Origin of the sequence: Vibrio ordalii ATCC 33509 (genome assembly GCA_000257205.1) — a bacterium.
GTDB classification, from domain to species: domain Bacteria; phylum Pseudomonadota; class Gammaproteobacteria; order Enterobacterales; family Vibrionaceae; genus Vibrio; species Vibrio ordalii.
This window is the reverse complement of sequence record AEZC01000009.1, coordinates 1-55824: the sequence shown is the minus strand read 5'-3', so window position 1 is coordinate 55824 and position 55824 is coordinate 1. Positions and strand designations below refer to the sequence as shown.

Genomic DNA, 55824 nt, shown 5'->3' with positions numbered 1-55824 from the left:
ACGAAGAAATTCGCCATCATGGCGATGTCAGCAGCACGATCAAGGTCTGCATCGTCGCAGATGATCAGCGGCGATTTACCTCCTAGCTCCATGGTGACTTCCTTCAGCGAAGAGCCGCAAGCCGTAGCCATTACTTTCTTCCCTGTTGTCGTACCACCAGTGAATGATATTTTCTCTATAGTGGGATGTTCCGTAAGCCAATGGCCAACCTCATGACCATAACCGGTTAACACGTTAAACACGCCATCAGGCAGACCAGCTTCAGTGTAAATCTCAGCTAATTTAAAAACACTCAGTGGGGTGACTTCGCTGGGTTTGAAAATCATTGCATTGCCGGCGGCTAGCGCAGGTGCTGATTTCCACAAAGCAATTTGGATAGGATAATTCCATGCGCCGATACCCGCCACGACCCCTAATGGCTCTCTACGGGTATAGACAAAACTGCTGTCACGTAATGGGATTTGCTCACCTTCGATGGCGGGGATAAGGCCGGCGTAATATTCCAAGACATCGGCACCGGTGACGATATCGACGGTAAGTGTTTCAGAAAGAGCCTTACCCGTATCTAGCGTTTCTAGTTCAGCCAGTTGATCATTTCGTTCACGAAGCAGGTCAACGGCACGACGTAAGATACGAGAACGCTCCATTGGGCTCATCGCAGCCCAAATTCGCTGACCTTCCACCGAGCTCTGTACGGCGCGATCGACATCCTCTTTCGACGCGTGTTGTACCCTGGCTAATACTTCTCCATTGGCCGGATTTATGGTGTCAAATGTGTTTGCGCTGCTCGCCTGTACATAGCGACCACCAATGTAAAGTAGCTGTTCAGGAAAAAAAGCCATGGTGTAAATCCTCTTTTACTGGGGGGAATTGGGTGTGCTAAGGGAGGGATTCGCCAGCTGTTGTTGCACATAGCTGTAGGCAATCAGCAGAGCTTGTTCGGTATCAAATTGGGTCCCCGTTAATGCACCGCGAAGCCATAAACCATCGATCAGTGCCGCGAGCCCACGTGCTGAGGTTTTGGCGGCGCTAACAGGTAAGACTCTGCGAAATTGATAGTACAGATTTGAATAGAGACGGCGATCATTAATCGTTTGTAACCGACGTAATGAGGGTTGATGCATGCTGCTTGCCCAGAAAGCTAGCCAAGTTTTCATCGCAGCTTCGTTAACCTGAGTGGCATCAAAGTTACCCTCAATAATGGCTCGTATTTGAGCTTGTGCCGAATCGTCATTCATTGATTGTTGCCGCTCTTTCACCGCAGTTCTTAGCGCTGACATTAAGTGGCGCATCGTGGCGTCCAATAGACCATTTTTACCTTGGAAATAATGGCTAATGATGCCACTAGAAACACCTGCTAATCGCGCGATAAGCGCGATACTCGCGTCATTAATACCCACCTGATCAACGGCTAACAATGTCGCTTGGATCAATTGTGCTCGACGAATGGGTTGCATCCCTACTTTTGGCATTTCTTCCTCCTTTCCCAAAGCCCATCCTTCGAATGGATGGTGAATTAAGTGACCGTAAACCAGTCTATTTTTTTTTAATTGAATGTTCAATTAACTTTTTGGTAATGTTTTATAACCGATTAATAACAAATATAACTATCAATTAACCTTTGGAGGTTGAGGCTAGGCTACGACTCGTCGAAAAGACATGTATTGATCAGATCAAAATAGGGAGCCTTGTCGAACGATCCCCAAGGTTGTGACAAAGCTCCACCACAATAGGCGTCACGATGCGGCTACATGGTTACGTGTCGGATTAATATAAATTTATTGCCATAGGGGCAACGTTTGCATGAGTACACCATTGACTAAGCCAGCGGAGGCGAGGATAAACCCCATCGTCTTTTATGGTTCCACTTCTCTTATTTTGTTGCTGACAGCAACACTCGTCAGTTTTCCTGACGCGGCGGGCATATGGCTTGGCCAAGTCCAGACTTGGCTATCACAGAGCTTCGGCTGGTACTACATGCTTGCCATCGGTGCCTATCTTTTTTTTGTGTGTTGGATCGCTTTCTCTAGATTTGGCCAATTAAAACTCGGTGCTGATCATGAAAAACCGGATTTTAGTTATGCGGCTTGGGCGGGAATGCTTTTTTCATCCGGGATTGGTATTTCATTACTCTATTTCGCAGCGTCTGAACCGATTAACCATCTGTATCATCCACCAGAAGGCGTGGCAGGTTCCGCGCAAGCCGCACGGCAAGCTATACAGTTAATTTTCCTACACTGGGGGATCCACGGCTGGGCGATTTATGCTTTGGTTGGGTTGTCCGTTGGGTATTTTGCTTATCGTCATCAACAGCCTTTAGCGCTGCGCTCGGCATTACTGCCGATTTTAGGTGAAAAACGAGTCAAAGGAATGGCAGGCCATGCGGTTGATTGCTTTGGAATTTTCGTTACTTTGGTCGGCCTTGTGACCAATTTAGGGATCGGTGCGTTACAAGTCACCTCTGGAGTAGAGTATCTTTTGGGCATACCTCATTCACAAAGCACGCTCCTTATCGTATTGTTGGGGCTACGTTGGCCGCTATTTCAGGAGTCGAGAAGGGGATCCGACGTCTTTCAAACCTAAACATCCTGTTATTCAGTTCGTTACTTTTGTTCGTGTTATTTTGTGGGCCGACTCTTGAACTTCTTAACCGTTTTGTACAAAACCTTGGCGATTATGCGAATGGCTTAATTTTGAAGACATTCGATCTCTACGCCTACACGGATGCGGTGCCGGGTCAAAATATTGAATGGCTTGGCTTATGGACGCTTTTTTACTGGGGATGGTGGATATCGTGGGCACCTTTTGTTGGTATGTTCATTGCGCGGATTTCACGTGGGCGAACCGTGCGTGAGCTTATATTTGGTGTGTTATTTATACCACTTGCCTTTACGCTGATGTGGCTCTCTGTATTTGGTAATAGTGCAATGGATTTGGTACTCAATCACAATGCAACAGCGCTTGCTCAAGCAGCCATCGAGCAGCCCTCTATGTCGATTTATCTGCTATTAGAATTTTATCCATGGGCGAAAATCGTTATTGGGATGTCGGTTTTTGTCGGATTCGTACTTTTCTTGACGCCGGCAGATTCAGGCACAGTGATGCTTGCTAACCTTTCTCGTCGTGGGGGAGATTTGGATCAAGATGCCCCCCATTGGCTGCGTATCTTTTGGTCGTCCGCGATCACCGTTGTGACGATCGGTTTACTCTTTGCAGGCAATTTTGCTGCAATGCAGACAGTGGTAGTACTCGCCGGGCTCCCATTCTCTGTGATTCTTATCCTATATATGATTGGTCTTTATAAAACGATGAAGGCAGAAGAGCGTGAACCAACGTGCTCTCCGGCCTGGATTGAGAGTCATCTGACTTATGAAGAGGCCCAAGTTAAGTCACAGCAAAATGCTATTTGATCGTATGTGAATCAAAATCCGAAACCGTGGTCTCGGTTTCGGATTTTTGAATGGGAAATGGCTCTTCCCCCCAATGACTTGGGCTTCAAGTAGCAACGCTATAGCCAGTCTGAATATCCAGCATCCAAGGTGTCCCATTGGGGCCTAAAATCGCTTTTTTATCTATTTTTCCGACGGCGGTTTTGGGTAGATGGCTGAGTATGTGCAGTTCATCTGGAAGCTTAAATGAGGCGAGATTACGCTCTTTTAAAAACTGACGGAGTGCTTGTAATGTCAATGTTGAGTCTTTGGAGATGAGTGCGACACCGATCCGCTCGCCTAAATAAGGGTCGGGTACTGCAACCACGGCGACCTGCGCTACTTGAGGGTGAGCTAATAAATGCTCTTCAATTTCATCCGTAGCAATGCATTCCCCAGCTCGGTTGACCACATCTTTAATCCGCCCGGTCACGGTGAGATATTGGTCGCTATCCATGCGCACTTTATCACCACTGCAATAAAAACCGTCCAGAGTGAAAGCTCTCTGATTGTGTTCATTCGCTCGGTAGTAACCACGTAAAGTGTAGGGACCTCGCGTCAGCAATTCGCCTTCTTCTCCCTCGCCAACGGGATAACCTTGAGGGTCGACCACTCGAATTTCATCGAGTGCGCAGACTGGACGACCTTGTCGAGACGCAATAATTTCAGGATGATCGCCCAAGCGAGTGCAACAGATAAGGCCTTCCGCCATACCAAATACTTGTTGTAGGGCATTAGGGAAAGCTTTTTGGAGGTCTAAAGCATCGCTGTAGACGAGTTTCGAGCCTCCAACTTGCATTAAGCGTAGGCTTGAAAGATCGCTCTCTTCCCATTGTGTGGCTTCTGTCCATAATTGAGCTAAGGATGGCACCAAAGCGGTGGCGCTGATTTGGTGCTGTTCAATCAACCCAAAACAGTGGTCTGGCCCAGCGTGTTGGGTAAACACGACCTTTCCACCTTTGGCGAGCACCCCTAAAAAGCCCGGGCAGCCGAGTGTGAAATTGTGTGCAGCTGGCAGTACGGCAAGATAAACATCCCGCTCATTTATCTCACTTGCCTGACAGCAACAACGAATATTGAACAGGTAATCGTTGTGGGTGCGAGGGATAAGCTTGGGCAGTCCTGTCGTGCCACCAGATACCAGAAATAGAGCAGGGTGGTCTGGATTAATGGCAGGAGGTACCAGTGGTGAGTGAAGCTGAATATTATTTAGAGAATGATGGTTACCGTGCTCACCAAACAGATAAACCTGCTGTAATCCTTGGCCGTTGGCTATTAAGTTATTTGCCAACGTCGCACCTTGAATTTCTTCACTAATATACGCTTTGGCATCGCCGAGCTGAGCCAAGTGTTTGATTTCAGAAAGCCCATGAGCAGGCAGCGCCAAAATAGGTACTAAACCTGCTCGTAGAGTGGCAAACAGAACGATGGGAAAGCGACAAGTGTTAGAGAGTTGGATCACTACGCGCTCACCCACTTGCATTCCATCGGTCATTAAACGATGCGCGATCCCATCCGCCGCGTCTAAGAGCTCTCGATAGGTAAGTTGACCTTCGTCATCAATCACTGCGATCCGATCACCGTATTGCTCAGCACCTTGAGTTAATAGGGACCAAAGCGGTGCATATTCCCAAAGTCCTGCTTGCTGATACAGTGCTGCTTGATCCGCTCGGTAGGTGCTAAAACCTTGCAGTAAATCTGACGTTATCATGTGGTTCTTCATGCAACTTCCTCACTGACTAGAGACGATTGATTTAGCGTGTAGGCTGGTTCAAGCACTAAATGGTCGAGTACGCAGGCCATTTTTTCGCAGGTTTCTTCCCATTCTCGCTGAGGATTAGACAAACTGATGATGCCAGCTCCCGTTTGAAGCATAGAAACAGAACCTGTTTTGTATCCCGCCCTTAACACCAAAGCCGCATCGAAAAATCCATTGCGGTCTGTAATGAAGACACTACCGCTGTACAGTTTTCTGGGTTGTTTCTCAAAACGAGCAATCGCGGCAATCGCCTCACGTTTAGGAATGCCAGAGGCTGTGATGGAAGGAAAGAGGACTCGGAATGCATCCCATGCGGATTTGTCTGTGGCGAGCTGACCTTTTACTCGTGATGCTAAATGTTGCACGCTACCTCTTTCTGATACGGTCATAAACTCGGACACATGGACGCTTGAGGGATCACAAACCTGTTCGAGCTCTTCGATAGCTAGCTTGACGGAAGCGGCATGTTCGGCAATTTCTTTAGGATCGTTAAGCAGTTCGTTCTTTAGCCTTGCTGCATCGGTTTTATCTTGTGGCAATAAGCGTGTTCCGGCCAACGGTTGGGTGCTCAAGGTCCCTCGCTCATCGACTTCTAAGACAGTTTCTGGTGAAAAACCAAATGCTTGCACGTTATTGAGCTTGAGCATGAAAGAGCGAGCAGGTGTGTTGTTCATTCTACCGTTAATAAAGCTTTTGGTTATGTCGATATTGAAGGGCAGTATTGCTGGCCGGGACAAAATCACTTTCTTGTATTGGTTGGTCTTGATTTCATTGACCGCTAAATCGACCGCCTGCTGATAGTGATGTTTCACTTCAAGGCCACCAACAATATCCTGTTGAGAGCAGGATTTACTTTGCAGAGGCAATGGCGACGGTAAGTGTGATACTCGAGTAATGATGGCTTGAATTTGCGCAAGTAGTGAGCTTTCAAAGGTACGAACGATAACGTGAGTGGTCGTAACACGTAATTCGGTTTCGGCTACAAACAATTCCAGCAGTGGATGTTCACACTCTTGTTGTGGTAAATCGTGAGCGAAGCGACTGAATTCAAAATCAGCGCGGCCGAAGAGTAGCCAGTCCTCTCCACTCAGAGTTTGGGTTGCACGATGAATATATTGACACAGATGATGAGGGTTTACCTGTGCGACCTTTCCTTCAAAGTCACAAACTTCGCTTCTATGGTTGACGGTTAATTGCAGTCGTTTATTGATGCCGATCGCCCATTCATTCTCATGCTCATAGACTAGATATTCATGACAGAAAGAGGCCGAGGTCAGTTCGGCAACGAGTTGGAGTGGATGACATTGATGTTGCAATACCAAAGAATGTAAATATGCCGTATGAATGTTAGCCATGTTGTTCTCCAGAAACGTGAGAGTAATTCATTAATGTTGTTGGTCGATGCTCCGACCTTGTTACTGTTGGTTCGCTAATCTTGCTGAGAAAGTGTTCAGGGGTTGCTGTGATGTAAAAGTGGTCGCCTGATATGGCTATCAGTGTTGGTTTGTCATCGATTGGCATCAACCATGGTTGCCATGCAGCGACTTCGGACTCCCAAGCTTCAGGGTCATGTTCGCCAAACACGAGTGTGCATGGGGTGTACTGTAGACATTTCGATGCTGTAACTTTTTGGTGGTAGTTAACTTGTTGGTGGTAGCACTCTGTGGCTAAAAAATCCGCTCTCAACATGGGTAGAAACAGCGGGAGTAGTTCAGGGTGCTGCTTGAGTATCGGACTGCCGCTGCCAATCGCGATCAGTTGGTCAATAAAGTCATCATCATTGAGTTGGCTCAATCGTCTTCGACTGCTTAAATGCGGGGCATGGCAGGAAGAAAGGATCAGATTTTTGATCGGTGATAGGGCTCCAAAACTGCTCTCAAATCGATGACATACTTCATAGGCCACTTGTGCCCCCATGCTATGTCCACAAAGTATTATTCGAGTCTCTTTAGTGAAGGTTTGATCCGCTATCCAAGTCTTCAATCCCTCAGCAACATCCTCTGCTATTGCTTCGATACTCGTAAGGGGGTGCTCTCGCATTCGATGATCTCTGCCGGGGTAAGTGGCCAGCAGTACCAGCGTTTCTTTTGCTAGTGCATTGCAGTCAAGTGACATCCATGTTTTAAATGCACTTAAACTGCCTCCAGCAAAAGGACAAATAATCCATATTTCACGAGGTTGGGCACCACTCTGATAAAGTGTTTTGAACACCTGATTCATATCTCCACCTCTTTGGTCACTGCGCGATTGAATCGAAATGAAATTCGTGGTGGTGGAGTCATGGTCCTTTCTTGGGGTTGTCCACATAATGTGAGAATGTCTTCCCACAGTTGAGCAACCTTGAGTTGGTGACAGATCAGCAATAATGGCGCGGTGTCTTGCCCATCAATTAAACGGCAAAACTGCTCTAAAGTGTTGCATACCCCTTCAGGTCCGAATTCTTCAAACAGATCTTTAACGAGACAAGGTTGGTCGTAAAGTGTCTGCGTAGTCGGTTGATTGAGATAGTCTCCTTCAGCGAGGCTGACGACCTGATACAGGCTTTGCTGGTTATTCTGGTGCTTTTCTGCATGAAGCGCTGGTGTCCAATGTATCGGGCCATAGCTATCAACCATCGAAAGATAGCCAGATTCCCACCCTAACATAAGACGATGCATGGCGAGGCTGTGCATATCTGGATCTTGTGGGTCCAGATAGTTTTGTAACTGCAACAGATAATCACCGTGAGGAGATTGAAGACTAATCAGATCAAAACGGTGTTGTTTGCCTAATTTTATAGGTTGAATTTTGCCATCGCGGCCTAATGCCAACAGCAGTAAATCCAATGTTGAGTAAAGCAACTGCCGACTTGTCGTAATATTGCCGTAGCTGGCGGGCTGGCGCATTTGCAATGAGACTTGCTGTGCGCTTGAAATCATGGTTTGCCCCGCTTGAGACGAACTATAGAAACTATTGACTCGGTATTGGACTCCACATTGCTCTGCAAGCGCATGATGTCGTTGTAATTCTTTCACCGACACGGGATGCTCTTGCAAAACATGAATATGACGTTTGAGCAGCTCTTCGACCAATACGTTACCGCCCCCACCGATAACGGAGGCGCGGACAACCACGCAGGCAATAGCAATATCCTGAGGCAACTGTGACACCTTTTCATACAGTGGTATACCAAAGGCAGTGGCCAGATTCTTTGAACGCAGGCTACCTTGGGACAGAATCCCTGCCAGTTCGAGATCTGGATGAGATTCGATAAAGGCATTTAGGTACAGTTCGCCAAATTTAGCCCCAACGATAATGACTTTCTTACGACTCTTCATTTTCTAGCTCTTTTACGTTTTGTTGGTGGAACGAATTTATTGAATGTGAAGGGTGGCCGAGCAGAGTAGAGATCTCGTGCGCCAGTGTTTTCACATGAGGTTGTTGTAGTAGGGTGTAGTGATCTCCCTGCATGCGATGAATGATGGGATGACAGCAATCACTCCAACCATGGCAGCGGCGTTTTGCCATCTCAGGATGTTGGTAGCGCATAAAATCAAGCTGTGAATGGTTTTGTGCGCTATAAAGTGTGACGGGGAGCGTCTCCAAATAAGGTGGCTGATAGTCGAGCATGGCACGCAAGTTTTGCTGATAGATTGCTAGCAACTCAGCAAGACTTGCACTGTCTAATAAGCCTGATCCTGTCTCTAAAAATGCCTTGGCAAGCTCTGCGCAAAATTGCGTCTCTGATTCGAAGTTCGAAATCACATGCTCTTTCAGTGCCGGGAATCGGCCAATACAATCCGCGTAGAAGTATTGGCGGATCGACGCCTCGGTTAATCGCTGATTTGGGTTTTGGCTTGGTTTATAACTATCAATCAAGATGCAGTGGCTGACCTCTTCGCCCTGTTCCATGAGTTGTCGAGCCATTTCAAAAGCCACTACTCCCCCAAATGACCAACCTGCCAGCTGGTAAGGGCCAGTTGGCTGTACGTGGCGAATCATAGATAGATAGTGTGCGGCTAAAGCCACAATGTCGGTTTTTGGCGCAGATTTATCGTGCCGATCTGGGTAGGCAAGTCCATACAAAGTGATCTGGTTGAGCTCTTTAGCTAATGCCTGATAGCTCAATAAGTGTCCGCCAATCGGATGCACAATAAAGAGTGTGCTGGTTCGGTTACTGCCGTTTGATGAGAGTTTTACCGGTGCATGATGGAGCGGTTGGGTTTGCTCTGTCAGCAAGGTGGCGAGGCGCTCAACCGTATCATGGGTTTGTAACTGCCCTGCGCTGAGAGCAAGGTTTAAACGGTGATTGATTTGGTTAAGTAAGCGTACTGCGATCAATGAATTTCCGCCTAGATCGAAAAAGCTCTGATTGGCCGGAATAGGGGCGAAATTAAGGCATTCAGACCAGATCTGAGCCAGAAGTTGTTCCTGCTGTGAGTGCGGCATGCGTAATTGATCTGCGGCAATATGGGCATCTGGGCGCGGTAGTGCAGAACGATCCACCTTACCGTTGGCCGTCAATGGAAGGCGCTCTAAGGTTATGATCTGGCTTGGACATAAGTACTGGGGCAACAGTCGGCGAGCATGATCCAGTAAAGCCTGATTATCACGTCGACTGTGGGGAGCGTACTGAATATAAGCCACTAAACGTGCACCATTTTGCGCGGTTCTGTCTGGCTGAACGATGGCATCTAGGATGTCTATTCCGCTCGCGTTGAGTGCACACTGACGTAGAGCATTTTCCACTTCACCAAGCTCAATACGATAACCGTTAATTTTGACTTGTTGATCGTTTCTGCCCAGAAACTCAATGTTACCATCCGGTAAATAGCGGCCTAAATCCCCCGTTTTATACAAGCGTTGGCCAAGCGTTGGATGTTCGATAAAAGCGAAGTCGGTCTTTTCTTGATCATGCCAATAGCCGCGAGCGAGACCACGTCCACCAATGTAAAGCTCTCCTGTAACCCAATCTGCACAAGGATTGAGCTGTTCATCGAGCACATAAAATTGTTGATGAGTGAGCGGTTTTCCATAGGGAATACTGCTGTGTGTGGTATAGCTTTTCTCAATCGGATAGCAGATAGACCAAATGGCGGCCTCGGTAGCACCACCTAAGCTGAGCAATTTAGCCTGAGGCGTAAGGGTATTCAGTCGGTCTGGTAAGTTGACGGGTATCCAGTCGCCACTCATCATGATTTGACGTAAATGGGGCAGCGGATTTGATCGATTTTCTAGTAAATCTACCAATAACTGTGCGAAGGCGGGCACACTATTCCACACCGTAATCGCTGACTGCTGAGCTAAATGCACCAGTGCTTCAGGATCTTGACTTGGCGATGTCTGTGGTATTACCAATCTTGCTCCACAGCTTAGGGTGGAGAAAATATCAAACACAGAGAGATCAAAATTGAGAGAGGAAATCGCCAATACTCGGTCACGATGATCGAGTGCAATACGCTGGTTTATATCGAGCAGGGTATTGACTACGGCACCATGCTCCATCATTACCCCTTTAGGTTGGCCAGTGGATCCAGAGGTGAAAATGACGTAAGCCAGATCGGTCGGTTGGTTTGCCACTGGGATAAAATGCGCTTGGGCTTCTGTCATTAACGCAGGGAATAGAACTCGATAGTCATCGGTGCGGCAAGGCTCAGAGCTATCGCTGATAATGGTTGAGACTGCTCCTTGTTTAAGCAGAGCTTGGATACGAGGTTCAGGATAAGCGCCATCAATGGGCATATAAGCTTTCCCTGCCAACAGAATGGCGAGAACAGCGACTACCTGTTGCCATCCTTTGTTCATCACAACCGCCACTAATGGTGCATCATCTTGTTGTTCGATAAGCTGCGCAGCTAAGTGCTGAGCGGAAAACCAAAGTGTTTGATAAGTCAGTTCTAGTTCGCCTTGCTCAATCGCAATTCGCTGTGGGTGCTGTTCCACACCGAGCCTTACTAAATCGCACAATGTCGCCACACAAGCCGTAGTTTGGTTGTCTAAAACCAGTTTGAATTCACCTTGTGTCGCATTGACTTGATCACGCTTCTGCTGCTGTGCAGAGGGGAGTGCTAGGGCGAGAGGTTGTTGCCAGTCTCGGCTTGTAAGCGTTTCTAACGTGTGGGTATAAGCGGCAAACATGGCTTCAAAGACACCACTTTTTAAGTAGTTTTCTTGAATCGTCCATTTGATGATAACGCCGCCGCATGGTGACGGGATCAACATACTGTCAAGGTAAACATGGGGGGTTTGTGCACCAAAGGCATTGAGCTTGCCATAGGGTAATGGTCTATGTTGCCCAACCGATAAGGTGTCGTTAAACACCACTGGCATGCCCGCATTGAGATTATGATTATGACGGTTTTTTTCAGTTAACACCGATTGACCATCAAATAAGGAATGTGCCATATCATCGGCCATCTGCTGTTGAATTTGCTCAACAAACGCGAGCAATGAACCGGGTTGGGTTCTTACTTCAAGCATGGATGTGGTTGAAAGGTTGCCAATGACGTCGGCGGATTTAGGCAGCATAGCTGGACGGTTACTGTGCAGTATATTGATCGCAAAATGCTTCTGGGCACTCCAATGACTGATCACAAGGCAAAATGTAGATAGCATACTCATTGACGGCAATAAATTATGGGCAAATGAGACGGCTTGGATCTGACTCCACTGTTCGGCACTGAGGTGGTAAGTAAGTACACTTTGCGCTAAATGCTCTGAGCGTTTATCCGCTAACGGCAGTGCTGGAGCTTCTGGTAGCGTCGGTATTCGGTTAAGCCAGTAAGCTTGAGCTTGTTGGTAAGGCTCAGAGTGTTTGAGCTGTTCAAGCTCAAGGAGATAGTTGTCGATACTCATCGTTGGCACTGCCAATTCGATACTCAGATCGTCATACAGTGCAAACCATTGTTGAAATAGAGTATTGAGGCTTTTGCCATCAGCCACGACCAAATCGAGTACCAAATGTACCAAAGAGGTTTCGCCGTCTACCTGCAGGATGCTGATATCAAACAGAGGCCATTGATGTGTCGCTACACCGTGGGCGGCGATCTGCGTCCTTGCCTCATCAATCCAGCGTGTTTTTTGTGGTTCATCCCATGAGCTTAAGTCGAGAAACTGTGGTTGATACTCTGGTACTTGGCGATGAATATGATATTGACCTGCATCGATTTCACCGCGTAACTGGTCGTGTAATTGCACCAGTCGATTCCATGCTTGGGTAAGTCTCAGACGATCAAGATGCTTAATTTCAAGCTCTGCATAGAAATGGGCAACCCCATTTCCCAAGGAAAACAAGGCATTTTCACCAAGCCAGTAGGCATTTTGTAGCGGTGTGAGTGGGTAATGTCGAACGCAAACGCCATTTTTCTGTTGTGTTGTATTATCTTGGGATTCAAGAGTGGTGTTTGGCTCAATAATGTCCGTTTCAACGGTTGTCGTTGCAGTAGACGGGGCACTCTCAAATTGGCAACAGAAGTCTTGGAATTTCGGATGCTCAAACAAGGATTGTAAGCTCGCTTGTTTGATTCCCGCATGTTGTAGTGCCACGATCATCTTTGTTGCCATTAAACTATCACCACCGGCAAGGAAAAAATCGGTGTCGTGGTTAATCTCACCATGTAAAAACGTTTGCCATATACTTTTTATTTGTTCTATTTGTTGCTGATAGGACTCAGACTGACCTAAGGTCTGCGGACTATGTTGTGGACGTTTTTGGGTTACTATCAGATGCTGACGTAATGCCGATACCTCACTGTTGGGATAGCTCAACTGTGGCTCTAAACCTTGTTCCGCCAGCAGGGCAAGCCAAGCAGGTTGTGTCAGCATGCCACTTCCAGTGGATTGGCGAAAATCGTTGAATGCGTTGATTCCTTCAATAAACCCAACCGTCGCCAACTGCATTGGGCTGTGTTGATCGGTCGCCTCAATCAAAATCAAATAGCCATCATCGGCCAGAAGAGCGCGGAGACCTTGTAAACATTTTGCGAGATCGATGGCATCGTGCAGAACATTGACGGCCAAAATAACCTGATATCCACCATCCATTTTTAGTGCTTCATCAATGGGCTGATTAATATCAAATAACCCATAGCTTACCTGTGGGTATTCAGACAATAGTTCGCGTGCTTCATGAAGGAACAGACGAGACACATCGGTAAACTGATAGTGGCGAATCGTTGAAGAGGCGAGGCTTAATACCTCTCGAGTGGTGGCTGCAGTGCCAGCCCCGACTTCAAGTATATTCAAACCTTGCGCCTGCTGTTGGCCAAGGGCATAAATGGCACGCGCGGCACTTAAATTCAATATTTGCAGTGATGGATTACAACGGTAGAGGCTATCGGTGATCGCCGGGTCAGAAAATAGCAACTCGAGTGCAGAGTGGCGACCATTCAACAAAGCCGGGTGTTGCTTGAGGCAATCCTCAAGATAGGTATCCAAACGCTGACACCAAGCTTGTTGAGGCAAAGGTAACCCCGGTGCTTTGGGGAAATCGTCTTGGAAGCGATACTCTCCATCCTTCTCCGTCAGCACGCCCTCTCGGCATAACTGATCTAACCAAAGTTGGATAAGCTTATGATGTTTATCGGTCACTTTAAGTTGTTGAATAATTTGTGGTGCGCGATAGGCTTGCTCCGGCGAGGTAAATAACTGGTGATTGCGTAAGGTTGTCCAGATCCCACGCAGTGCACGATGCTCAAGCTGCGCCCACGCTTGCGTCACCTCTTGTACAATCTGTGGTGAAATATCGGGGAGAGATATGTTGTGCAAATCAAGGGTGGATTCGGCGATGACGTGATCAGGCGGCAGAAGGGGGTGCAGAGGCTCTGGTTGAGTCAATGATCGCTCGAAAAACTGCGGGTCTGCCGCACACTGCTGCAGCAAGCTTAGATATTGGTTGAATAAGTTTTCCAACAGATCTGGCGCCAGTACGCCGGCCATGCAATACCAGTTGAACGCCAAATTACCTTCAATTTCCATGATTTGATGATCAAGCCAGACTTGTGGGGTTTGACTCAGAACATAAACCGGATCCCCCAGTAAATGGGTCATGGCTTGTTCGATATCCATGCCATCCATCGACATTCCCAGCATGCTAGTAAATACCACCGGAGTTAACGGCAGTGCCGCTTCTTGCTCACTGAGTTGACCGGAGGATTTCCAGTGTTTGGCTAGTTCGCGGATCACCTCAACCCCATTGACTTGACTATGGCCTAAGCGTTGCCAAAGTTTGCTTTGGGTTTGTAAGATACGCTGTTTCAAATCGGTGCTGGAGTCGTGTTGGAAATCCATTAGAAGGACTGAGGTGAAGTCACCAATCAGATCTTGGACGGCCTCATGAAAAGGCTGACGATTAAAGAACGTCATGTTCAACGTAAAATCAGGGCTTGCAGTCCAATTGGCCAAGGTATGCGCAAATAGGGTCAGCAGGCCAGCTGACGGGGTTACCCCCCATTGTTGCCAAACCGATTTTAGCGTTTGCCATTCAGAGTCGCTGAGGCGGCCTTCTAAGGTAATAAATTCCGGAGCATGGTGTTGATAATCCGGGTTCAGTGGCAACTGAGGCGCTTTAGGCAGAGTTGGGATCGTTTGTTGCCAGTAGTGCCATGAGTTTTGCCACTCGGCGGTATGGCGTAAGGTTTGTTCATGCATCACGTAGTCACGGAAAGTGATCGGCAGAGGCTCCAAGTCTTGGCCTTGATAGGCGGTGGCTAAATCATCCATCATGATTTTGAAGCTTTGTACATCAAACTGCAGTAAGTCGAGGTTTAGGTGCAAACGCACCTTTTGCTCAGATAAACGGCTGAGTTTGACATCAAAGAGTGGCCAGACATCCGCAGCCCGTACCTGATGACGCATTTGTTGGCGTGTTTGCTCAAGCTCAATGTGTTGTGCTTCTTCTGAGAGTGAACGTAAGTCTCTCTCTACAATCGGAAAATAATCAACCTCAGCGTGAACAACTTGTTCTCCTGCATGATTGACTGTCATGCGCAGCATGTCGTGACGCTTAATTAAGGCATTCCAAGCGGCTGCAAATTGTTGTGGGTTGAACTCGGTAAGATCCTTATCCCACTCAAAGACGACGTGACAGGCAATACCGCCATATTGAACCCAGGGTTCACGACCAATCCAATACGCGTGTTGAATAGGCGTCAGTGGGAAGGGGGTATAGCGGTTGTGAGGATCGCTCACAAAATGTGTGAGCATTGAATCCGATTCGGTTGCCGAAGGGATGCGGGCGATCGCTTCCACCAAACCTGAAATGGTTAAATTTTGGTAGGCTTGTTCGGCATCGATCTTGACTGCGAACTGTTTTTGAATAACCGCACTAAGCTCAAGAAATTGCAGAGAGTCTAAGCCTAATTGCAGTAAATCTTGATCGACTCGGATTGGTGTATCGTCACTCATACCCAATTGGTAACGAAGTCGTTCCGTCAGCCATTGACCTACATCGCTCACTGTGGGATGCGTTAGCGGCTCGGGTGATGCCAAGCAATCCACTGCATCTATTGCCGTGTTTAATGGGTCAAGATAAGGCTGGAAATTAGCATGCTGAGGTTCGATATTCATTGCCAGCACGAAAGGAGTGCCACTGAGCAGACTTTGACTGATCTGCCACAAACCTTCTTGTACGGTTAAAGTATGCATACCTTCTTTGGCCAGCGTATCGAGAAGCGCTGAATCGGCGGTCATTCCGATGCTATCCCAAGCTCCCCATCCAATACTCATCACGCGGCAACGGCTGCTGCCCTGTTGGGCGAGAGCATAGCCATCTAAGAAGGCATTGGATAACGCATAAGCACCTTGTCCAACCGCACCCAGTGAAGCTGCAGAGGATAAACCCAGTAAATATTGAGCTTCTTGTGCTTCAAGCCATTGGTGTAGTGCGACAAAAGCGCGGCATTTGGTTTGAATAAGTAGGGCAGATTGCTGAGGATCCCATTGATTGATGAGGCTTGTTAGCGATGTTCCCGCAGCATGAAACGCTCCTATGATAGGCAAAGTCCGCGGCCAGTCATTAAGCATTCGTTGCAGCTCCCCTTCTTGGCTCACATCGCAAAGCAAGGTCATCACCTGACAGCCGAATCTGGCTATAGTTTGGCAAAACTCAGGCCAATCGCTGGGTTCTCGTCGCCCAATCACCGCAATATGGCGGGCACCGGATTGTGCTAGCCATTTAATGATGTGCCGGCCTATGCCCCCCATACCTCCAGTGACAAGATGCCAACCTGAAGTCGTAAACCAAGAGGAAGGGATGAGGTCGGGCACGGTTTTGGCGTGCACCAGTTGAGGTATCCAGTAGCTGTGGTTGCGATAAGCTATCTCAGTCGCTAGATGGAAAGGAGCAGAGTTTAAAGACTGACTCAGAATCTGGGCTTGATGGTGATCACTCTCAAAGGACGGCTCAATATCAAGTAGATAGATACCTTGATGTTTGTGTTCCGCGCGAGCAACTCGCAGCAGAGACATCAGTGCCACTTTTTCGGCAGCAACACTTTGCGTTGCATCTGTCGCCATGGCTTGTGAGGTCAAAACATACAGCGTTGTAAAATCAGCGCTTAGTGATTGGATGACTTTTTCAGCGCACTCGACAAGCTCACCATCAGGCAATACGAACAGGCTGACAGTCTCATTGACACGGTAAATCTCCCCTTGACGCTGTAGTGCTTGTTGGAGATCAGACTCACTGACGTTGAGCCTAGCTTGGCTCGCGGCGACTGGCAGCCATTGCCACTCATAGCGCTGATGGGGGCTTGGTAACAGCGCGTGTGGTTGAGAATCATCAAAGTTTGGGGTTTGAACCTGACCTATCCAAGCCCATTCTCCGGAAGTTAAGCATCCTCTTAATTGGTATTGGACTTGTCCCCAGAGTTGAGTCGTTCTGTGTACAACCAGTTGCGTTATTGTTTTAGGGTCAAGAGACGGCGCTGCAACAATCAACCAGTCACTACGCTCTTCTTGTACGAAACTCGGCATATGCAGGGTGATGAGTTGATGCCAGTCTGTTTCTGTTGGTGTCATTACCCAATCTACATAGAGCAACTGCGTTTGATTGCTGAATGGTATTGCTAGGTTTGGCTGAATAGAAGGAGTCAGTGGACTGAGCAAACGCTGTTTTATTTCTGCCACTTGTTTTTTAAGTTGCAGTGGTGAAGTGTGATAACAACGTAATACTTGTTTAAGACGCGCCGGAGCCTCGCACAAGGCTCGGATATCGCTCAATGGCACTGTCGCTGGCTCTTGATTGGTGGCCAAAGCATCACGCAGCCATTGTGCAACCACGTCTGTTGCTGGCAAAGGCACGGCAGTGAATTGATAACACTTATGCGCTTGTTGCAAGTAGCCGTGTTCAAGTAAAGAGTTTAAAAGTGTTGTGATCAGATTTCGATGTTTTGGTAGCAAACGCCCCCCACGGATCAGATCGCGCAGGGTAAAACGAGGCTGAGATGTACAAGAGTGAACCAAATCGCGGATCACACAACAGCGCAGCATCGGATAGAGAGCCGCGATTGTGGTGGGTGGCGGTACACTCAAGGTTTGCTTAGGCAGTGCAGTTTCGATTGTTTTGACATCGGGGGTTTGATACCAATATCTCTGTTCATCGAACACATAAAGAGGCAATCGACAAGGTTGACCTTGCAGCGCGAATAGCGCTGGCCACTTATTATTGCAGCCCGCGATAAAAAGAGCGGCTAAGAGTTCAGTTTCTAAACGCTGTGTGGGGATGCTAGGGTGAGAGGTACCTAGCCATACACAATCTGTTGACCATGTTTCACGTTGCCCCATGGCCGTGAGGTGCGCACTTGGCCCCATTTCGACCAACAGCTTAGCCTGCTTGGCTAAGGCCGACTCTATTGCACGCTGGAACTGTACAGTATCACGGACATGACGGGTCCAATATTCAGCGTTGAACGATGCCGCATCATCGGCGACCTGTCCTGTGACACTAGAAATGAGAGGTATGGTACCTTGCTTTGCGGTTATGGGAGTCGCAAACTCATGAAACGACGCCAGCATTTCATCCAATAGGCGTGAATGTGCGGCGCAGGATACGTCTAACTTTTTATAACGAATGGCATGCTTATCAAGTTCCAGTATCGCGTTGTCGACATCCCGTTGATGGCCGGAATATACCCAATGCTGCGCGCCATTATGCGCGGCCAGATCGAGTTCGCGCAAAGCCGGTATCGTCTCTAATCTGTTTGGCTTAGCAAAAATCGCCAACATAGAGCCCGCTTGGCGTTGCGCACATAAGTGCATCAGCCGTCCTCGTTCGCTAACAAGCGCAATCGCTTGTTGGTGAGTGAGGTATCCTGACACCACACAAGCGGCAAATTCACCTACCGAATGGCCCATCACCATATCTGGCCTAAACCCTTTACTTTGCCAGTGAGCTGCCATCGCGATTTCAAAAGCGACAATCGCTAATTGTGCGTAGTCGGTACGTTGGAGTAATTCTGTGCGGTGACCGAATAACGCATCAGTAAGCCGTATTTCTAAACTGCCGAGCGCATATTGTTGGCTCAGTTCGATGCTGTCACGAAATGCGGCGCTGCGGTGATATAACTCTTGCCCCATATTGGCCCATTGGCTGCCTTGGCCAGTAAAGCACCACAGTACCTTGCCTGTTGCTGAAGGCTGGCCAACATGTAAATCACGGCCAGCTTGCCCTGTTAGCGCGAAATCACGTAGGGCCTGAATTGCCACAGAATTGCAATCAATCGCCAGTCGATAGGGGAGATCTAATGCTCGCTTTAACATGGCGGAGTAAGCAATATCACTGTGGTGTGTTGGCAGCTCTAAGTGTGTGGCATATTCACCGGCCAGTTTGCGCAGCGAGGTTTCACTATTGGCGGAGATCAGTAGTTTTGCATTTTCGGATCGAGGATTGAGGGACGTAGGATCCGCCAGCTCAGGGGCCGATTGCACAATCATATGGCAGTTGGTACCACCGATACCAAAGGAAGAGACCGCTGCAGTGCGAGTTTCGCTCGGCCAATCAATGGTCGCGGTCGCAAGCTGGAAACCAGAACCTGTAAGCTCTAGAGTCGGGTTAGCTTGAGAAAGGTTGAGCGAGGCCGGGATTTTGCAGCGCGATACCGATAACACCGTCTTGATTAAAGAGGCGATTCCCGCCGCTGTGTCCAGATGCCCGAGTCCGCTTTTTACTGAACCAAAAAAGCAGGGTTTTGCTTCAATGCTGCGTTGATAAGCTTGTTTGATGGCTCGCACTTCGATAGGGTCACCGAGTTTAGTGCCTGTACCATGAGCCTCGATCATCTCCACTTCATCGGGTAATACATCAGCCAAATGCAGGGCATCGGATAGCACTTGTGCTTGGCCTTTTACCGAGGGAGCGGTAAACCCCACTTTATCCTGACCATCGTTGTTGATAGCACTACCACGTAACAACGCCAGAATAGTATCACCATCGCGTCGCGCATCCTCCCAGCGTTTGAGCACCACACAGCCTAGCCCGTGACCACCAAAAGTACCATTGGCATCAATATCAAACGGGCGACACAACCCATCTGGAGAAAAGATCATACCGGGTTGGTACAAGTAGCCTGAGCTTTGAGGAAATGACACCGCGACACCACCCGCAATCGCCATATCGCATTCCCCCGAACGCAGACTTTCGCAGGCGAGGTGGCAGGCGACCAAAGAGCTAGAACAAGCCGTTTGAACAGTAAACGCAGGACCCGTTAAGTTAAATTTATGGGCGACTCGCGTGGCAAGGTAATCTTTATCGTTACCCAATAAGGCTTGTAGCCCCTTGACTTGGCCAACTTGAGTGACATCAAAGTCGGCAAAAGAGGGGTAGGTACTGGTACGAATCGAGCCGAAGACACCAGTTTTCGATTGAATGGCGTTTGGTGCATACCCTGCATCTTCAAGCGCATGCCAAACTATCTGTAAAAATAGCCGCTGTTGGGGATCAATAGAGAGAGCTTCAGTGGGCGAATAACCAAACAAGCTTGCATCAAAGTAGTCTGGATTATCAATAATGGCACCGCTTGGCACGAAGTTCTCTTGCGCGGAGAGCGAAGTGGTTATTCCAGCCGTTTGTAGCTCTTGTTCCGAAAAATAGCTTTGCCCAGAAATACCATTCACCAAGTTGTGCCAAAATTGCTCCGCATTTGGTGCTTTCGGAAAGCGGCAAGCCAGTCCAATGACGGCGATGGGGTCACTGTTGCCAAAGCAAGGGTCGAGAGTGTTCATGGTTATCCTCGTAATTCAGTTGCAGGGTGGTCAGTTTCGCCACCCTGTTGTGCATTTGATAGATTCTGTTCACGTCAATCGATGTGGGGGGATGACGTGGCTCGTTGACGACGGTTGGCTTTTCGACCGCTCACTCTTTGTTGCCTGCTTTTCAATGCTTCGTTTGAGCTATCGACCTTTTCCGCCTTCGATAACCAAGCCGCGAGTAAAGCCGGAGAGGGGTAGGCAAAAAGGTCGGTAACCGATAGCGGCATCGCCAGTGAATGTAAGGCGGTGTGTAGTTGAACCAGTTGCAAAGAGTTAGCCCCCGCATCAAAGAAGTTTTCTCTTTCGCTGATCGGTACATTCACAATCTGCTGAAACTGTTCGCGAATGGTTAAAATGGTTACCGGGTCGCCGCCGACTGGGGGCAAGATCGCTTCGTGGTTATCAAGCTTGCTTGGGCTGGGAATCAATCGAGTTACCCCTTGCGGTGCGGGAACCAGCAAGTTTAATGGCTGTGACCAAGACTCTGGTTGAGTCGCCAGCGTTTGCAACAGAGAGAGGTACTGGCTGAACATCTGTTCCAGTAAGGGCTGAGGCAATAATTCCTCGACGGCATCCCAGTTGAGGCAGAGTTGTCCTGAGGACTCATAGACTTGGTGATCCAACCATACCTGAGGGGTTTGTGATAGACCTCCTACCGGTTTAAGCCAACCCGAATCAGAGAGGAAATCGCGCTCAGAAGTGCCCAAGGCGCTGGTAAACACCACCGGCATAGTGGCGCTGGTACGCTGCTGCTGACGAGCCAATTCACGCATCACCCACACCGCAGAAACTTGGCTGTGTTTGAGATCGTTGACCAGTTGGTGTTGTAGACGCTGCAGGCTCGCGAGCCAATGCTGATCAGGCTGCCATGCGAGCAGCAGTAGGGTGGTGAAATCGCCCATGATCTGCCCAATATTTGGATGGACATCAGGTCTATCAAATAAAGTGAGGTTGAGGGTGAGTGCTTGCTGATCGCTCCAAGCGGAGAGGACACTGGCATATGCATTGATCAAGAGAGCCGATGGTGTGACTTGGTGTCTGGCGGCCAGCTTTTTCAAAGCTTGCCACTCTTGTGGAGACAGTGAGCCTGCGGCACGAATAAACTTAGGCTTGTGAATCTGGTTTGGATCACTTTGCAGAGGCAAAGCCGGGGGCGCAGGCAGATCGGCCAAGCGCTGCAGCCAATATTTTTTCGCCGTTGAACGTGTTTGCTCGGTGACCGCTTGTTGCTGCCATTCAACATAATCTCTAAAGGTGATCGCAAGCTCTTCTAAAACAAGATCGGGATTGTGATAGAGCGCTTGCAGCTCAGAAAAGAAGATCTGCATGCTCAAGCCATCGAGCATCATATTATCGAGATTGACAAAAATGCGCGCCTCGCCGTGGGAAGCGCTAACCGCCTCAACCGTAAACAGCGGCCATAGCGCACTATTTTTTACCTGATGGGCTAATGCATCACGCAGGGCATTGGCTTGAAAACCATCAATATCATCCAATAAATGACAAGTCAGCGTAAAAGCAGGAACCTGAATCAAAACCTGCTGTTGATGATCACGCACTACGGCACGGAGCATATCGTGGCGCTGGATTAAGCGATTCATCGCTTGGTTAAAGCGCTCAACATCCAGTTGTTCAGCTCGAAACTCAATAAAGAATTGAGAGCTTATTTCTCCAAGTGCAAACCCAGATTGACGACCAACCCAATAGGCTTGCTGCACTTCCGTCATTGGGAAAGGCAGAAAACGCCGGCTGGGCTGTGCGACTAAAGGAGCAAGCGGGCTTGATTCATCAGCCGTCATTTCAATTAAACTGGCGGCGAATTGTGACAAAGTGGGATGGCTAAACAGAGCGGTTAAATCCGCCTGGTAACCCTGTTTGCGTAATTCCCCCATACAACGCGTTGCCAGTAAACTATCCCCTCCGATCAGGAAGAAATCACTGTCAGCTTGTAAATCTGAGCGATGAAATAACGCCTGCCAGACTTGAGCGACGATTTGCTCTTTGGTGGTCCGTACGGGTTGAGATTGTTCTTGCTGACGGCTGGTATCACGAGTGGATTCCATTAACGCTTTTCTATCGACTTTGCCATTTGTCGTGAGTGGCAGAGATTCAACAAAGGTAAAGCGTTTAGGCACCATATAAGCCGGTAGTAGTGAACTGAGTTTGGCGGATAATTGGCTGCTATCAGGGCTGAGCAAGACACGTTGATTTCTGAGCACATAAAGTCGTTGCTCTGTGGCCAGTGCCTCATGTTGTAAGTACAGTTTGGCGAGCTCAAAGTGGGTTGCGAGCTGCTGGTCCGATAAAAGAGTCGGGGCCTGTTGTAAAACCTGAGCACTGATCAAACTGGCTTCAGGTAAGCTTGCCATCTCATTGACCAACAGCATGGCTTCCGGCTTGAGTAATCGGGTGCTGTGTTGCAAATAGTCAATAGGGTTGGTTTGGCGGTGCAACACATTATTGAGTAGCACTACGTCAGCTTGCCCAACAAGTGTATCCAGATGAGTCAGTGAACCATGTTGGATTGTGACATGGCTAAAACGTTGTAAACGTTGTGCGGCACGTTGGGTGAAGCTTAATGAAGAGTCTAAGGCATAGTAATACAACTTTTCAGGACCGAGCGCAGAGCAGATATGCTGTGCCAACAAGCCACTGCGCGCTTCGGTTTCAATCAAGACGATTGGTCTGCACAGTTGCTCTGCCAAGCTCGATATCGCCTTGATTGTGTTTGACAGCAAGGCTTGAAACGCTGGCGTTTTGAAGAGCATCACCTCAGGCGCAAGATCTGTCTCCAGTATCACAGAAGGGTCTGCTTGGCCGGTGATGATTTGTTGCAGCAGTGGGCTGACTTGAGAAAAATTTGTGCAAAGTGCGCTGGTCTGTGGTTGTGCACTAGATTGAGAAACGAGCTGATAATAGTGTTCAGCGCCTTGTTGCTCGGTGGTGGCGTAACCTCTAGAGCACAGTAGTTGCCACCACTGCTTAAAGAGTTCTAAATAGGGCGTACAGACACCATAAGATTGGGCGAGTTTGGCTAAAGATTGAGCTTGCAGGCTATTGGGCAGCGTCTGTTGTAAATGCAAGGATAAGAAATCCGCAACCTGAGATCCGGTGTCCTCAATGTCGGCATTAGGCTCTATTTCGAAAAGCGTTGCATAATCTTGTGGCAGCCGTGGGTCGGGTTTTAATTGCGAGCAGAGCGCGGTTCCTTCGAGCACCACCACACATTCCAGTTGTTTATCTCGGCTGCCGGCGAGTTCAGTGGCCAGAGTGACGCCATGACGCACACCTTGAATACGATTCAAGGCTGCATCAATCTCTCCCAGCTCAATGCGATGGCCCCCCACTTTGACTTGGTTATCCTTGCGGCCAAGGAACTCAAGAGTGCCGTCAGGCCAATAACAGCCCATATCTCCTGTACGATACCAACGTTGGATTTGATGGCTATCTAGACAAACAGCATGAACAAATTGTGCTGCTGTGCGCGCTTCATCATTCCAGTAACCTTGAGCCACCCCAAGACCCCCAATCCAAAGTTCACCTTGCACCCAATCAGGGCAGTCTCGGCCAGCCTCATCCACCACTCGATAAGCTTGATTGGTCAATGGGTAGCCATAAGGGATGGATCGCCAGTGCGGTTCAACGTGATTAACCAGATATTCGTTTGACCAAATCGCCGCCTCCGTTGCGCCGCCCATGGCACTGAAGGTACCGAGCGGACGGAAAGAGCGGTAGCGGCCGGGTAGCGAGAGATCAATCCAGTCACCAGAGAGCATCACTGTTCTCAGTTGTTGCGGTGTGTTGAATTTCATCCCCTCGCAAAAAGTGAGGAACATGTCGAACAGTGCAGGCACGCTATTCCAAAGCGTGACACTATGCTGCGCGACCAGTGAATTCCAAGCCATAGGATCACGAGTTTGCTGCTCTTTAGGTAGCACTAAGGCTCCGCCGGCCGATAACACGCCGAAAATGTCATAAACCGAGAGGTCAAAATGCAGTGCAGCAACGGCGAATATTCGATCGGTATGGCAAACACGATGACGTTGGTTTATATCAAGACAAGTATTGAGCGCAGATTGGTGGGAGACCACCACCCCTTTCGGTGTCCCGGTTGAGCCGGAAGTGTAGATAATATAAGCCGCTTGCTCGGGTTGACGTGAGTATGGCGATGTCTCAAGAGCAATATCGCCATGGGTTTGCCAATCAATGTGAGTGGCTGAGCTCCATGCAAACTTTTGCGCGCAGGTCTCACAGCGCAGCACAATGCGTACATTAGCACTCTCTTCAATCGCTTGACGACGGCTAAGAGGCTGGTTAGGGGCAATGGGGACATAAACACCACCGGCGTGCAAAATAGCCAAGACGGCAACGATTTGTCCAACCCCTTTTTCCATACTGATGGCGACATGCTCACCATTTTGCATTCCAGCGTTGAGCAGTGTCTGGGCTAGCCGTTTGGCTTGGCTTACCAGATCGTTATAACTTAGCATTTGTTCCGCAGTGATAAGGGCGGTGTTGCTTGGGTTGGCTTGCGCTTGCTCAAAAATTCGCTGATGCAGTAAACCCTGAGGCGGCTCACTAGAGGTCTGATTACGTTCAGCCCGGATTTGGCGTTGGCTGGTTGGAAGCAAGTCTGGTAACGGTGACCGCCATGCTGCTTGTCCTTGTAGTGTATGCTCAACCAACTGAATAAAGGCGCTAAACAGCGTATCCAGCAGACCTTGCGCAAACAGTTCATCCACCCCATCCCATTGCAGTGCAATACCGTCACCTTGCTTAAACGCGACAAAATCGAGCCACACTTGTGGAGTTTGTGAAATTCCCCAACCGAGTTCACCCAGTTGGCTATGGGTATCATCACCAAATAGTGAATGGTGAAGATTACTGGTGAATACGATAGGGGCTCCGTAAGGATGGCTACCATGGCGTTTTAACTCACGCAACACCTCAACGCCAGACACAAAACGGTGTTCATAAATCTCGGCAAAACGCTGTTGCTGGGTTTGGCAAAGCTCAGCCAGACTGGCTTGGTTAATCTCGGTTGGTAAGAGCAGAATGTTAGTAAAGTCCGCGAGCATCTGCTGGACATGCTGGTTAAATGGGTGACAGTCAAATAAGGTTAGATTGAGCAACAATTGGCTTTGCCCACTCCAACGTGACAATACTGCGGCAAACAAAGTGGCAAGAGTCATAGTCGGTGTGACTTGATTGGCGGCACAGAGCGTTTGCAGTTGTTGCCACTGAGTTGGATTTAACCAATGTTTACGCCGATGGAAAGTTGGTTTTTTAACTAAGGATGGGTCCTGCACTAAGGGTAAGTTGGGCGCAGGCGGCAGCAGAGACGATTGCGTTTGCCAAAAAGCATTAGCCGCCTTCTTTTGCGCGGCAAACTCTTGCTGTTCCTGCTGCAAATAACTGCAAAAATCATAATCGGAAGTATGAGTAGGCAAGGTTTTGTTTTGCAAGAGTAGCGAGAGTTCATTGAAGAACAAGCTAAAGCTGGAAGCATCCATTACCAGCAGATCAATGCTGACATACAGACGCTGCCGCTCATGAGTGAGTAAGGCAATTTGAAAATCGAAGGTTTGCCCATGTTCTACATCCAACATTTGATGACTCAATTGTTCACGAAGTGTGAGCATGGCTTGTTCAGCGCCATCATCGGTTAAATGGCGTAAGTCGTGCACCGTAATATGGTATGAGGCGCTAGGCGCTTTCCAGCATTGAGTACCATCATTGTGGAAATGCACACAGAGCATGGGATGGCGCAGACGTAATTGATTCAGTGCCTGTTCAAGCGCGGAGATTTCAAGGCCGAGACCATTAAACTCCTGATACAGATGACAACCATTGCCACCTAAGGCTTGTTGCTGATCACGGCCAATATAATAAGCCAGTTGTACCGGGGTCATTGCAAAGGGTATTCCCTCTTTCATGGTGGGTAACAAGTCAGGCTGGCGTTGTTCACGGACCGCGCCAGTATTACTCGTGAGATTACCCGCGAGCTTGCTTTGAATAAGCTCACCAATTTGTGCCAATGTTGGATTTTGGTATATTTCTTTTAAGGTGAGTTTACAGCCGGCTCGGCGGCATTGACTTACCATGCGCATCATCAGCATCGAATCGACCCCCAACTCAAACAGATTGTCTGTTGTACTGATCGTGTCAAAGGCGAGGCCTAATGATTGGCAAATGGCCTCTCGAAAAGTGGATAAAATCAGGTGTTGTTCTGACATAAGACATCATACCCCGGCAAATTTTAGGCAAAACGCTCCCGCCTGATGAACCGTGCCATCATGCAGAAAGTGGATGGAATAGCCCGCGTTACCGCGGGCGAAGTTTAGAAATTAAGCGTGTTCAGAGACATGGCAAATATCCTTATTGCCTAGCCTTAGCTGGTAGGCGTGAAATTGATAGAGTGTCAGCAGGGCGCAGAGGGTAACGACGAATGTCAGCAGGTAATGAACTTGGTAACCAAATTGAGCAATCACCCAGCCACACAGCATCGCCATTAGTATCGCGATCAGCATGTCCATCGATTGGAAAAGAGAGAAATCAACGCCTGCTTGATGACCATAGGACCATTCCATCATTAGGGTATACAGCGCAACAAATTTGGCGGCAACCAGAACCGTATTGAGTACATAGAGCCCCTCTAGACCGTAGGTGAGCGGTATAATGTGTGCTGCATAGAAAGTGAATCCACTATATATCAACGCCTCCAACCCAAGACAAAAGAGAACAATGCTGATGGCGCTCACTTTTTTCATCAACCAACCACTTAGCCCAATCCCGATAAATGCGGTGATAATACCGCCACCAGCAACCAACAAACCAAGTGCCTCCAGTTCAATACCGTGATCGTATAAAAAGGGCATCATCATGGATTGCACCCCCCGAGTGCCTAACTGGCAAAGCGCGACTAATCCTAACCCCAAAGTTACCTTGGGGTTAGTAAGGGCTGATTTCAGGGAGGGGCGGTGCTCACGATGAAGGTTTTGTGCTGTTTTCAGTTTGCCAAATAAAGAGGCAGTTGGTAGCGACATGAAAAGGAGCAATGCCATCAGTAGCAGAATGGCATTTTGCCAACTGACACTGGCAGTCAGGTAAATGAATAAGCCGCCACCAAACACGGCGCCCAGATAAGCTCCACCCACTTGCATCACATTGCCAAAACGTCTTTGATCGGCAGGTAACACATCAACCGCTAAGCCATCCGTGGTGATATCAGCAAAGGTTGAAAGTAAAGCCAACGTGAGTACACCAACAAATAACAGCGTTTGGTCACTGATCACGGCGTTAAATGAGAAGGCTCCCAAAACCAGCAGCATACCTGTTTGCGCCAAGCCAATCAGGTAAGCGTGACGAGTCAAAGTAATGCCCTGTTGTCGAATGCTCTCCACATACGGTGCCCAAAGAAATTTCAGCGCCCACGGCAGCATGGCTAAGTAAAAAAGACCAATTTGAGAGGTAGAGACACCTTCTGAACGTAGCACTGCAGGGAGACCCTGCAGTGTAAACATACCAATCAGGCTTTGGGTGGTATAAACCCCCGCTAACAGACTGAGTAAAGAAGCTTTGCTCAGCGTAGAATGTTTGGCTGTTTGAAAACTCATCCTATTACCACTCAAGTTTGATATTGAGTCCGACTTCACGGCCGACCCCATAGTTACTCAAGGCGACGCTGGAGTTTGGCATTGCGAACGAATAGGTTTTGTATTCTTGCTCGGTCACATTATTGCTAAACAGTCGCATCGAAAGGTGCGGGTTTACTTGGTACTGAATGGCTAAGTCGACTAAGGTATAACCCGCTTGCGACAAGGTATTTGTTTCATTGAAAAAGACGCTTGAGGTATAGCGAGCATTCGAGGAAAGGGAGACTGCACCATTAAACCAAGCTTGTGGTAATACATAGTCTATCCCCGCCACCAGTGTTGTTTTAGGTGCGTACGGTAGTGTGTTCCCCTCAATATCGTGATTCCCCGATTTGAAGCTTGACTCACCGAAAGTGCCGCCTAGATTCAGGGTTAAATCATCTGTGGGATAGAAAGCGAGCTGCAGCTCTAAGCCTCGGCTTTGCGCTTCCCCTAAATTGCGCAGCACTTGGCTACCAGGATTCCCAGTATAGAGTTGAATATCATCCGTTTTTATCCAATACAGATCCCCACTCAGGTCAACCATATTGTTAGCTAAGCGAGTACGCCAGCCCAACTCTCCATTGAGGGATTTCTCTGCGCTGTAGCCATTTTTATCACCGCTACTGCGTGGCTGTAAACTGAACCCCCCAGGGCGATAGCCGCTTGATATTGAAGTAAATATCCGAGAATTCGGCGTGATTTGCCAACCTAAAGCGACCTTGGGTGATAGGGTGTTTTCTGATTTATTTTGCGTGTAAGCATCAATCATCCAAGACGGATTACCGCTATAATCGGCGCGAGTCGAAAGGTGAGTGGCACGCAGCCCTAAAGTGAGGTCAATCTGTTCATGGAGCGCATAAATGGCTTGACCAAACAGAGTGTATTGAGTTGCTTCAACCTGATTGGTGACTTGAGAGCCTACGCCAAGTTTTGCATCGAAGTCGCGCTGTTCAAAATAAGCGCCAAGTAGCGTAGATAAAGCATCGCTGACTTGCGTATTGGCACGTAGCTCTTGGCTAAAAGTATTTTGGTCTTCTTGCCAAGCTCCTCCAATAAACTGACGATAGATGTTACGGTTTTGATAAGCCGTAACACTGGTCAATTGAGTCTCACCTAAATCGTAACCCATTTGCAGCGCATAGCTGTTAACGATGCGTTTGAGCTGAGGGATCGCTTGGCTCGTCATTTTTTGATCAAATTCAGCTTGGGTGAGATACCACTCTTCATGGCTATCCAGATTGCTATTGGCGACTGATAAGGTCAGAGTGAACGGCGAGTTGTGTGGTAAATAGTGTAAGCGAGCTAACCCACTGAATTGTTGACTATTATTAGCATCTTTCTGCTGGCTCGGTAGGTGTTCAATGTCGCCATTGTCTTTGATTACGCGCAGTGCGATATCGGCGGAAAGCGAGTCATTGAGTGAGAGAGCTGCCGAAGCATTGAGTTGCTCATTGAGGTTACTGTAGCTCGCGCTAGCAACGGTTGTGTTCTGTCCAACGGTTTTTTTGGTGATGATATTGATAATACCACCTTGAGCATTACCACCGTACAAAGTGCCTTGCGGGCCTCTTAGCAGTTCGACGCGCTCAACATTAACCAGTGGTTGAGTTAAAAAGGCGCTGTCTTGCAACACACCATCAACATACAAGCTAATAGTGGGGGAATAATAATCCGGTGAACTGATGCCACGAATCGTCGTGTTGGCATAAGTACGATTACCGCGAGTTTGGATCAATAGACCCGGGAACACTTTCTCCAAGTCTTGAACTTGATCGACTCCGGCTTGCTCAAGCTCTTCTCCTGTTTTAATCAAAACCGAACTGTCTATCTGTTCAAGAAGGGTCGACTGCTTGCTCGATTCTACCACCATGGCATCATGGCCACTTTCGAGTGCGAAAGCGGTTGAAGTGAACATAGTTAAGGTCATCGCTAAAGTTAATGGTGAAAGTTTAAGGCTGTTCCTATGCATCGAATCTGTTTCCTGTGGTATTCATATTGAACTTATAGTGCCGATTCTGTCTTTTACCTGCTAACTGAATAAGGCATAAAAAGAGCGTGAATCGACGTTTATGATTGTTATTTTAAACAAGCTTGAATAGAGCGGGTCGTCTACTTTTTAACTTAATTAAAATTAAGTATTTAATTTTGTTGGTTTTTATTTTATTTTCTGGTTTTGTTATAGATGAGTTTCAAACAAATAACTGTCAAAGTGATAGCTGGTGGTGTTGGGCCAGAAATAGAGGATCGCCGTATGGCTTATGACGGTTTTTGGACCATCTTTTTAGGCGTGAGAGCACCCTGTTATGCTAGGTATTTGGATGGCGTACAACCGAATTCTTTTTTAAAAGCGGCGGAAAAATGTCCATGATTGGAGTAACCCACCTCATGAGCAATATGCGAAATAGTGTAGATTTCTGCGCTGAGTAGTTCAGCCGCTTTTGTCATTCTTTGCTGAGTGATGTACTGATGAATGGTGGTATTTAGTTCTTTTCGAAACCCCTGTTTGAGAGAGGTCTCATTGGTTCCAATTCGTCGAGCCAGTTCGGTAATGGTGGGTGGCAAAGTGTACTCACTATCAAGAATCCCCATCGCTTTTTCTAGGAGATTGTGATTATCGCCTTGTTGTTGAGTGCTGTCATCGCAGACTAGATATCGGGCTGCATCACTGATGAATGAGTAGCAAAGCTGGCGTTGAATCGCGCTGTTTTGATTATGGGTCTCTGAAAGTTTTACGGCCATAAATTGCAACGCAGCAGAAGCTGTTCTGATTAGGAAAAACGGCTCTCGACGTCCTAACTTATCTGCTAGTGGCTCACTTATTTGCATGACGTTGATGTACTCAAGCAATAGAAGTCTTGGGACTTGCAGTGCAAATAACTGAGTGATTTGCGGCTGATAGCGACAGAAGCCATGACGTGTATCGGAATAACAAAGAGCAATAGTGTTGGCCGGAAAAATCTTTGCCGTATTTAAGCCATTAATTTGATAGTAAACCGCATTCCCTAAATTCAGCATGATCGTCACACTGTCGTATTCGGTTTTATCGGCTGTATCGAGTTGGGTAGGTGTTTCAAACCTTCCCTTAAATTGGCTCATCACCATGTCATCATTGATCACACAGCAACGTAACGAAAATTCGCAATGTTCATGCTTAAAAACGATATTGCCATTGGTTTGCATGGACTCTTCCAGTAAATCCAAATTAAATGGAACTCGATAGTAAGGCATAGTGAAATCACGTCCGATTGGTTTTATGAGAAAAGTTATCATTATCATGATTATCTGTCTAGGGAGTGATTGATGATGGCTATTCAACTGTTCAACAAAAAAGCGTATTCAACAAAATGCGCATAAAAAAGGCACAAGATGACTTCACCAGCACGACTGCTGTTCTGTTAGGAAAGAGAAACCTTGACTGGTTTAAGCTTTATTTATCGATATTTTAGGGACGTTGACGATGTTTCCGATATTGTAGAGGGTTCTGCCCAAAGTGTTGTTTGAATAGTTTGCTAAAGTGAGAAGGGCTGGCATATCCCACTTGATAAGCGATGTCGATAATCGGGCGATCGGTCTGCTCTAATGATTCAGCTGCTATTTTCATTCGTGTGTGTTGAAGAAGTTTGGAAAATGTCGTATTAAAAAGCAGTTTAAAACCGCGTTTAAAGCTGGTTTCATTCGTGCCTACTTGCCGACAAAGCTCGTTTAAGCTCCAATTTTTTTCTGGTTCTGAAGCAATCATCGAGTGTGCTTTGCGTATCCGATTTAAGGTTCGACTGGAAAGGGATGAGCACTCACTGTCTTTTTTGTTGCTTTTTATCATCTCAAGCTGGCTGAGTAGTTTGGCCAAACATTGATAAGCCTGTGAGACGGCATACAAGCTACCGGCACCCGTTTGGTTGGTTAAGCCAGTTTGCAACTGGTTAATAAATTGCTGAATTTCAACACTGGTATCAAAGACAAAACGGCGTTTTTCCGTTAAAGGATTAATACCATTGTCACGCAAACTCTCACTCATTTGCTGGTAAATAGTCGCGAGAAGTTGGCAGTCAAAGCGCATATCGGCAATCTCGACGTAACTCTCTGTTTCACTAATGAATACATCGTTAAAGGTATTAACTGAGAAAATCAGTACACTTTTTCCGTTGTGTAAACTGATGGGCTCATTATCATGACTGTACCAAATGAGCTGCTCGCCTTTAATTACGGTCAGTAAACGTAAGCAGTATCGTTCAGAGTGAGTGTTCGGTTCATACGAGGTACAGCCGCCATATCCCGATAGTGTATGTATATGGCAGCCAAGGCATCCCCCAAAAGATTTACAGGCAAGCGGTTGTCGCGGAGTCGGCACGCTTGACTGATGGCTTAGGCAACGTTTCGGTAAGCGTATGGATGTGGAGTTTGGTTTTAAATCAACACGATTCATTTTAGATACCATTCAAAAATGCGTGGGTCGGATTTGCCCCTAGTGTTTCGTCTGTGTAATGAAAAGCGTGCCACGCAAAGAAGTCATGAGTTCTATCGAGATCTCTCATCGTTATTATTATTCGTTTTATAAAACTGAAAGTTATTTTGTGGCGTTTTATGATTACCGTCTGCTCAATTTGGAAGTGATTTTTCATGATTAGGAGTCTGAATTGAGTAGTGGACTGACGTGACTATGCTTCAAGATCGAACAAATTAAGGAACCATGTTCGTCCTCAATCTCTGCCGTCTTCTATACTATGGATAGAAGTGTCATTTTTTAGGGGAAGAAATGCCAAGTAAATTCAATACTCTGATAGGAGTTGTATTGCTTTCTCCTACCTTGACTTTCGCCAAGATCAATATGGCTGAAGTGAATGCCTATGCTTACGAAGGATTGGCGGATATGTGTGCCAATTCGCGCTCTATCTCCAGAGATCAGCAGAAAGAGATGCAGGCTATCTACCTCAAGATCAAAAATTAGCGTAAAAAAAGCTTACCCGCCGATGATGATTTTGCCCATTATGCTGCGAAACAGTTGTGGGACATCCATAGTACCCCCCACTACGAAGAGTGTATTGCGCTGTTAAAAAGAAAATAATTGCCTAGCAAGAAAAAAGCCGCCAAAAAATAGGCGGCTAAAAGTGTGCAAGCAAAGGTGTTGTTCAAGTCGAACCTGTCGTTCGCTACAAACAATAGACTGAAAAGGTGCGGTGCTCAACCCTGTCGTTCATGAAATGAGATTTGCAACAATGTGCATATGTAATTGTTGCATGTATAACTTGCATGGGTTCATTAGATATTCAGCTAGAACCACTTGAGGTCGGTGAGATCAAGGCTTGTCGAGAGCAAGTAGTATGCTGTTTATAATAGATTACGCGGTTTTAAAATTGTCAGCCAGCACCGAAATGGTTTGGGTACTGGCTGAGTTTTTATCCCAATGCTGATGTCTTCAACCGCGTCAAGTAACCGTTCCACTCTTTGCTGTATGAGCATTGAGTACCACGTCTTTATTTAACCAATGGCTGATTACTTGCCGTAACGCATTTAATGACGTTGGTTTCTCTAAGCGGCCGTCCATCAGCTTGCTAATCATTTCTAGCTCACGTTCGCCAGATTCACCTGACAGCGCAATGATCGGAATCTGCGGAGAATGTGCCTTAATGATTTGGCTGGCTTCAAAACCATTCATAACTGGCATTTGAATATCCATCAAAATCAAATCGATGCAATTCGCTTTAAAGATTTCTACTGCATTTTCACCGTTGTTTGCCTGCAAGTTGTTAACGCCAAGTTGGTTCAGATACATTTGAACTAGTGAGCGTTGTACTTCTTTATCGTCAACGATGAGTACTGTGGGTGCTTTGTTATTTATTAGAAATGGCTGATCGATGGGTTGTATATCGTCAACGGTTCTTTGCTCTGTATTCGTTTTAGGCTGTTGCCAACCTTTGAAATCAGGAGTACGAAGCGAGTCGGCTTGGGGAGCATTGGGTACCATAGGAAAGTATAAGTGGAATTCCGTAAACTCCCCCAGTTTCGATTTGCATTCAACTCGGCCGCCAAAAGAGCGCATGACACGCTGGCAATAGCCGAGCCCAAGACCGCTGCCTCCGCTTTTTTGATAAGAGAAAAAGTCATCGAAAATTTTATAAGAAATGGCGTCGTCAATCCCCGGGCCTGTATCTCTGAAGATTAAAATATTTTCATAAGTACCGATTTGAGTTGTGATCTCAATTTGGCTATTTGGGTAGGAATCAAAATAATAAATTGCGTTACGAATCAAGTTGAAAATAACAAAGTTGAATAAGGTTTCATTAAGTTTTGCTACGAAGTCATCTTGTTGTGGTAAGTGAATTCGCTCAATTACTTTCTCGTTCTCAAAGCCATATTGACTGACCGCCTGATCAACGGCTTTGTGGATCGACGTCATCGTAATCGGTTCGTGTTCAGGCGAACTATCGCTGACCTCGCGCAAGATAATATCAATCAACTGCCGCCCACGTTGAATAGCCGCTTGGCCGTTCTCAATATCCTGTTTAATTTGTTGTGCGGGCGCTTGACTATCAATATGTTGCTTTAAAATTTCAAAATGCAATTGTACTTGAGCGAGCGGGTTACGCATTTCATGCGCAATTGAATTCGCTAATGCGCGACTTTGGCAGACACGTCTATCCGCTTCAATAATACTTTGTATTCGGGTTAGCAAGGTTTGAAGTGCAGCGATTTCTTCATTAGAAAACATCTGATTATTGATTTTGTGTGGCGAGATTAATAAATGTGTGACCAATTTGCTGTGGCCAAACAGTGGCATAACCAAGGCCGTATTGTTTGAGCTCATTTTGTCATAAAGGGCTTTGATCGAGTTTTTTGCCGCGGTTTTATTGTCTAATTTTTCAAACAATTCATCAAACACTAGTGCGGTTTGTTTGGATGAAAGGTAACGTTCGTAGACGGTTTCGTTATAGTTACTATTGACGAACTGCAGCTTATCATCGGCGATGTATAATAACTGGCCTAAACGGCGCATCGAATCATCAATTGACCGTTTGAAATCGTCTTCCAAAGCGAGAATTTGCTCTACAGGAGTCTGCTGATTGCCGTAAATGAGTAAAGAGGCGTAACGGCTTAAGCGTTTGTAGAGTGGATTCCAAGTAATACCAATCAGCGCACAGAGTGGTATTGCAACCAGCCATTGGTTGCTGTCGGTGAGAGGGATGAAGATCGCGCCGAGCGGTATGAATAAAACCCCACACACTAACGCGGTATTGAGGCACAGGTAAGTAAGGTATTTCACACTGTAGAAGCGTGAAGTGATAAGAGCATAGCCGACAAACATCATTTCGCTAATGGAGAGTGCCGGAGGCAGCCAAGTGAGTGAAAAATCTTGAAAGAAAAAGGTAATTCCGACTTGGAGTATGAGCGTTGAAAGCATGTATACCAGGATACCTGCAATCATATAGTTGGTTTTGGCCAGTGTTAACTTACTGCTATTGGCTCGCATTGAGATCAAGTTGAACAGTGTCATTATCATGGCGCAAAGTAGAGCACTAAAAAAGTATGGAGTGTGTGGCCCAAACTCAATGACAAACTTGCTCGGCCCAGCGATATCAACATGTCGGACCGTAAGGTTAGGCTGTAAATTAATGACCAAAAAATACATCACTATGGCAATGAAAAACAGTTGTTGCCAAAGGTATATTCTGCCTCCTCTTTGCTCGGCAGAGAGCTGACATGAAAAATAGTAAGCAAAAGCAAATGCAAAGGATGATACGACGTTGGCAAATTTGGCCATAAATATAGCTCTATCTGCGCCAAGTTCGGCTAGCCAATCAGTATGGAAATACGCATTACTCCCTATCCATGCAATGATAAAAAGAGAATAAGCAATATAGGCGACATGGCGTGTACCCCAGATCATTTCATTTTTTTGCTTAAGACGATAGCAATAGTAGGTTAGCCAAACGAGCACCATGGCTACTGCTGCGATAAGCGTTATCGCTTTAGGATAGAGAATTGGCTCTAAGCTGAAATCAAGCATACTCTTCCCTTTTGATTAAATGGTATTTTCTACTTTGAGAAACCGCATGTTTATAGTCACGAAAATCGGCATCCTTGAAGACGCTGTCCATCGATTCGAAATTCCAGAAACCACGATAAGTTTTTACTCCGTCGCTATTCAGATCGCAATTTCCACAATGGAAATACGCTTTCGGGTCAACAGCTTGATAAAAATTAAGCATGAAAGATTGAGCAGTAGCGAATAAACCAAGTTTGTATCCTAGCTGATGCATTACATGCATGAACTTTTTTTGAGCAAGGTAGAGGAAGTAGAGCTTTTGCTGAGCGTTGCCACTGACGGTGAAACGCAGCACTTCACAGACTGCTCGCGTATCAGCCAATTGTAGCTGGAATTGCTGATCGAATTCTGGGAGAGAGTCGCACTTTGGCAGCGCTGGTTTGAAAAGCTGTAATTCCATCAAGGCATGGTAGCCATGAGCGGGTAAGCAAAACTGCCACTGCTTATTACTGAACTGTGGCACATAGCTGAGCCAAGTCTGATTTACTGACCAATCTTGTACCAACATTGAAGCGACCAGTGTGGGAGATGCTTCGTTATCAGGATGCTTGAGTAAAACAAAGTGCTTACCCTTTTGTGATAAGGACAATAAAGGTAGCATCTCGTACCACTTTTCACCTTTAATAAATAGCTCAAGATTGCTTAAGGTGATCGCATCTTTAATCGGCATTTTTTGCGGGTGACTGGGTGTTGTGACCCAAAGTTCAGAATGTTCTATCTGGTCGATCAAAAAACCACGGTAAGCACAGTCTTTAAGTGGTAGTTCGATACGAGGAGGAGCATCCGCTTCGATAGGGAATAGTGTTTTTATAGCCGCAATTTCGCATTCACACCAGAAATCTAGCCAATGCGAATAACACTCGCTGACGGCTTGCTCAAGATGTGCTATTTCTTCATCTAATGTATTCGGATAGCGCTGGATGAGATCTCGGTAGTCTATCAATTCAAACAGTACTGAGAAACTTTTATTGTGATGTTCAGGAAATAGGTTGAGTAATTGGTTTTTGCGGTGATCTGTCACCGCGCGAAAAAGATCAGCTCGTTGCTGTGGTTGATAAGTATTGATGACGAACTCTATCAGAGCCCGCTGTTTTTTTTCGATAGACAGGCTGGTTGCCAGCTGTGAGCCTAAAGATGGTATTATTTTCATTGAGTTAACCTAGCCGAGGTTTATTTAATTATTTTTTATTTATTAGATAGGCACTAGTAAATGGGACTTTGATTTAGGAGAGTAGTTGGCGTCACGTCACTCAGTGTCGGTAACCGCGATTTTATTTGTACCTAATGTCTTTAGTGCCCGTTGCATATCCGCGGCAAGTTTACTACTTGCACTTACCCTCCACAACAGCGTTTTATAATAAAAGCCTTCCGCAGAAGGCTTTATCTATGTAATTGATTTATCAATTATTAACGTATCAACAACATCGGCACGCTTGATTCGGCTAAGATCCGAGTGGTGTTACTGCCAACGAAGAACTGACGAAGTTTAGAGTGCCCAAACGCGCCCATGACGATCATGCCCAGTTGGTTTTGTTGTTGGTACTGAAGAATCGCCTTATGAACTTCGCCAGATAAGCACGCTTCCACAACGTGAATACCGTGTTCACACAATTTTTCGGCGGCAGCTTTAAACGCGATCGCTTTATCGTGGTTATCTTCCACCATCACCAAATGGCACTCTAGCCCTTTCAGCAGCGGCGTTTTAATGGCTTTATCTACTAATTTTTGACTGATTTCGCTACCATCAAAAGCCAATAGATAGCTTTGTGGTGGTGTAAAATCACCCGTTGCCACTAAGGTGTGCGACTTCATTGTACGCACGATACTCTCTAATTGAGATCCAACAGCCATGGCGTCGTTTTGGTGCACTTCACCTGATTTACCGACCACCAATACACGAATTTCGTTTTCAAGATCAAGCAAAGTGTCCAGCAGGTTGCCGTGCTTTTGCAGCTTATGAATATCTTGCAAACCTTGTTCATGGGCTTTGGCTTCTAGCTCATTGAGTAACGCTTTACCGTGCCTTAAGGCCAGCTTAGAACGCTTTTCGTCTAGTTCAACCAGCTCTTTCAATAGTTGCTCTCGGCTGCCTAAACCGATGTTACCAGACAGCTCACTTTCCGTTTCATTAGCGGATTTGTCGAGTACGTGCAGTAAGGTTAACGGTGCTTGTAAGCTTTGGGCGGCCCACACGCTTAAATTGGCGACCGACTGTGAATAAATTGATCCATCGATACAAGCTATAATCTTGGTCATAATCTGTTCCTTAATGTCCGCCCATCAGCTTTTCAACTTCTTCTGGCTTATCATGTACGCCGAATTTATCGACAATCGTTGCTGTTGCTTCATTCATACCGATGATGTTTACATCGATCCCTTCGCGTCGGAATTTGATAACAGCACGATCTAGCGAAGAAACCGAGGTGATATCCCAAAAGTGCGCCGCAGAGAGGTCGATAGTGACACGCTCTAAGACCTCTTTAAAGTCAAACGCGTTCATAAATTGATCGGATGAAGCAAAAAAGACTTGTCCGACAACACGATAAGTACGCTCTTCTCCATTTTCAGAGAGTTCGCTTTTCACCACCATGAAGCGGCCAATTTTGTTAGCAAAGAAAAGAGAAGCAAGCAGCACGCCGACACCGACACCGATCGCTAAGTTATGGGTTGCAACCACAACCACAACGGTCGCGATCATCACGATGCTGGTAGAAAGCGGGTGAGTTTTGAGATCCTTTACCGAACTCCAAGAGAAGGTCCCAATGGAAACCATGATCATTACCGCCACTAAAGCCGCCATCGGGATGAGCTTGAGCCAATCACTTAAAAACACCACCATAATGATCAGTAAAATACCGGCGCAAAAAGTAGAGAGCCTGCCGCGTCCGCCGGATTTAATGTTGATGATCGATTGACCAATCATCGCACAACCGGCCATGCCGCCAAGAAAGCCAGTGGCAATGTTGGCGATACCTTGGCCTTTACATTCACGATTTTTATCACTGCTGGTATCGGTTAAATCGTCAACAATGGTTGCTGTCATCATTGATTCTAATAAACCGACAACGGCCAATCCGGCTGAATAAGGAAATATAATCCATAAGGTTTCAAGGTTGAGCGGAACATCTGGCCATAAAAATATCGGCAAAGTATCTGGTAATTCACCCATATCGCCCACAGTGCGAATATCAATGCCAAAGCTGATAGCAATCAGAGTTAAGGCGATAATGCACACTAATGGCGAAGGTAGCAATTTGCCAACCACAGGAACGTAGGGGAATAGGTAGATAATCGCCAGCCCACCGAGTGTCATGGCATAAACATGCCATGTTACATTGGTCAGCTCTGGTAATTGCGCCATAAAAATCAGAATCGCCAGTGCGTTAACAAACCCCGTCACGACCGAACGTGATACAAAACGCATCAAATCGCCCAGTTTGAGGTAACCGGCCAGTATTTGTAGAACCCCGGTCAAAACAGTGGCTGCCAGTAGATATTGCAAGCCATGCTCTTTGACTAAAGTGACCATCAACAGCGCCATTGCACCAGTGGCTGCTGAGATCATGCCGGGGCGTCCACCGACAATTGAAATGATCACGGCAATACTGAATGAAGCGTAAAGGCCGATTTTAGGGTCTACACCCGCGATGATAGAAAAGGCTATTGCCTCAGGAACTAATGCTAACGCAACGACAGTGCCAGCTAGAACATCCCCTCGCACATTGGAAAACCAATCGCGCTTAATATTTTGTAGCATACTTAATCTCTAAAAAATGAAATAAAAAGGTGAGTTGTGAGAGGTAAAGATCTATCTAGGGCGGCGTAAGCAGCATTCGCAACATCTCTTGGTTGATTTTAAAAATGTGATCCTAATCATTGATGTGGTGTAGGTCAACCAAACGATCACTATTTGTATTGCAGTCGTCGATTCCTCCCGTTATCACGCTGTTTTTCAAGCGCTGCCGGTCGTACGCGAGGATAGTTCTGGTGTTTGACTTTTATTCTTTTGCTCCTTACACTTGAACACATTCGATATTCCATATGTATTGTTTATGTGCCGCAGTTTATCTTTTTATAAATCCTTGTCTGAAGAGACGAGGCTTAAATCGCTTCTGTTGATGAAGCATCAAGGGCAGTTGTGCGTGTGTGATTTAATGAATGCGTTGCAATTAAGCCAGCCTAAGGTGTCACGCCATTTAGCAGAACTGAGAAAAAATGAATTAGTGATTGATGAGCGGCGCGGCAAGTGGGTGTACTACCAAATTAATCCTGAGCTGGAAAGTTGGATGGTGCAGATATTGGACATCACTCTGAGCCACAATGCTGCATTGATTGCGCAAGAGCTAACGCGTATTGCTCACCCATCTTGTCAAAATGAATGAAATTTTAGCGTTGCTATTTCGCCATGGCTGTAAGTAGAAAGTTGTGCGCGGCTCCCTTTTAGACTTACCGAGAGATGTGATGTATGAGTGAATTACCTGTCTGCGCAGAAGCCTCTGCAGCCGAAAAAATGAGTTTTCTTGATCGCTATCTAACCTTGTGGATTTTTCTTGCGATGGGGTTCGGGGTGGCGATCGGTGTCTTCTTTCCGCAAGTGGCGCAGTGGAATGAGAGCATGTCGGTCGGTTCGACCAATATTCCGCTGGCGATCGGTTTGATTTTGATGATGTATCCACCGCTGGCAAAAGTGAATTACAGCCTGCTAGGTGAAGTGACTCGTGATAAACGCGCCATCACACTCTCTTTAGTGATGAACTGGATTGTTGGGCCTATCTTAATGTTTGCATTGGCGATCATTTTCTTACGTGATTACCCCGGTTATATGGTCGGACTGATCTTAATTGGCCTGGCGCGCTGCATCGCGATGGTATTGGTGTGGAATGATATCAGCGGCGGGAACAAAGAGTACGGCGCAGCGCTGGTGGCGCTCAATAGCGCATTCCAAATCGTCACCTACAGTTTTATGGCGTGGCTATTTATTACTGTTTTGCCGCCGTATTTTGGGCTAGAGAGCTTTGTAGTTGATATTACCATTCTCGATATCGCCGAAAGTGTACTGATTTATTTAGGCATCCCATTTTTAGCTGGCTTTTTGAGCCGCAAATGGTTGGTGGCCGCGAAAGGTGAGCAATGGTACAACGAGGAGTTTATTCCGCGTATTTCACCGATTACGCTGGTGGCACTACTAGCGACGATAGTTTTGATGTTCAGCCTGAAAGGCGAGATGATCATTGAGCTGCCGATGGACGTGATACGCGTAGCGATACCTTTGGTGATTTACTTCTTGGTGATGTTTTTTGTCAGCTTTTTCATTGGTAAAAAACTGGGCATTCCTTACGATCAAAATGCCTCAATTGCTTTTACCTCATCAGGCAACAATTTTGAACTGGCGATTGCGGTCTCCATTGCTGTGTTCGGTTTAAATTCCGATCAAGCATTTGCGGGTGTGATTGGTCCCTTGGTTGAAGTGCCTGTGTTGATTGCCTTGGTCAACGTCGCGCTGCGCATGAAAAAGAAATACTATGCCATTCATCCTAGTGATAAACCGCATAATGCTTAAGGCAGAATGGGGGGCGTAACTGGTTTAAACACCGGGTTGGCTTTCCGAAAAAAATCAAAGGCTGCGAATTTGCAGCCTTTTTACCAATGAGCAATATCACTACGAACGGGTTTTCTGACTCGCTAAAAGATCGGCAATGGCTTGATCTTTTTGGTGGCGTACGTCTAAGCCAGTGACAAAATAGATCGTGTACTCACAAACGTTGCGCGCGTGATCGCCAATCCGTTCGACGGCGCGACCAATCCAAGTGATTTCCAAAATGGTTTGATAGTCAGTACCTTGTACCAGCATATCTTTATCATTTTGACGCAAAATATCGCCGTAGCTGTTGTCGATTTGCTTATCCAACATGGCTGCTTCTAGCGCATCGTGCGCATTGAGATCGTGAAAAGCGTTCATCGATTTTTGCAGCATATTGATCACGTTAGCATTGATTTTTTCAAATGCATCTTCTTGTAGTTCAATGCCCTCAAAATAGTCTTTGTTACCCGGATGATGTTCCTTTAAACGTAACACCGCATGAGCGATACGTTTAGATTGATCGCCAATTCGTTCCAGATCCATGATCGCTTTCATGATCGAAAATACCGCACGTAAATCACGTGCTGCGGGTTGGCGTTTGACTAAAATATCAATGCAGCGTTGATCAATAGCCAGCTCTAACAAATTGATATTATGATCGTTTTCAATTACTTGCTTGGCTTGTTCGGTATTGCCTGTCATAAACGCATCGAGTGCGTCTCGCACTTGTACGATGACTAAATCACCCATATTCACCACGCTATCCACAATAGAACGCATTTCGCTATTGTAGCTATGAGAGGTGTGCCCATCGACACCATGAGTTGTCATAAAGTTCTCCTAAAAAACGATCGTTAACCGAAACGGCCAGTAATGTAATCTTCAGTACGGCTATCACGAGGGTTAGTGAACAGCTCACGGGTTTCACTCAGTTCAACGAGGTTACCCAAGTGGAAAAAAGCGGTTTTATCGGAAACGCGCGCCGCTTGTTGCATGTTGTGTGTCACCATCGCAATGGTGTAGCTGCCTTTGAGCTCATCGATTAAATCTTCAATGATCGAAGTCGCAATAGGGTCAAGCGCCGAACAAGGTTCATCCATTAAGATGACTTCTGGATTTACTGCAATCGCCCGTGCAATACACAAACGCTGCTGCTGACCACCAGACAACCCTGTCCCTGGCGCTGATAAGCGATCTTTGACTTCTTTCCACAAACCAGCACGACGTAAACTGGTTTCGACGATTTCGTCTAAGTCGGATTTATTGTTGACTAAACCATGTAATTTCGGACCGTAGGCGATATTTTCATAAATCGATTTTGGGAACGGATTCGGTTTTTGGAACACCATGCCCACTTGTGCTCGCAGTTGGACCACATCCAAACTTGGGTGATAGATGTCTTGCCCATCTAAGGTAACTGAACCTTCAACACGAGCCGTGTCGATGGTGTCATTCATGCGATTTAGACAGCGTAAAAAAGTCGATTTACCGCAACCTGAAGGGCCAATAAAGGCGACCACTTCATGCTCAATGATATCCATATTGATGCCGTGTAGCGCCTCAGTCTCACCATAGAAAACTTTCACATCACGAGCGGCCATTTTAATCTGTGTGGCTTGGGCCGCTTCTTTAGCTGTGCTCTTTACCTGTGGTGTCACAAGGGTGTGTTTGTTCATAATAGCTTCACTTATCATCTTTATTACCACCGAGTTTCAAAGCGTCGGCGCAACCAAATCGCCAACGCATTTAAGCTAATCATTAATGCTAACAATACGGTGATTGCAGCAGACGTTCTTGCTTCAAAAAAGTTACGCAGTTCGTTACCTTGCCAGAGGAAAATTTGCACTGGTAGCGCGGTTGATTGATCGAGCGGTGTCGCAGGCACACTAGCCACAAACGAGCTCATGCCGATCAAAAGAAGTGGTGCTGTCTCACCCAATGCTTGCGCGATACCTAAAATGGCCCCAGTCAAAATACCGGGTAATGCCAAAGGCAATACGTGATGAAATACCGCTTGCGTTTTCGATGCACCGATACCCAGTGCTGCTTGCCGAATCGAGGGAGGGATCGCTTTTAACGTCGAACGCGTGGCGATGATGACCGTCGGCAACGTCATAAGCGTTAGCACCAAACCACCGACAAATGGCGCAGAGAGCGGCAGCTTAAACCACAAAATAAACACTGAAGCGCCCAGTAAACCAAAAACAATCGAAGGAACCGCCGCCAAGTTGTTGATGTTCACTTCAATCAAATCGGTGAACTTGTTTTTTGGGGCAAATTCTTCTAGGTAAATCGCGGAAGCGACGCCAATCGGTACCGCCAATACCATAACAATGAGCATCATAAATACCGAGCCCATAAACGCCCCAGCAAGGCCAGCCGAAGCTAATGAGCTGCGAGAATCGACGTTCATAAACAGCGCTGTACTGAATTTGTTTTGGATAACGCCACGCTCAGCCAATTCATCAGCCCAAGCGCGAGTACGAGCACTTAACTGCTGACGAGAGTCGGGTAGGTCACGGTCGATGTTGCCTTTCAACCACACATCGACGTTGGCTTCGGCCAGTAAATCAAGACGTAAGGTTTGGCCGACCAGTGAAGGGTCATTGACTATCATATCGCGTAGAGCAAAACGCTCGCCGCTGGTGATCAATTTGATCGCATCACGCTGGTAGCGAGTCGCTTCAGGGATTTCATTAGCCAAACTGTTGACAATAATACGGTTGAAATTAACCATGCCAACACTGCTTTGCCATGTCAGCATGCGTTGCCTGAATTGTGCAGGGCTCTCATCATTTTGCTGAATGGGTTTAGGATCAATTTTCACCACATCAGGGTCAAAGTAGACATCCAATGTCACGGTGGCTTGCCAAAATGCAGGAATGCCTTTAGAAAGAATCGAGGTGAATAATATCGCCACAAAGCTTAACGCTAGAGCAACGGCAGCAATGCCAAAGGCTTTAAAGCGGCGTTCACTGTTGTGACGTTTTTTCAGCGAGCGAGCAATGCGCTGCTTTGTTTCGTTACGCCGGGCTAAAGCGTCATCATTTGAAAGGCTGGAGGTATTCATACTGTTGTCCATAGCGTTACTCATACTGTTGTCCATAGCGTTACTCATACTGTTCACGGTACTTACGCACGATAACGAGTGCGATCACATTAAGAACCAAAGTGATCACAAATAGGGTCAGACCAAGTGCAAACGCGACTAATGACTGTGGGCTAGCAAAATCAGTGTCTCCCGTTAATTGGTTAACGATCGTAACCGTCATGGTTGAGACTGCTTCGAATGGATTGGCGGTCAACACTGGACTGTTTCCGGCAGCAAGGACTACAATCATGGTTTCACCTATCGCGCGACTGGCCGCGAGTAGTACAGCCCCCGTAATACCGGGTAGAGCGGCAGGTAGTACCACTTTACGAATGGTTTCTGACTTAGTCGCGCCCAGTCCTAACGAGCCATCTCGCAGTGCTTTTGGTACTTGAGTAAGAATGTCGTCGGACAAAGAGGAAATAAAAGGAATGACCATTAAGCCCATCACAATCCCAGCAGTGAGAGCTGAAGTGGCACGAATATCAATATGGAGCCACTGACCCAGTTCGGTTAAAAATGGGCCGACGGTAATCAAAGCGAAAAAACCATAAACGATGGTAGGAATACCCGCCAGCACTTCAATAATCGGTTTGGCTACTGAACGAACGCGACTTGGCGCATATTCAGCCAGATAAATAGCGCACATCAGGCCAATAGGAATAGCGACGATTAAGGCAATCAAGGCAATTAAAAAGGTTCCTGCCAGTAATGGCAACATACCAAAGCCGGTTTGGTTCTCTGTTCCAACGGTTGAAAAGCGAGGGTTCCATGTGGTGCCGAAGAAAAATTCACTCGGGCTAACAAAACTAAAGAAACGTAACGCTTCTCCAACCATAGAAAGGACAATACCTACTGTGGTTAAAATCGCCACACCAGAGCATAGAATCAGTAATATGTGCAGTGCGGTTTCTACTTTGTTACGCGCGCGAAGATCAGGACGAATTTGACGTGTACTGAATACTATGCCAGCAGCGGCAACGGTTGCCATCAAACCCGAGAGTAATAAATCACTGCGTTGTTCTAACTGCTTTAAGTAGTCTGCGGCGGTAATTTCTTGAGGAGAAAAACTATCGAGTACAGCGAAACCGCTGGCGATATTATGCAGTTTATTCATCAGCACGTGAGTGCTTTCAGCTGCCGTTGGTTGCAGATCCGTAGGAAGGCTATCAACCACCATTTGCTGAATCAGTATGGGAGAAGATAGACTCCACATTATCCAGATGAGCAGTGCAGGAACTGCACACCAAAGCAGAGTTAGCATACCGTGGTAAACAGGCCGAGAATGTAAGCGCTGAGCCCCAGTATTGGTTGATGCCACTTTTTTACTGCGCGTCAGCCCTAAGTGGTAAGCCAGTGTCATTACCGCCAGTAGTACAACCATCAGCATCAGATTATTCATTGTTATTCTTACCTTATTAAAGCGTTAGCTTGGGCCGAAAAATGTCGGCCCAAGCTAATCAGAGAGCCTTAAAGGACTTTGCGATTTTTAATATTTTGAGACACTTGCGCGCGCTCTTTATCATCCATTGGGATAAGACCTGCCGTTTCAAGTGGGCTACCCGTTGCACCCATTTGTTCGCTCACAAAAAACTGAGCGTACTCTGATAATCCAGGTACCACACCAACGTGAGCTTTTTTGATGTAGAAGAATAGTGGACGGGATACTGGGTATTGTCCGTTACCAATCGTCTCTAAGCTTGGGGTTACGTCGTTAACAGTCGCGACTTTCAAGCGGTCACGGTTTTGGTCGTAGAAGCTCAGGCCAAATACACCAAGCGCATTTTTCTGAGCATCAAGACGAGCTAGGGTTTCGGTATAATCGCCAGCGACTTCAACTACGCGGCCATCGGTGCGAATCGCGTTACAGAAATTGCCTTTGGCTTTCTTGTCCAACGCTTTGACTTCGGCAAATGTTTCACAACCTGGATGAACGACTTTCTCTTCGTACACTTCACGTGTACCGTGGTTAGAGCCAGGGATCACTAGCAAGATCTCTTGGTCAGGCAAGGATGCGTCAATTTGCTTCCAGTTGGTATAAGGGTTTGAAACCATTTTTCCGTTTTGTGGAATTTGTGCGGCACCCGCTTTAAATACATGCTCTGGCTTAAGTGCAAAAGAACCGCTGTCAGAACGAGAAGCAAACACGATGCCGTCGTAGCCGACTTTGACTTCAATGATTTCTGTTACACCATTGGTACGGCAGCTTTCCACTTCAGATGATTTGATGGCGCGTGATGCGTTCGCGATGTCGATAGTATTCACCCCGACACCTTGGCAGAACTGACGTAAACCGCCACTTGAACCACCTGAACCAACCACTGGCGTGCTGAATTGTGGGAAGGTTTGACCAAACTCTTCTGCAACGATAGAAGAAAATGGTAAAACGGTTGAAGAGCCAGCGATTTGGATCGTATTACGTGCCATTGCTGGGGCAGAGATAGCGGTTGCTATGGTTGAAGCAAGCAAAAGCGCATTGCGTCCGAACTTCATAATATTTCCCTCATTAAATTTCATAACCGTAGACTGTTTTTGAAAAGCCTTCCGTAAGCAGCTTTGTATTGTTTAGCTGAGATGAATTTTGATTGGGCAATGTGACAGTAAAATAGTTTTTATATGACAAATTTATGACCAAGCAGATTTCTTTTGTTTTATATGAGGGGTTTTTTATTAAAAATCAGTAATTTATATTTTATTGTCCAGTAGCTATGGGGTGGTTGAATATTTAACGGCGTGAAATATTTGTGAATAAATTCGAAATTTTATCTATTTCTGCTTCACACGTTGACTTGATAGAGTATGTCAGTAAAGGAGGTTGATAATATGATAGACGTCGAGGTATCAAAAATAGGCCTATTGAGAAATCGATTGTAATCAAAATGCAATAAAAACTCTGCAGCATGCCATCAGCTATTTTACTTTTCGCTTTAAAATTGCTCTAAAGCTAAAGCCAGCGGTAACTTTTATTTAGCGGTAACTTTTATATTGACAGCGATTTCTTTTTATATGATATATATGAACATCCGCATATACAGAGATTAATAAAATGTTACCTCATCAGTTTTTTAAATTGCTGTCCGATGAAACTCGAGTGCGTTGTTTATTGATGATTTCTCGTGAAGAGAAAGTGTGCGTTGGCGAGTTATCCGAAGCTCTTGATGAAAGCCAACCCAAAATTTCTCGCCATCTGGCTCTACTTCGTTCAAGTGGCGTGGTGGTCGATACAAGGCAAGGACAATGGGTGTTTTATCGGCTCTCGGACCAACTGCCCGGATGGATGAAAAAACAAATTCAAGGGCTTGTGGACTCCAGTTGCCTGAAACAAGAATACCAACAGGATATGCAAAGGCTAGCAGAGATGAAATCTCGCCCAGCTTGTTGTATTTAGAAGGGATAAAAGGAAATAAAAATGTCTATTAAAGTCGGAATTAACGGGTTTGGCCGCATCGGTCGTTTAGCATTAAGAGCCTCATTTGATTGGCCTGAGATCGAATTTGTGCAGATTAACGACGTTGCGGGTGACGCGGCGACCTTGGCTCATTTGCTCGAATTTGATTCAATACAAGGCCGTTGGCATCACGAAGTGACAAGCGACGGTAATGCGATCATTGCCAACGGTAAGGTTATTCGTACCTCACAACAAAAAGCGATCAGTGACGTCGATTGGTCTGGTTGTGATGTGGTCATCGAAGCCACGGGAAAACACCGCAAGTCTGAGTTTTTGAATCAGTATTTAGCACAAGGTGTCAAACGTGTTGTGGTATCAGCTCCAGTGAAAGAAGCGGGGATTGCTAATATCGTGGTTGGGGTCAATGACCACATCTTTGATCCACAAATACATCAGATTGTTACGGCCGCTTCTTGTACCACCAACTGCATTGCGCCTATCGTCAAAGTGATTCATGAGCAACTGGGTATTGAACACTCATCGTTTACGACCATTCATGACCTGACCAATACGCAAACCATTTTGGATGCACCGCATAAAGATCTACGCCGCGCCCGCGCATGTGGTATGAGCCTTATCCCTACCACAACAGGTTCTGCGACAGCGATTGTGGAAATTTTCCCCGATCTGAAAGACAAAATTAACGGTCACGCGGTGCGTGTGCCGCTGGCCAATGCGTCGTTAACCGACATTATTTTTGATGTGAAACGCGATACCAGCGCGGAAGAAGTTAACGCGCTACTGAAAGCGGCTTCAGAAAATGAGCTCAAAGGCATTCTCGGTTTTGAAGCGCGGCCATTGGTATCGATTGATTATAAAGGCGATCAACGCTCAACGATTGTCGATGCACTCTCGACCATGGTGGTGGGAAAGCGCATGGTGAAAATTTACGCTTGGTACGATAACGAAATGGGTTACGCAACCCGTACCGCAGAATTAGTACGCAAAGTCGGTTTGGCATAAAGGAGCAAAGAAATGACACATCCTACATGGGAACTGTCCGTTGCAGAAAACAGCGCTGGTTTGGTATTGACGCCTTGCCCGGGTACAAAAGATCTTCCTCTGGTTGAGAGTATTGAACAACTGAAATCTCAAGGTGTTACCGTTGTGGTGACGGCTCTAAGTCATGAAGAGATGCAAGAGAAAGGTGTTGGCGACTTACCTAAAGTTGTTGAGCAAGCGGGGCTGCAATGGTTTCACGCCCCAATTGAAGATGATTGCGCGCCCGGCCATCAGTTTCAAACGCATTGGCAAAGTATCTCTCCGTCACTTCATCAGGCACTTGTCAACGGAGATAAGATTGCCATGCATTGCATGGGTGGATCGGGTCGTACTGGTTTACTTGCTGCTCATTTATTGCTGGAGAAAGGTTGGGAACTGCAAAACATTATTACTCACGTTCAATCATTAAGACCGGGCGCGTTTACCAAAGATGTACAAGTTGAGTACATCAAACAATTTGTTAATCAATAACAGTCCCAAAGAGCTGCCTTAGGCGGCTCTTTTGCAAAGAGAGTGATTATGTTGTCTCAACTCAACCAAAATGTACGCCAGTATATGCTGGTGACCTTTAATTATTGGAATTTTACCGTGACTGACGGCGCGCTGCGCATGTTAGTGGTGTTGTATTTTTATGATTTAGGCTATTCGAGCTTAGCGATTGCGTCTTTGTTTCTCTTTTATGAATTTTTTGGCGTGGTGACGAACCTGATTGGCGGTTGGCTTGGTGCGCGTTTAGGGCTGAATCGCACCATGAATATTGGCCTTGGCATGCAAATATTCGCGCTCTTGATGCTTGCTGTACCTGCGGCATGGTTAACCATTCCTTGGGTGATGGCGGCGCAGGCGTTATCGGGCATCGCCAAAGATCTCAATAAAATGAGTGCAAAAAGTGCGATCAAAACATTAGTCCCTGAAAATGCACAAGGGGCACTCTACAAGTGGATAGCCATTCTTACGGGTTCAAAAAACGCTCTAAAAGGGGCCGGCTTTTTTCTCGGTGGTGTCTTGCTCTCTTGGATCGGCTTTCAATATGCGGTAGCGGCTATGGCGGCGGTATTGCTATTGGTCTTTGTCGGCAGTTTGCTCAGCTTACAAGCCGATATTGGCAAAGCCAAAACTAAACCGAAATTTTCAGAGATTTTCTCCAAATCGCGCAGCGTGAACATTTTATCAGCGGCTCGCCTATTTTTATTTGGCGCGCGAGACGTTTGGTTTGTGATTGCCTTACCCATTTATCTCGGCAGCGTTTTTGGTTGGGATCACAGCGCTGTGGGCGGCTTTTTAGCGTTATGGGTGATTGGCTACGGTGTGATCCAAGGGTTTGCTCCTAAAATAACGGGCAGCGCTTCAGATCAAGTGCCGGATGGGCGCTCTGCGCTCGGTTGGGCGGCGCTATTGGCGCTGATTACCGGTTTTATCGCCTACAGCATTCAAGTTCAGTGGCATCCGTAAGTCGTGATTATCGCGGGATTACTGCTTTTCGGCGCTGTCTTTGCGATTAACTCATCGCTGCATTCCTATTTAATCGTTAGCTATGCCAAAGGTGATGGCGTATCGCTTGATGTTGGCTTTTACTACATGGCAAACGCGATGGGGCGCTTAATCGGTACGGTGCTTTCCGGATGGGTTTTCCAACTGTGGGGTTTAGCGGCGTGCTTGTGGGTTTCGTTTGGCTTTCTGCTGCTGACCACCCTTATTTCGTTGGGGTTACCGAAAAGCAGAGCCGCGCTGACACTTGAACCGTAGTGTCACCAGCGGATGACTATTCCAGTGGATGGAGATTGTGATAGAGTTCGTGCTTTATTGAACGAATTGAGTCAGTCACATGAGATCTTTTGTTGTAAGGGCCCGCGCCGCTTCCACGGATAAACAGACTTTTTTAGCCTCTGTTGGGCAAGAAGCTCACACTGAAATTTTGGCCCACGTACTCATGAACGCTATTTTTACCGCGCAGTCGCATCGTGATGACGTGGTGGTCTATTTGGTGCTGGAAAGTACGCAAGATTTCTCGCGGACTTTATGTTTTGAGTCGAGCCAGTTGCATAATATCGGTGGTTTTCACGAGCAAGCCTTACTGACTAAAATAGGCCACGCCTTAGATGTTTCTATGGGTATGGGCAAAGAGCAAACCCGAGAGGTCGAGCAAGGGCTCACGGTTGAAACCATCAGTTTTGAAAAGTTGGTGCAGCGCCTTTCGGATAGTTACCATTTGTATTTACTGGATAAAAAAGGCGAGAGTGTCCGTGAGCATCAATTTTCTGACGATAGCTGCTTTTTACTTACTGACCACATCCCGATGCCGAAAAAAAGTTGGAACAGCTTAAAGCGCCTTAATACACAGAAAATCAGCCTTGGGCCTCGAATGCTGTTTGCCTCGCAGTGCATTGTGCTGATCCAGAATGAGTTAGATATTCGCGGTCTTTAAAAAGTCTTTTTCAAACTCATTTTGACTTTTTTTATCTGTGCTTCTTTATCAATTGGGCTGTGCTGATCGGAGTGTAAAAATCGATCCGCATAGTCTTGATAAATCTCTTTTTCTAAAAAGAGTAAGTAAAGCTTCGGATCAATATGGCCTGTAGTGGCCATGGTGGTCATGATCGCGATCGATTCACTGAGCGTTTTGGCCTTTTTATAAGGGCGGTCGCTGGAGGTGAGTGCTTCAAATACATCGGCTATTGCCATGACCCGAGCGGGGATCGAAAGCTGCTCTTCACTTAAACCTCTTGGATAACCCTCGCCATCCATTCGTTCGTGGTGGCTTCCTGCAATATCAGGAACGTTTTTCATATGTTCAGGATAAGGCAACCGCTTGAGCATCATGATGGTTTGCACAATGTGATCATTAATCATAAAGCGTTCTTCGTTAGTGAGCGTGCCACGGCGAATGGACAAATTATAGAGCTCACCTCGGTTATAACGTAGTTCTCCTGGTTGTAAAATAAAGCTTTCCTGCCACAGATCTTGTGGACGACAACCGTTTACCCAGTGCAACTGATGTACGGGTTTATCATCCAGTAAGCGCTCCATAGTGGGCAATGATTTTGCCTCTCCGGCACGTTGGTTCTCTATCCAAGAAGTACCGAGTTGATCATCTAAAGTCCGCTTCCATTCTCTTTGAGCAATTCGCTCTAAACGGATAAGATCATCATCGCTCATAAACTCACTGCCAATATTGCATTGCGCGACGAAAGCAAATTCCTCATCGAGGATTTGTTGGTTTTCCAGTAATTGCTGCTTGAGCTCTGGCTCGTTCTTGCCCTGCGCAACACCTTGCCAGTAGTCCGTTTCGGCTTGGCATTTGAGCAGCTCAAAACGCATTCTAATTTCGTGAATTCTGTCATAGATTGTTTCTAATTTAGTCGCTTTATCAATAACATATTCAGGCGTGGTTACTTTGCCACAATCATGCAGCCAAGCGGCGAGCGTGAGCTCTTCCCACTCTTCGTTAGTCATGGAAAATTGTGGGAAATAGGTGTGATCGTTTTCAGCCGCTTTGGTGATCATTTTGGTTAATTCAGGAACTCGTTGACAATGGCCACCCGTATAAGGGGATTTGGTATCAATGGCCGATGCAATCAATTCAATAAACGAGTTGAGCATCTCCTTTTGGCGCTGCATTTTGTCGATATTGTCTTTAGCAATTTCGGCAAAACTGAGCAGCTCTCTTAAAAATGCATGTTTGTCTTGCTGATCAAGAGTGATGGCTCGTTCGTAGCCTAGATTTAATACGCCAACCAACTGCTTATCTCGGTTGAGCAGCGGGAAAAGGTAAAGATCAGAATTGTACAGCTCATCTTTATGTTTGCGCATCGAATTATCGGTTTTAGATAAGTGAACCGTTTGGCCTTTACGCAGTTAGGAGACTAGCCAAGGCATCTCTTCAGACAATTGATTAATGTCGAGCTTAAACGGAATGATGGCGTGGTTTGCTGCGGTGATAAATTGGTTATTTTCGTTGGCATAAGTGTAGAGCAAAATCGTTTCAGCTCGAGTGATCAAATAGCTTTGATGGGTAATAGTTTTGGCTAACACACTGAATTCTTGGTTACTAGCGGTTTCGCGTAATAAGCGCAGCAAGTCGTGCAGCGTATGCTCCATGAGCTCTATTGATTGGGTTAAATTGGCAACTTCGCGAATCCTGCTTTTTGGATAGCGTGTCTTTTTAAATTCAAAGCGCGTGATGTTGTCGGTCAATTGCACTAGGTTACCTAAAGGGCTGGCGAGCCTTTGCGCCACAAAACCAACCACTGCGAAAGCGATAATGAGCATGATTAACGCGACAAAAATCTGCTTATCTCGCATCGAGAGTAAATCTGCGATCAAATCATTTTGCGGCACCGATTCCGCTAGCAACAAGCGTACATTATCATTTAAAAGTACCGGCGTTAACGTCACCGACCACGTTGTGCTATTCATATTGACCGTTTCATACAAAGTTTGGCTGCTGACCCGATTCAATATTGGTGCAAAAGTACTTTGCTGCAGCTGCTGTGCAATCTGTGAGGGATCTTGCTGTAGATCGAAGTTGGTGTTGTGCTGGGCCAGTGGTCTAAATTGATTATCGAATAGAATGAGTTGAGCACTGTTAAGAAAAACCTATCGTACTCATCTGTTTTGACAGTGAGTCAAGCGTGAAATCAGCGCCAAGTACACTCTTTCCATCGACTGATCTACGTGACAGTGTGACGCCGCTCGTTTGTAGGAAGAAAAAGAAATAAGGTTCCGTTAAGCGTATCGCGCCATCTTGACTCGCCGAGGTGAACCAAGGACGCACGCGGGGATCAAATTTATTGTTGTTATCCTCTTTATCGAGCAGGCTTTCAAGGTTCTGGTCTAGATAGATAAAGCGGTTGGTGCCATCCACTTGAGTGTAATGCGCTAATAGCTGAGCTTACGCGGGGGCATTAAAACGCTGTTTGGCTTTATCAAAGCTCAGCGAGCGAAACGTAGTACAAGCTCCGGCTTCGTCACAATAATAGAGCGCGACCAACTGCGGGTTACGTTGGAAGGTTAGCCAAATGGTGGCGAGTTGGCGTGGGTCAGAGATGACTTTATCCGGTTGGTCAATTAAGTTACTAAAAGCTAAAAAATCGAGTGTGGTCAAGATAGGTGCGGCACTTTGTTTAAATGCTGATTCCAGTTTTTTACTGTTTTCGCTACTTAATCCTTGTGCGATGACCGTCAGTAGTTGCTGACTATGGTGATAACTTATGCCAATCAATACAATGCCGATCACCATGACGAGCACTAAAAAGAGACTCGTAATGTGAATGCTCAGTGAATAACGACGTCGTTTCATAACCAACTCCGAATTGGATGACATTTCTAAGTATTGTTCAATGTGGGTAAGTTGCAAAAAACCATTTCACATCGATGCGTTTTCATTCGGTCAGAAAGTGCCGATACGGTGAATATATCGCCCTTAGATTGAAGTGATATCAGTTGGGCTGTTACACTCAAGCAACGCTGTTGCAATGGAATAACTAAAATGAATCTTGTCGTTGATACTCATACTCACACTTATGCAAGTGGCCACGCTTACAGCACGCTAATCGAAAATGCGCGCTCAGCTAAAGAAAATGGATTGGCAATGTTTTGCACAACCGATCATGCACAGTCGATGCCCGGAGCACCGCATTATTGGTTCTTCTCCAATCAACGTATTTTGCCGCGCTTTTTAGAGGGTGTTGCCATTATCCGAGGAATTGAGTCCAACATCATGAATCGTGCTGGCGAGATTGATGTACACCCTTCCGTTGACCAAAACTTAGATTGGGTGATCGCCAGTTTTCATGAGCCCGTATTTCAGCCTGCCGATAAAGCGGCGCATACCGAAGCGTTAATCAATGTGATTAAAGGTGGACGAGTGGATGCGCTAGGACATTTAGGCAACCCTAATTTCGATTTTGATTTTGATGAAGTGATCGCTTGCGCTGCCCAGTATCACGTCGCAATAGAAATTAATAACAGCACCTTAAAAGGACACAGCAGGGTAGGGAGTGTCGATCGCTGTTATCAGATTGCTAAAGTGGCGAAAGCACATGGTGCTTATGTTACCACTGGCAGCGATGCCCATTTTTGTCAAGATATCGGCCAACTTCAACTGGCCAGTGAACTGCTTGAGAACGTTGGTATTGCTGCTGAGAAAGTGATTACGCACAGTGTCGAGCAGTTTCTGGCCTTTTTAGCACTGCGCGGGCGAAAAGCGATCGCAGAATATCAAACACTATAAGCCGTAAAGAGGTCATAAAAAATGACAAAAATTTGTCCCTCTTTTATCTTGAGATCCATTAAACTTGGTACTTCTTGCCAGAATAAAAAGAAATAATTATGAAAAAAATAATGATATTAACAGCTTGCGCATTATTTGCGGCTAGCGTGTCGGCGGCTAATGTTGACTTAAAACAGAACATGAAACAAATGAAGCTTGAATTTAAACAAGCGGCAGAAGCGACCAGCGTTGAAACAATGCAAGCACCCATTAATAGATTAAGTCAGTTGGTTGAAGAGTCAAAACTGGGAAATTATCCACCGGAGAAGCAAGATCTCTATTTAGAAGGGTTTAATAAGCTTTCCGTGGCATTAGATAAAATCGAAGTGGATCTTGAGCAA

General features: G+C 46.5%; 29 protein-coding genes and 4 pseudogenes. 11 read left to right on the top strand and 22 right to left on the bottom strand.

Features of this window, described 5'->3' with window-relative positions; translation table 11 throughout:
* On the bottom strand, positions 1–842 hold an 842-nt coding region (locus tag VOR_RS0100520), incomplete at its 3' end, for an aldehyde dehydrogenase family protein (RefSeq protein ID WP_010317048.1).
* Positions 843–857: 15 nt separating this feature from the next.
* Positions 858–1472 carry a transcriptional regulator BetI gene (betI, locus tag VOR_RS0100515; RefSeq protein ID WP_010317046.1) on the bottom strand — a complete coding sequence of 205 codons (615 nt, stop codon included), beginning with the start codon at positions 1470–1472 and terminating at the stop codon, positions 858–860.
* Between the two features lie 331 nt (positions 1473–1803).
* On the opposite strand from betI, the pseudogene VOR_RS17570 reads away from it, so the two are divergent.
* Positions 1804–3410 (top strand): annotated as a pseudogene (locus tag VOR_RS17570) (BCCT family transporter).
* An 85-nt stretch (positions 3411–3495) separates the two neighbouring features.
* Here the strand turns inward: VOR_RS17570 and VOR_RS0100505 are convergent.
* The 10 genes from VOR_RS0100505 to VOR_RS0100460 form a co-directional block, all read right to left on the bottom strand.
* A complete protein-coding gene (locus tag VOR_RS0100505; RefSeq protein ID WP_010317045.1) occupies positions 3496–5151 on the bottom strand; it encodes a (2,3-dihydroxybenzoyl)adenylate synthase in 1656 nt (551 codons plus the stop codon).
* A complete protein-coding gene (locus tag VOR_RS0100500) occupies positions 5148–6542 on the bottom strand; it encodes a salicylate synthase (protein ID WP_010317042.1) in 1395 nt (464 codons plus the stop codon). Before VOR_RS0100500 ends, VOR_RS0100505 begins: the two co-directional genes overlap by 4 nt.
* Entirely contained in the window at positions 6535–7407 is an 873-nt protein-coding gene (locus VOR_RS0100495) for a thioesterase II family protein (protein ID WP_010317040.1), read from the bottom strand. Before VOR_RS0100495 ends, VOR_RS0100500 begins: the two co-directional genes overlap by 8 nt.
* Complete coding sequence (locus tag VOR_RS0100490; RefSeq protein WP_010317038.1) at positions 7404–8504, bottom strand: thiazolinyl imide reductase; 1101 nt, start codon at positions 8502–8504, stop codon at positions 7404–7406. Before VOR_RS0100490 ends, VOR_RS0100495 begins: the two co-directional genes overlap by 4 nt.
* On the bottom strand, positions 8491–20385 hold the full coding sequence (locus tag VOR_RS0100485) for a hybrid non-ribosomal peptide synthetase/type I polyketide synthase (protein WP_010317036.1): 11895 nt from the start codon (positions 20383–20385) through the stop codon (positions 8491–8493). Before VOR_RS0100485 ends, VOR_RS0100490 begins: the two co-directional genes overlap by 14 nt.
* Positions 20386–20459: 74 nt before the next feature.
* On the bottom strand, positions 20460–26648 hold the full coding sequence (locus VOR_RS0100480; protein ID WP_010317034.1) for a non-ribosomal peptide synthetase: 6189 nt from the start codon (positions 26646–26648) through the stop codon (positions 20460–20462).
* 111 nt (positions 26649–26759) lie between these two features.
* A complete protein-coding gene (locus VOR_RS0100475; RefSeq protein ID WP_010317032.1) occupies positions 26760–28028 on the bottom strand; it encodes an MFS transporter in 1269 nt (422 codons plus the stop codon).
* A gap of 4 nt (positions 28029–28032) precedes the next feature.
* Positions 28033–29976 carry a TonB-dependent receptor gene (locus tag VOR_RS0100470; RefSeq protein WP_033197367.1) on the bottom strand — a complete coding sequence of 648 codons (1944 nt, stop codon included), beginning with the start codon at positions 29974–29976 and terminating at the stop codon, positions 28033–28035.
* Between the two features lie 374 nt (positions 29977–30350).
* A complete protein-coding gene (locus VOR_RS0100465; RefSeq protein WP_017044472.1) occupies positions 30351–31229 on the bottom strand; it encodes a helix-turn-helix transcriptional regulator in 879 nt (292 codons plus the stop codon).
* Between the two features lie 262 nt (positions 31230–31491).
* The gene (locus VOR_RS0100460) at positions 31492–32472 is read right to left on the bottom strand and encodes a helix-turn-helix transcriptional regulator (RefSeq protein WP_010317027.1); all 981 of its coding nucleotides are present in this window, start codon (positions 32470–32472) and stop codon (positions 31492–31494) included.
* 330 nt (positions 32473–32802) lie between these two features.
* On the opposite strand from VOR_RS0100460, the pseudogene VOR_RS18620 reads away from it, so the two are divergent.
* Positions 32803–33111: pseudogene (locus VOR_RS18620) on the top strand (hypothetical protein).
* Between the two features lie 360 nt (positions 33112–33471).
* On the opposite strand, the gene luxN reads toward VOR_RS18620, so the two are convergent.
* From luxN to VOR_RS0100430, 4 genes are all read right to left on the bottom strand, one after another.
* A complete protein-coding gene (gene luxN, locus VOR_RS0100445) occupies positions 33472–36051 on the bottom strand; it encodes a quorum-sensing autoinducer 1 sensor kinase/phosphatase LuxN (protein WP_010317025.1) in 2580 nt (859 codons plus the stop codon).
* Positions 36044–37240, bottom strand: coding sequence for an acyl-homoserine-lactone synthase (locus VOR_RS0100440; RefSeq protein WP_010317024.1), 1197 nt, complete (start codon positions 37238–37240; stop codon positions 36044–36046). Before VOR_RS0100440 ends, luxN begins: the two co-directional genes overlap by 8 nt.
* Before the next feature lie 257 nt (positions 37241–37497).
* Positions 37498–38346, bottom strand: coding sequence for a universal stress protein (locus tag VOR_RS0100435; protein WP_010317023.1), 849 nt, complete (start codon positions 38344–38346; stop codon positions 37498–37500).
* A 10-nt stretch (positions 38347–38356) separates the two neighbouring features.
* Complete coding sequence (locus VOR_RS0100430; protein ID WP_010317022.1) at positions 38357–39847, bottom strand: SulP family inorganic anion transporter; 1491 nt, start codon at positions 39845–39847, stop codon at positions 38357–38359.
* Positions 39848–40142: 295 nt separating this feature from the next.
* Between VOR_RS0100430 and VOR_RS0100425 the strand changes: the two genes are divergently transcribed.
* Together VOR_RS0100425 and arsB are read left to right on the top strand one after the other, a co-directional pair.
* Positions 40143–40472, top strand: a complete 330-nt coding sequence (locus VOR_RS0100425) for a metalloregulator ArsR/SmtB family transcription factor (RefSeq protein ID WP_029626768.1) — start codon at positions 40143–40145, stop codon at positions 40470–40472.
* Between the two features lie 83 nt (positions 40473–40555).
* A complete protein-coding gene (arsB, locus tag VOR_RS0100420; RefSeq protein ID WP_010317020.1) occupies positions 40556–41650 on the top strand; it encodes an ACR3 family arsenite efflux transporter in 1095 nt (364 codons plus the stop codon).
* 99 nt (positions 41651–41749) lie between these two features.
* On the opposite strand, the gene phoU is transcribed toward arsB, so the two are convergent.
* From phoU to VOR_RS0100395, 5 genes are all read right to left on the bottom strand, one after another.
* Complete coding sequence (phoU, locus tag VOR_RS0100415; RefSeq protein ID WP_010317019.1) at positions 41750–42502, bottom strand: phosphate signaling complex protein PhoU; 753 nt, start codon at positions 42500–42502, stop codon at positions 41750–41752.
* A 23-nt stretch (positions 42503–42525) separates the two neighbouring features.
* Complete coding sequence (gene pstB, locus VOR_RS0100410; RefSeq protein ID WP_010317018.1) at positions 42526–43365, bottom strand: phosphate ABC transporter ATP-binding protein PstB; 840 nt, start codon at positions 43363–43365, stop codon at positions 42526–42528.
* A gap of 5 nt (positions 43366–43370) precedes the next feature.
* Positions 43371–44765: a phosphate ABC transporter permease PstA gene (gene pstA, locus VOR_RS0100405; protein WP_081480664.1), complete on the bottom strand. Its 1395-nt coding sequence runs from the start codon at positions 44763–44765 to the stop codon at positions 43371–43373.
* 16 nt (positions 44766–44781) lie between these two features.
* The gene (gene pstC, locus VOR_RS0100400) at positions 44782–46164 is read right to left on the bottom strand and encodes a phosphate ABC transporter permease subunit PstC (RefSeq protein WP_010317013.1); all 1383 of its coding nucleotides are present in this window, start codon (positions 46162–46164) and stop codon (positions 44782–44784) included.
* 68 nt (positions 46165–46232) lie between these two features.
* Entirely contained in the window at positions 46233–47255 is a 1023-nt protein-coding gene (locus VOR_RS0100395) for a substrate-binding domain-containing protein (RefSeq protein ID WP_010317011.1), read from the bottom strand.
* 553 nt (positions 47256–47808) lie between these two features.
* Between VOR_RS0100395 and VOR_RS0100390 the strand changes: the two genes are divergently transcribed.
* The 5 genes and pseudogenes from VOR_RS0100390 to trmY all read left to right on the top strand — a co-directional run bounded on the left by VOR_RS0100390 (position 47809) and on the right by trmY (position 51637).
* Positions 47809–48150 carry a metalloregulator ArsR/SmtB family transcription factor gene (locus VOR_RS0100390; RefSeq protein ID WP_010317009.1) on the top strand — a complete coding sequence of 114 codons (342 nt, stop codon included), beginning with the start codon at positions 47809–47811 and terminating at the stop codon, positions 48148–48150.
* A gap of 21 nt (positions 48151–48171) precedes the next feature.
* Positions 48172–49173, top strand: a complete 1002-nt coding sequence (locus tag VOR_RS0100385) for an ArsJ-associated glyceraldehyde-3-phosphate dehydrogenase (protein WP_010317007.1) — start codon at positions 48172–48174, stop codon at positions 49171–49173.
* Between the two features lie 12 nt (positions 49174–49185).
* The gene (locus VOR_RS0100380) at positions 49186–49683 is read left to right on the top strand and encodes a cyclin-dependent kinase inhibitor 3 family protein (protein WP_010317005.1); all 498 of its coding nucleotides are present in this window, start codon (positions 49186–49188) and stop codon (positions 49681–49683) included.
* Between the two features lie 48 nt (positions 49684–49731).
* Positions 49732–50958: pseudogene (arsJ, locus tag VOR_RS17560) on the top strand (organoarsenical effux MFS transporter ArsJ).
* A gap of 79 nt (positions 50959–51037) precedes the next feature.
* The gene (trmY, locus tag VOR_RS0100370; RefSeq protein WP_010317003.1) at positions 51038–51637 is read left to right on the top strand and encodes a tRNA (pseudouridine(54)-N(1))-methyltransferase TrmY; all 600 of its coding nucleotides are present in this window, start codon (positions 51038–51040) and stop codon (positions 51635–51637) included.
* Here the strand turns inward: trmY and VOR_RS17555 are convergent.
* Positions 51634–54511: pseudogene (locus VOR_RS17555) on the bottom strand (HD domain-containing phosphohydrolase). The gene trmY and the pseudogene VOR_RS17555 overlap by 4 nt on opposite strands.
* A gap of 189 nt (positions 54512–54700) precedes the next feature.
* Here VOR_RS17555 and VOR_RS0100360 point away from each other — a divergent pair.
* Together VOR_RS0100360 and VOR_RS0100355 are read left to right on the top strand one after the other, a co-directional pair.
* Complete coding sequence (locus tag VOR_RS0100360) at positions 54701–55444, top strand: phosphatase (protein ID WP_010317001.1); 744 nt, start codon at positions 54701–54703, stop codon at positions 55442–55444.
* A 98-nt stretch (positions 55445–55542) separates the two neighbouring features.
* On the top strand, positions 55543–55824 hold a 282-nt coding region (locus VOR_RS0100355), incomplete at its 3' end, for a cytochrome b562 (protein WP_010316999.1).

What these genes read in the sequence shown, in the direction of transcription:
- betI (WP_010317046.1), bottom strand. Translation starts at nt 1,472, where the DNA reads ATGCCAAAAGTAGGGATGCAACCCATTCGTCGAGCACAATTGATCCAA.
- VOR_RS0100505 (WP_010317045.1), bottom strand. Translation starts at nt 5,151, where the DNA reads ATGAAGAACCACATGATAACGTCAGATTTACTGCAAGGTTTTAGCACC.
- VOR_RS0100500 (WP_010317042.1), bottom strand. Translation starts at nt 6,542, where the DNA reads ATGGCTAACATTCATACGGCATATTTACATTCTTTGGTATTGCAACAT.
- VOR_RS0100495 (WP_010317040.1), bottom strand. Translation starts at nt 7,407, where the DNA reads ATGAATCAGGTGTTCAAAACACTTTATCAGAGTGGTGCCCAACCTCGT.
- VOR_RS0100490 (WP_010317038.1), bottom strand. Translation starts at nt 8,504, where the DNA reads ATGAAGAGTCGTAAGAAAGTCATTATCGTTGGGGCTAAATTTGGCGAA.
- VOR_RS0100485 (WP_010317036.1), bottom strand. Translation starts at nt 20,385, where the DNA reads ATGAACACTCTCGACCCTTGCTTTGGCAACAGTGACCCCATCGCCGTC.
- VOR_RS0100480 (WP_010317034.1), bottom strand. Translation starts at nt 26,648, where the DNA reads ATGTCAGAACAACACCTGATTTTATCCACTTTTCGAGAGGCCATTTGC.
- VOR_RS0100475 (WP_010317032.1), bottom strand. Translation starts at nt 28,028, where the DNA reads ATGAGTTTTCAAACAGCCAAACATTCTACGCTGAGCAAAGCTTCTTTA.
- VOR_RS0100470 (WP_033197367.1), bottom strand. Translation starts at nt 29,976, where the DNA reads ATGACCTTAACTATGTTCACTTCAACCGCTTTCGCACTCGAAAGTGGC.
- VOR_RS0100465 (WP_017044472.1), bottom strand. Translation starts at nt 31,229, where the DNA reads ATGCAAACCAATGGCAATATCGTTTTTAAGCATGAACATTGCGAATTT.
- VOR_RS0100460 (WP_010317027.1), bottom strand. Translation starts at nt 32,472, where the DNA reads ATGAATCGTGTTGATTTAAAACCAAACTCCACATCCATACGCTTACCG.
- luxN (WP_010317025.1), bottom strand. Translation starts at nt 36,051, where the DNA reads ATGCTTGATTTCAGCTTAGAGCCAATTCTCTATCCTAAAGCGATAACG.
- VOR_RS0100440 (WP_010317024.1), bottom strand. Translation starts at nt 37,240, where the DNA reads ATGAAAATAATACCATCTTTAGGCTCACAGCTGGCAACCAGCCTGTCT.
- VOR_RS0100435 (WP_010317023.1), bottom strand. Translation starts at nt 38,346, where the DNA reads ATGACCAAGATTATAGCTTGTATCGATGGATCAATTTATTCACAGTCG.
- VOR_RS0100430 (WP_010317022.1), bottom strand. Translation starts at nt 39,847, where the DNA reads ATGCTACAAAATATTAAGCGCGATTGGTTTTCCAATGTGCGAGGGGAT.
- VOR_RS0100425 (WP_029626768.1), top strand. Translation starts at nt 40,143, where the DNA reads ATGTGCCGCAGTTTATCTTTTTATAAATCCTTGTCTGAAGAGACGAGG.
- arsB (WP_010317020.1), top strand. Translation starts at nt 40,556, where the DNA reads ATGAGTGAATTACCTGTCTGCGCAGAAGCCTCTGCAGCCGAAAAAATG.
- phoU (WP_010317019.1), bottom strand. Translation starts at nt 42,502, where the DNA reads ATGACAACTCATGGTGTCGATGGGCACACCTCTCATAGCTACAATAGC.
- pstB (WP_010317018.1), bottom strand. Translation starts at nt 43,365, where the DNA reads ATGATAAGTGAAGCTATTATGAACAAACACACCCTTGTGACACCACAG.
- pstA (WP_081480664.1), bottom strand. Translation starts at nt 44,765, where the DNA reads ATGAGTAACGCTATGGACAACAGTATGAATACCTCCAGCCTTTCAAAT.
- pstC (WP_010317013.1), bottom strand. Translation starts at nt 46,164, where the DNA reads ATGAATAATCTGATGCTGATGGTTGTACTACTGGCGGTAATGACACTG.
- VOR_RS0100395 (WP_010317011.1), bottom strand. Translation starts at nt 47,255, where the DNA reads ATGAAGTTCGGACGCAATGCGCTTTTGCTTGCTTCAACCATAGCAACC.
- VOR_RS0100390 (WP_010317009.1), top strand. Translation starts at nt 47,809, where the DNA reads ATGTTACCTCATCAGTTTTTTAAATTGCTGTCCGATGAAACTCGAGTG.
- VOR_RS0100385 (WP_010317007.1), top strand. Translation starts at nt 48,172, where the DNA reads ATGTCTATTAAAGTCGGAATTAACGGGTTTGGCCGCATCGGTCGTTTA.
- VOR_RS0100380 (WP_010317005.1), top strand. Translation starts at nt 49,186, where the DNA reads ATGACACATCCTACATGGGAACTGTCCGTTGCAGAAAACAGCGCTGGT.
- trmY (WP_010317003.1), top strand. Translation starts at nt 51,038, where the DNA reads ATGAGATCTTTTGTTGTAAGGGCCCGCGCCGCTTCCACGGATAAACAG.
- VOR_RS0100360 (WP_010317001.1), top strand. Translation starts at nt 54,701, where the DNA reads ATGAATCTTGTCGTTGATACTCATACTCACACTTATGCAAGTGGCCAC.